The organism is Pseudomonas sp. Pso3, from assembly GCF_055393275.1.
On the sequence record NZ_AP043687.1, the window covers coordinates 837,918 to 891,898 of the forward strand.

Genomic DNA, 53,981 nt, shown 5'->3' on the forward strand with positions numbered 1-53,981 from the left:
CCCTGGCCACCGGTGCCTTCGGCATCGGCGTCACCGAATTCGCGCCCATGGGCATGCTGCCGGGCATCGCCGCCGATCTTGGCGTGTCCATTCCGGCGGCGGGTCTCTTGATCAGCGCCTATGCCCTGGGCGTACTGATCGGCGCGCCCCTGATGACCCTGACCACCGGCCGCATTCCGCGCCGTCATCTGCTGATCGGCCTGATGGCCATCTTCACCCTCGGTAACCTGATGTCGGCGCTGGCGACCGACTACACCAGCCTGCTGATCGCCCGGGTGGTGACCTCGCTCAACCATGGCGCCTTCTTTGGCGTCGGCGCCCTGGTGGCGGCCAGCGTGGTCGCCCCAGACCGGCGCGCGGGAGCGGTCGCCGCCATGTTCATGGGGCTGACCCTGGCGACCATCGGCGGGGTGCCGCTGGCGACCTGGTTCGGTGAATTGCTCGGCTGGCGCCAGGCCTTCTGGGGCATCGCCGGACTCGGTCTGCTGACCATGGCCGCGCTCTGGTTCGCCCTGCCCAACGTGGCCCTGCCCGCGAGCGACGGGGTACTGGCCGAGATCCGCGTGCTGGGTCGCCCGCCGGTGTTGGCCGCCCTGGGGCTGACCGTGGTCGGCTCCGGTGCCATGTTCACCGTCTTCACCTATATCGCGCCGATCCTTGCCCGCGAGACCCATGGCTCCACGGCCTTCATCACCGCCATGCTGGTGCTGTTCGGCGTTGGCCTGACCCTGGGCAATCTATGGGGCGGCAAGGCGGCGGACAAATCCATCGACCGCACGCTGATCGCCTCCCTGGGCGTGCTCATCGTGGTGCTGCTGGCCTTCAGCGTACTGATGCGCTGGCCGCTGGCGGCCGCCGTAGCCATCCTCGTCTGGGGCATCGCCAGCTTCGCCCTGGTGCCGCCGCTGCAGATGCGCGTGATGGAAGCCGCCAAGGACGCCCCCAACCTGGCTTCGGCGGTCAACATCGGCGCCTTCAACCTGGGCAATGCCCTCGGCGCGGCCCTGGGCGGCGCGGTGATCGACGCCGGTCTCGGCTATCCAGCGATCTCCCTGGCCGGCGCCGGCATGGCCGCCCTGGGCCTGCTGATGACCCTGGCGCTGGCCTGGCGCGGTCGGGCCGCCGGGGCCGCGGTAGCCGGGTAGCCACGACACCTGCGGCGATCCGCTTTCCGCGAGCGTCGCAATCAGACTGGCACCACCCCTGTCGCTCTGGTCACAATCGGGTCTGACCTTTTCCAGGGAGTCTTGGCGATGGACCGGACCTGCACCACCTTCTACCTCGAAATGACGGCCTCGACCGAGTTGCGCGAGAAGCCGCCACGGCCCGACCTGCAGATCGTCGAGTGCGAGGTGCCGCAACCCGAATTCAATCGCTTTCTCTATGCCCTGGTCGGCCAGGCCTGGGACTGGAGCGATCTGAACGGCTGGAGCGACGCCCAGTGGCGCGCGCTGGTGGAGCAGGACGGGCACCGCACCTGGGTCGCCTATCACCGCGGCGCCATCGCCGGTTACTACGAGCTGTACCGCCCGGACGGCCGCAATGTCGAGATCCGCTACTTCGGCCTGGCCGGCGCCTTCTTGGGCCTGGGCTTCGGCGGTCCGCTGCTCAGCCATGCCCTCCGTTCCGCCTGGGAGTGGCCTGGCACCGAGCGCGTCTGGGTGCACACCTGCACTCTGGATCATCCCGCCGCGCTGGCCAACTACCAGGCGCGTGGAATGCGGATCTATCGCGAGGAAGACGCGCCCCTCTGAGGCGCTGCGCCAGCCGTTCGGTGCGTCACCCTCGACGCACTGAACGCCCGATCGTTGTTTCCAGTCCGACTATTCAGAAACGACCTTCTGTGGATAGACGGCATGCAAGCACTGAAAAGCCAGTTGGCGGCGCTGGACCCGCCCATCAAGCACGAGATCCAGTCCCAGGGTGACAACCTGCTGATCACCCTCATCGATCCCGCCCGGCCGGCGCGGGTGTCGCGCGTGCTCAACCAGGGGCTGGTGCGCAACACGGCGCTGCTCTACGAGGTGATCCGCGACGCCATCAATGAGTTGCGCGCCATCGGCAGCCTGCCGGCCATCACGGCGGACGAGATCTATCCGGACGGTTAGCGCCAGCGGGTGGCCCGGGTCAGCGCCCGCTGACGCCGTTATCCCGGTGCCTTGTCCATGCCAGAAGGAATGCCTTCGATGAACGATGAACAGCGGGTCCAGGCCCTGACCCAGCGGCAAAAGCTGCTGGCGGACTTTGGCGACTTCGCGCTGCGCTGCGAGGATCTGGACGAGATCCTCATGCGCGCCTGCCACCTGGTGGGCGATGCCCTCGGCACCGAACTGTCCAAGGTGCTGGAGATCGAGCGCGGCGAGCACCAGGCGCTGGTCCGCGCCGGGGTCGGCTGGAAACCCGGGGTAGTGGGCCTGGCCAAGGTGTCCCTTGGCGAGCGCTCGTCCGAAGCCTATTCGATCAAGGTCAGCCGCCCGGTCATCACCCCGAACATCCACCAGGAAGACCGCTTCGACCTGCCCGACTTCCTGCGCGAGCACGGCGTCCAGGCGCTGGTGAACGTACCGATCTTCCTGCCCGGCGGCCGGCCCTATGGCCTGCTGCAGGTCGATGCCCGCGAGCCGCGGGACTTCGGCGAAGAAGACGTGGAATTCCTGCGCACCTACGCCACCATCCTCGGCCCGGTCATCGACCGCCTGCTCAAGAGCAGCGACCTCAACGACGCCCTGCAGGCCAACACCCGGCTGATGCAGGAGATGCAGCACCGCATCAAGAACCACATCGCCATCATCGCCGGCTTGGTCTGGCTGAGATCCCGCGCGGCGCAGTCCGACGAGGCCCGCCAGGAGCTGCAGGGCATCGGCGCGCGCATCGACGCCCTGCGCCTGGTTCACGAACAGCTCTATGCGGCCAACACCGCCCAGCAACTGCGGCTGCGGCCCTTCGTCATGCAGCTGCTGGAGAATCTCTGCCACCTGCACCAGGAGCACTCCGGCCAGGTGCGGCTGCAGATCGGCATCGCCGACGTCGACCTGGACCCGGACACCGCCGTGCCCCTGGGCATGATCCTCACCGAATTCGCCTCCAATAGCCTCAAGTACGCTTTCGACGGCGAGGGCGGCCTGCTGGCGGTGGACATCGATCTCGCCGAGGACGACACCTGGCGCGTGCGCATCCAGGACGACGGCAAGGGCCTGCCATTGCAGACCTCCGCCCGCAAGCCCGGCTCGGGCACCGGCATGAAGCTGATCGAGGGCCTCGCCGGCCAGATCGGCGCCCACGCCCAATGGTCCCGCGCCGGCGAGCGCGGCACCGAGTTGCGGCTGAGCTTCAGGGTGAAGGGCTAGGGCGATTCGACCACCGCGGGCGTCACCGCCGAACCGGCCAGCAGGCCGCCATCCAGATTCAGCTCGCTGCCGGTCATGTAGGCGGCTTCATCGGACGCCAGCAGCAGCGCCACGGCCGCCACCTCTTCGGGGCGGCCAAAGCGTCGCAGTGGCGTGTCCCGTACCAGCGCCGCCATGCGTGCCGCGCGATCCGGGCCATCGCCCAGCATGGGCTCCCACATCGGTGTGAGGATCGCCGCGGGGTGGATCGAATTGCAGCGGATGGCGAGGCCCTGTTCCGCGCAATAGAGCGCCACCGTCTTGCTGTGATTGCGCACCGCCGCCTTGGACGAGGCATAGGCCGCCGCGCCGGGGATACCCACCAGCCCGGAACGCGACGAAATATTGATGATGGAGCCAGCCCCCGCCGGACGCATGGCGCGGATGCCATGCTTGCAGCCGAGAAAGACTCCATCGAGATTGGTGCGATGCACCGCCTGCCAGTCTTCGAGCCGAGCGTGTTCCGGATCCTGGGCCACCACGCCCTGCTCGAAGCCGGTGATCCCGGCGTTGTTCACCAGCACGTCGAGCCGACCGCGCTCCCCGAGGATCTGCCCGGTCACCCGCTGCCATTGACTTTCGTCACGCACATCCAGATGTAGATAGCGCGCCCGGTCGCCCAGCTCGGCCGCGACGGCGTGGCCCAGCTCGTCGTTCAGGTCGGTGACATAGACGAAGGCGCCTTCCGCGACGAAAGCCCGGGCGATGGCGGCGCCTATGCCCTGGGCCGCGCCGGTGACCAGGGCGGTCTTGCCCTTGAGTTTGGTTGCCATGGGAATACGCCCTCCAGATCGTGACAGGCATCCGAGGGTAGTCCAGCCGGTCGGGTCAGGGGGCCAGCATCACGCCTTGGCGCTCACTCCGCCAGTGCTTTCGCCGGCTTTCTTCAGGGCTTCGGTATAGGCGGCGTAGGCCGTCGTCAGGGCTTGGCTGGCGGCGGCGACATTGGCCTGGGCGGCTTCGCGCGCAGCCTGGCTGGCTTCCTGCTCGGCCTTGCTGCCGCCCTTGCTCTGGGCTTCCACCGCGCGCAATTGCTTCTGCGCCAGCTCCAGTTGCCGCTTGGCCATGTCGATGGCCTTCTGCAGGGTATCCAGGGTCTTGTTGCCGGTGCTGCCCTTCTCGCTGGCAGGGGCAGCGTCGGCTTCGGCCTGGTCCTTGATCTGGTTCAGCGGATTGGGCTTGCCGATCCCCTTGGGCTTCTTGGATTGCTCGACCTTGGCCGCCTCTTCCTCGGCGGTGGGCTTGGCCGTCGCGCCACCCAGCCTGAGCGTGGGCGCGCGCAAGATGCCGTGGCCGATGCCATTCACCGACAGCGTGCTGGACATCGCGGACTCCTTGAAAGGTACATCTCAAGGATAACGGCCGCGTGGGGCAAAGATTGAGCGAGAAGGGCGGCGGGGCCCTCGGCGGCCGCCGGAGGGGCCCCGCTGATGCCTGGCTACTGGCTGATGACGGCGTGGTTGGAGAAGCCGCTCTGGGTCAGGTTGATGGCATTGCCCGCGGTGCTCTGGGTGAGGTCGGCGGTGTGCTGGCTGCCGCTCTGGGCGACGGTGATGCTGGAAGCATTACCGGTCACGTAGGCCGTCACCCCAAGATTGTCGCCCTGCTGATCGACCTTCAGCTGGCCGTCGTTGCCCAGGTAATAGGCGGTGATGCCATTGGCGTCGCCATTGGACGCCAGATCCAGCTGATTACCCTCGCCGGAGACGGTGGCAGAGGCGCCATTGCCGTTACCTGTCTGCGCCAGGGTCAGCCTGCTGCCCACGCCATAGACATTCACGTCCGCGCGGTTGAGATCGCCGCGCTGGGCGATGTCGACGGTACTGGGCCGCGAGTAGCTGCTGGAGTGCCGAACGCGGGCATCGTTGCCGTTGCCCTCCTGCACCACCTTGGAATCCACCCGCTCGCCGCCTTGTTTGAGGCCGATATAGTTGTCATTGCCGCGCTGTTCGACGATGGTGGTCGAGTCCTCGCCGTTCTGACTCACCCAGGCCTCGTTGCGCAGGCCGAAGCTGGTCACCTGCAGGTCCTGGCGGTCACCGTGCTGAGCCAGGTCCAGCTTGCCGTTGAGTCCATCCTGGCGGACCGTCAGGGTGTTCTGGCCCGCCGCGTAGCTGTCCTGCTCGATGTCGATCCGATGATAGCCGCCGTCCTGATGGACAGAGGTGTCCTGCCGCAAGCCGCTCTGGCGCACCACCGTCGCGTTGCCGCTGCCCGGTCCCTGATCGACCTGCACCCGGTCATAGCCGCCATCGCGCTGCTCGATATCCACCAGGCGCTGCGATCCCCAGACCTGATTGACCTCGACCGCGCTCCTGGCGTTGGTCTGCACCACCCGCACGCGGTCATCGGCATCGTTCTGCTGGGTGACCTGGGCATTGAGAAAGCTGCCGCTCTGCTGGATATCCGCCTGGTTGCGCGCCGACAAATCGCTGCCCTGGTTCAGGTTCACTACATTGAAGCCGCCGTTCTGCTGGACGTTGGCCGTATTGGACGCGGCCCAGGCGGCACCGGTGTTGGCTAGCAGTAACGCGACCATGAGGGAGCGGGAGGTTTGCATGGGGACGGTCCTTGTGAGGGGCGGGAGAGCCCGGAGCGTGAGCGTTCGATTGGGGGGTAGGGGATAGGTGAGGCGCTGGGAAATAATCTGACTGATAAGGCTGAAGGCGCAATCGGTCGAAGGAGCGATGCTGATCCTTGCGTGAACAACCTTGCGTTGAGTGCGTAAGCCTGGAGGCTTCGAAAGAGAAACGTATGTCTTATGGAGCGCCAAGGAAAATCCCTCGCGACCACTCAAGCGGTCGCGAGGGGCTCCGACTTAATCCACCGCCTTGACCGTCTCCTCGATGACCTTCTTGGCGTCGCCAAAGACCATCAGGGTATTGTCCAGGTAGAAGAGTTCGTTGCCGAGACCCACATAGCCGCTGGCCACGGATCTCTTGTTGACGATGTTCGTCTTGGCCTTGAAGGCTATCGAAGATAGGCATGCCGGCGATGGGCGACTTGGGGTCGTTGTTGGCAGCCGGGTTGACCACATCCTTGGCGCGGAGCACCAGCACCCCGTCGGCCTGGCCAAACTCGGAGGTGATGTCGTCCATCTCGAACACCTGGCCGTAGGGCATCTCGGCTTCGGCCAGCAACACGTTTATATGGCCGGGCATGCGGCCGACCACCGGGTGTTCGAAACGATGGCAAGCTTTTGGCAAAGTGACAGGTGATCGAGCCGGCGGCTCGCTTGGAATCTAGTTCGGCGCGGGCATCCGGGGCAGGGCAGCGAACCAATCCAACGCCCTATCCCACAGCGGCTGGGCGCTGGCGCGGAAATAGCCCATGTGGCCGATGGCGCCGCCGTGCTGGCGGGGGTCGAGGTCTTCGCGCTGGAGGTCGACGTTGCGATAGGCCTGCATGAAGGCATCGCGCGATTGCGGGGTGGCCCAGAGATCGTCCAGGGCGTTGACCGCGACGATGGGGGTGCGCACCTCGGCATAGCCGGCTTCGATGCCCTGCATGGCCGGGTCGTCGAAGAAGTAATGGGGATAGCTGCACCAGTGGCGCCACTGGCGATAGACGTCGCGCGGCAGGTCTTCGCCCAGGCCCAGGGCGCTCCAGGGGCAGTAGCCCTTCCACCAGGTCAGCACCGGCAGGACCAGTTTCCACATGGTCAGCACCTTGAGTCTTTCCAGCGGCGGCATATAGCCGTACCAGCCGGCGCTGGTGCCGAAGACATAGAAGCCGGCCACCTTGGCGTGGTTGGGCAGGAGGCCGAAGGCGTGGCCGCCATAGGAGTGGCCGACCAGGTAGAGGGGGACGTCGCCCTGGGCCATGCTGTCCACGGCGGCGGCGAGGTCCTGGCGCGCCCAGTCCAGCAGGTCCATGCGAAAGCCCTTGAGCGAGGCCGGCGCCGAACGGCCGATGCCGCGGTAATCGAAGGTCAGGGTCTCGAAACCGCGGGCCGCGGCGTGCTGGGCGAAACGTCGATAGAAGCCTTGGGGCACGGCGGTGGCGCCGGCGACGATCAGCCGTCCCTGCAGCGGCCCCTGGGCGGGATAGCGACTGGTGCTGAGGCGATAACCGTCCGCGGTGATCAGCTCCTCGACGAGGGCGTCGCTGGGCATGGGGTGGTCCCTATGACAGTTGTTATAATGCCTGGACGGTAGATTATGACGACTGTCATAGCAAGGAGAATGGATGACCGAGCAGTCGACGGTACGGGAACGGGTGGTGGTGGCGGCTTCGGCCATGCTGGCGCAGCACGGCCTCAATGCCACCAGCATCCGCGAGACCATCAAGCGCGCCGAGGCGCCGCTGGGGTCCACCTATCATCACTTCCCCGGTGGCAAGCACCAGCTGGTGGTGGAGGCGGTGGAGCTGGCCGGCGCCCAGGTCAGTCGCGATCTGGAGCGCCAGCTGCAGGCTGGGGCCCTGGCGGGAATCCAGGGCTTTTTGCGACTCTGGCGCGACATCCTGCTGGACTCGGACTTTCGCGTCGGCTGCCCGGTGATGGCGGTGGCGGTGGAAGAACCGGTGGACGAGATCGCCCAGCGCGAGCTGGACGCGGCGGCGGGCATCTATCGCCGCTGGGAGGCTCGGCTGCAGGTGGCGCTGGTCGAGCATGGTCATGCGCCGGAGGCGGCAGCGGGATTGGCCACGCTGCTGGTGGCGGCGGTGCAGGGGGTGATCCCGCTGTGCCGCGCCCAGCGCAGCATCGAACCCTTCGACCGGGTCGCCGAACGTCTGGTGGCGCTAGTCTAGCGGGAACGCCGCCGGGGCCGGCGGACTCCACCAAGGGTGCCTCTACGAGCGGAGTACCCCATGAATCCCGAACCTGCGGATGATAAGCAGACCCCCCACGACTACGACGAATACGGCGACGTGCCGGATTCGGCCAACACCACCACCACCGAAGAGCGCGAGGATCTGGACGACAGTCCGTTGAGTCCGAAGCGCTAGCGGTGCCTGCCGCGTGGACAAGGCTGCGCCGTTGTCCACCCTACGGGAGCTCGCTCTCGCCAACCTACGTCGGATGGGTAGGGTGGAAAACCGCGTAGCGTTTTCCACGTATGGATGATCCAACCGCTGACTCCGATACCGCCCCCTCTCCCCCGGGGAGAGGGCTGGGGTGAGGGTGGCCACAGCGGCAGGCCTGCACTCCAACAGCGGTTTTGGTGCCCGGCGCGTGGACAAGGCTGCGCCGTTGTCCACCCTACGGGAGCTCGCTCTCGCCAACCTACGGCAGATGGGTAGGGTGGAAAACCGCGCAGCGTTTTCCACGTATCGATGATCTCGGCTAACGCCAAACCCTGCCGTCACCATAATACCGCCCCCTCTCCCTCCGGGAGAGGGCTGGGGTGAGGGCGCCTTCCTGCTCCTCCGCCTCATTCCCTCACGTCAACGCCCGATCCAGATGCAGATAGCCGCCATCGACGCTCAGCCACTGCCCGGTGGTATGGCTGGAGCGTGGCGAGAGCAGGAAGGCCACGGTGTCGGCGATCTCCTCCGGGGTGGTCATGCGGCGGCCGAGGGGGATGCGCGCGGTGATGGCGGCGAGCTTGGCAGCCGGGTCGGGAAAGCCCTGCAGCCAGCGTTCGTAGAGCGGGGTCATGACCTCGGCGGGGATCACCGCGTTGACGCGGATGCCGTCGTCCAGCAGCGAGGCGGCCCACTCGCGGGTCAGGGCCAGCACGCCGCCCTTGGCCGCGGTGTAGCCGCTGGTGTCGCCCTGGCCGGAAAGGGCGGTCTTGGAGGCGATGTTGACGATGGCGCCGGTGCTGGCGCGCAATGCCGGCAGGCAGAGGTGCGCCAGGTGATAGTAATGCACCAGGTTGCGTTCCAGGGAGGCGACGAAGGCGGCGCGACCGGCGCTGAGACTGACGCCATCGTTGACTCCGGCGTTGTTGACCAGTCCATTGATGCGCCCATAGGCATCCTGCACGGCGGCCACGGTCCGCTCGCAGGCGGCTTCGTCGCACAGCTCCACGGTGAAGGCCCGAGCCCTGGGCTGCCGTTCGGCCAGTTGCGCGGCGAAGTCGGCTGCCAGCGGCTCGCGGGCGAGGATCACCGGGATGGCGCCCTCGGCCGCCAGGGCCAGGGAGATGGCGGCGCCGATGCCGGAGCCGCCGCCGCTGACCAGGAACACCTTGTCGGTCAGGTGCAGATTCATGCCACGGCCTCCCGTGGCTGGGTGCCCAGACCATAGAGCCGGGCCGCGTTGCCGCCAAAGACCGCGGCGCGTTCACCCGTCGTGAGCTCCAGCAATGCCTGCTCGGCCAGGTCGACCACCTCGGCGTAGCTGGCGGCCAGGGTGCAGACCGGCCAGTCCGAGCCGAACAGCAGGCGCTCCGGCCCGAAGGCCTCCAGGGCGATACGGGCATAGGGCAGCAATTGCTCCGCCTGCCAGCCCTGCCAGTCGGCCTCGGTGACCAGTCCGGACAGCTTGCAATGCACATGGGGCAGCCGCGCCAGGGGCGCCAGCAGCCGAGCGTAGTCGGCGGGCGCGACCCGGCCCGGTGGCTTGCCCAGGTGGTCCAGCACCAGCACGCCGTGGTCATGGCGCGCGGCGAAGGCGGTGGCGGCGGGCAGGGTCTCGGCGTGGATCAGCAGTTCATAGAGATAGCCGTGCCGCTGCAGGGTGGCGACGCCCCGGTTGGCGGCGGCATCGGCCAGCCAGGCGCCGGGATCGGCCTCGTCCTGCACCGGATGGCGGAAGCCGCGCAGGTGACGACTGCCCTGGCGCCGTTCCAGGCGCGCCACCAGGTCGGCGGCGCGCAGGTCGGTCCAGCCGACCACCGCCTGCACCCAGGGCGTGCGGGCGGCGAGGTCGAGCAGAAAGTCCGTCTCCTCTTCCAGGGTGCGCGCCTGGACGGCGATGCAGCCGTCGAAACCGGCCCGCTGCAGGTGTGGTTGCAGATCGGCGGGCAGGTGATCGCGTTGCAGCCCGGCCATGCGCCCGTCGATCCAGGCGAATTCGGCCGGCCGATAGCGCCAGAAGTGCTGGTGGGCATCCAGGCGCGGGCTCATGACGGCTGCCCTCCGGCATGGCGATAGCGCGCCCGGGAGGCGGCCTTGATGGCGATGGAGAACCCCGGCGCCTGGGGCGCGAGATAGGCGGCGCCGCGCACCCGGCAGGGGTCCTCGAAGTGTTCGTGGAGGTGATCGACGTATTCCACCACCCGGCCCTCATGGGTGCCGGCGACGCAGAGGTAGTCGATCATCGCCAGGTGCTGCACGTATTCGCAGAGGCCCACGCCGCCGGCATGGGGGCAGACCGGCAGGTCGTACTTGGCGGCCATCAGCTGCACCGCCAGCACCTCGTTGAGGCCGCCCAGGCGGCAAGCGTCGAGCTGCACCACGTCCAGGCCGCCGCGCATGATGAATTGCTTGAAGAGGATGCGGTTCTGGCACATCTCGCCGGTGGCCACCTTGACCGGTGCCACCGCCGCGCGGATGGCGCGATGGCCCTCCACGTCGTCGGGGCTGGTGGGTTCCTCGATGAACCAGGGCTGGGCGAAGGCCAGCTCGCGTACCCAGTCGATGGCCTCGCCGACTTCCCACACCTGGTTGGCGTCGATCATCAGGTGGCGCTCGGGGCCGATCACCTCGCGGGCGATGCGCACCCGGCGGATGTCATCGGCGAGATCGCGACCGACCTTGAGCTTGATGTGGGAGAAGCCGGCGTCGATGGCCTCCTGGCAGAGGCGGCGCAGCTTGTCGTCGGGATAGCCGAGCCAGCCGGCCGAGGTGGTGTAGCAGGGATAGCCCTCGGCTTCCAGGCGCTGCAGGCGCTCGGCCTTGCCCTTGGCGCGCTGGCGCAGCAGGGCCAGGGCTTCCTCGGGGGTGATGCAGTCGGTGAGATAGCGGAAGTCGATGCAGCGCACCAGTTCCTCGGGACTCATCTCCGCCACCAGGCGCCAGACCGGCTTGCCCACGGCACGCGCCCAGAGGTCCCAGGCGGCGTTGACCACCGCGCCGGTGGCCAGGTGGATGGCGCCCTTGTCCGGGCCGATCCAGCGCAGCTGGCTGTCGCCGGTGATGTGGCGCCAGAAGCGGCCCGGGTCTTCCTGGATCCACTCCAGGGTCAGGCCTTGCACCCGCGGCTCCAGGGCGCGCAGGGCGGCGCAGCAGATCTCGTTGCCGCGGCCGATGGTGAAGGTGAGGCCGTGACCCTCCAGCCCCGGCTGGTCGGTCTGCAGGATGACGTAGGCGGCGGAGTAGTCCGGATCCGGATTCATGGCATCGGAGCCATCCAGCGCCTGGCTGGTGGGAAAGCGGATGTCTTCGATCTGCAGGCCGGTAATTGTTGTTGGCATGGCGCTGTCCTCGAGGGTTTTCACGGGCTGAGCGAACCCGGCCCCGTGCCCGCTCGATGAAAAGCGGGCACGGGGGTTTGCCAGGTTTGGGCGGGGGTGGCTTGCCCTAGTCGGCGGCGACGGTGCGCTGGTGCTGCTCGCCCAGGCCCTGGATGCCCAGGCGCATTTCCTGGCCGGGCTTGAGGTACACCGACTGCGGCTTGACGCCCATGCCCACGCCCGGCGGGGTACCGGTGGAGATGACGTCACCCGGTTGCAGACTCATGCAGCGGCTGAGGTAGGCGATGATCTGGGCCACCGTGAAGATCATGGTGCGGGTGTTGCCGTTCTGGTAGCGGTGGCCGTCCACCTCCAGCCAGAGGTCGAGGTTCTGCGGATCGGCCACCTCATCGGCGGTCACCAGCCAGGGGCCGAGCGGGCCGAAGGTGTCGAAGCCCTTGCCCTTGTCCCAGGTGCCGCCGCGTTCGAGTTGCCACTCGCGCTCGGAGACGTCGTTGACCACGCAATAGCCGGCCACGTGATCCAGGGCGTTGGCTTCGTCGATGTAGCGCCCGGCCTTGCCGATCACCACGCCCAGCTCCACTTCCCAGTCGGTCTTGGTCGAGTCGCGGGGGATCTGCACGGCGTCGTTGGGCCCGCAGATGGCGCTGGTCCACTTGTTGAACACCACCGGCTCCTTGGGCACGTCCAGACCGGATTCGGCGGCGTGGTCGGCGTAGTTGAGGCCAATGCAGATGAACTTGCCGACCCGGCCCACGCAGGGGCCGAGGCGCGGGGTGCCGTCCACCAGTGGCAGGCTGTCCGGGTCCAGCTGACGCAGCCGGGCCAGGGATTCGGCGCCGAGCGCCTCGCCGGCGAGATCGGCCACCTGGCCGGAGAGATCGCGAAGCCGGCCCTGGGCATCCAGCAGACCGGGTTTTTCCTGGCCCTGGGGGCCGTAGCGCAAGAGTTTCATCGGAGCTCCTATGAGGGGAAAAGGGTGCGGACGAAAAACGGCGTCAGACGCTCCAGCCACCATCGATCACCTGGGCGGTCCCGGTGACGAAGGCGGCGGCGTCGGAGGCAAGATACAGGGCGAGGGCGGCGATCTCCTCCGGCCGGCCCACGCGACCCATCGGCTGGCGGGCGGCGAAGGCGGCCTGGACCTCGGCTTCGCTGCGGCCTTCGCGGGCGGCCTGGTCGGCGATGCGCTGGTGCAGCGAGGGGGAATCCACGGTGCCGGGGCAGATGGCGTTGCAGCGGATGCCCTGGCCGACATAGTCGGCGGCCACCGACTTGGTCAGGCCGATCACCGCCGCCTTGCTGGCGCCATAGGCGCAGCGATTGGCCACGCCCTTGAGGCTGGAGGCGATCGAGGCCATGTTGATGATGCAGCCGCCGCCCTGGGCCAGCATGCCGGGCAGCACGGCGCGGATCATGCGGTACATGGCGGTGGCGTTGAGTTCGAAGGAGAAGCGCCAGGCGTCTTCGTCGCAATCGAGAATGCTGCCGGCGTGGACATAGCCGGCGCAGTTGAACAGGACGTCCAGGCTGCCCAGGTCGGCGACCAGGGCCGTCACGGCGGCGGCATCGGTGACGTCGAGCACCCGGGTACGCAGCCCTTCGAGGCTGTCCAGGGCGGCGGCATTGATGTCGGTGGCGATGACCTCGGCACCGGCGCGATGGAAGGCGAGGGCTGTGGCCCGGCCGATCCCCTGGCCGGCGGCGGTGACCAGGACGCGTTTGCCTGCATGACTCATGCGGGAGACCTCTTGGCTGATTATTGTTGTGAGTCGCCTGACCGCCAGCGGTCAATGGTCAGGCCATTGGTCCTATTGTTTAGACCCTGCTAGGCTCTCAGGCAAGGATTTTTTCGCGGCAGACTGCGCGACCTGCATGAGACGAGACCGCCATGCCCCTTCAGGTGATTGAAAAACCACGGCTTTACCGGCAGATCGCCGATCAGCTGCGCGCCCTCATCGACGGCGGCGAATATCCGCCGGGCAGTTGCCTGCCCGCCGAGCGCGAATTGGCCAAGCAGCTGGGGGTGAGTCGCGCCTCGGTGCGCGAGGCGCTGATCGCCCTGGAGGTGATCGGCCTGGTGGACGTGCGCGTCGGCGATGGCGTGCGGGTCTGCGCGTCCAGCGCCCCGCCGCCACCGGACACCCCGGTGCTGGAGCTGGCCGGGCGCGGCCAGTGGGCGGAGATGGATCCGGAGCTGAGCCTGGCGCTGGATCTGGACGCCGAGATCCCGCCCTTCGCCCTGCTGCAGGCGCGCCGCCTGGTGGAACCGGAGGCCGCCGCCCTGGCCGCAAGCCATGCCAGCGCCAGCGAACTGGCCGGCATCCGCGCGGCCTATGGGCGCAACGTCGAGGACAATCGCCTGGGGTCGACCACCCATCCCGGCGACCGGCTGTTCCATATCCGCATCGCCCAGGCCAGCGGCAATCCGGCCTATGCGCTGCTGCTGCGCCATCTGCTCGGCCATCGCTACGGCAGCATGTTCCAGCTGCTGCAGCGCCGCTACACCCCCGAAGACATGCCCGACCGCTCCCAGCAGGAGCACCTGGCCATTCTCGAAGCCCTGGAAGCCCACGACCCCGACGCCGCCCGCCAGGCCATGGCCGCGCACCTCGATGCCGTGACCCGCATCTTCGCGCGGCCGGCGGTGGAGTGAGGGGCTGCCCCGCTCCCTCGGGGAGAGGGTTGGGGTGAGGGCGGGTAGCCTGGCCGTTGGGCTTCGCTGCGCTCAGTGCCAACCTACGGGTGAGCGATGATTCGTGGACAAGGCTGCGCCGTTGTCCACGCTACGGCACGGCGCTACCCCTCCGCGCGGAACCGCCCCCTCTCCCTTGGGGAGAGGGCTGGGGTGAGGGTGGCTAGTGCCCGTTGGGCTTCGCTGCGCTCAGTGCCAACCTACGGGTGAGCGATGATTCGTGGACAAGGCTGCGCCGTTGTCCACGCTACGGCACGGCGCTACCCCTCCGCGCGGACCCGCCCCCTCTCCCTCTGGGAGAGGGCTGGGGTGAGGGCAAGCTCGCGTCGATGCCGTAGGGCGACACCGTAGGGTGGAAAACCGCGCAGCGTTTTCCACGCGAATCCCGCGCGCAACGCCCGTCTGTACGGCCATTTAGCGACCCGGCTGTGGCTGGCCCCACCGGCGCCCGACCGCGGACAATCGGCGCTTTGCCCAAGGAGTCCGCCGCCATGTCCCTCGTCTTCCATCAGGTCGATGTCTTCGCCCAGCGCCCCCTGGAGGGCAATGCCCTGGCGGTGGTATGCGGCGCCGATGCGCTGTCCACCGAGCAGATGGCCGCCCTGGCGCGCTGGACCAATCTGTCGGAAACCACCTTCCTGCTGCAGCCCACCGATCCGGCGGCGGACTACCGGGTGCGCATCTTCACCCCGCAGCGCGAGCTACCCTTTGCCGGCCATCCGACCCTGGGCAGCTGCCATGTCTGGTTGCGCGAAGGCGGGCGGCCCAAGGGCGGCGAAGTGATCCAGGAATGCGGCGCCGGCCTGGTGCCGATCCGCGCCGCCGGGGAGGAGCTGGCCTTTGCCGCGCCGCCGCTGGTGCGAGGCGGTGCGGTGGAGCCCGAGGTACTGGCGCGCATCGCCCGGGGCACCGGCCTGGCGCCTGAGCGCATCCAGGCCAGCCAGTGGGCCGACAACGGCCCCGGCTGGGTGGCGGTGCTGCTGGAGAGTCGTGAGGAATTGCTGGAGCTCCGCCCGGACTATGCTGCCCTGGAAGGCCTCAACGTCGGCCTGATCGCCCCCTGGACGGGCAGCGCCGCCGAGGCGCAATTCGAGGTGCGCGCCCTGATGGGCGAGGAATACGCCGAAGACCCCGTCACCGGCAGCCTCAACGCCAGCCTGGCGCAGTGGCTGATCCCGGCGGGCCTGGCGCCGGAGCGCTATCTGGCCAGCCAGGGCACGGTTCTCGGCCGGCGCGGCCGGGTGCGGGTAGCCCGCATCGCCGACCAGATCTGGGTGGGCGGCGCGGTGCAGGACTGCATCCGCGGCACCCTCAGCCTCTAGGCGCGGATCACAGCCCGACCGAGCGACCCTTGAAGCCGGCGGCATCGAAGTAGCGGGTGTCGCCGACGTTCTGGGTCTTGAGTTCGGTGACCAGCCCGCCCGCCGCCGGTGCCGAGCGCTGCACCCGGTGGCTGGCCTTGACCGGCTTGCCGCCTTCCAGGCTCTCGCCGATCACCCGGCCGACCAGTTGACCCTTGGCCGGGATCTCCAGGTGCAGCAGGTGCGCCAGGGTCTGGCCGACGTCGGCGTTGCTGACCGGACTCAAGTCGACGAAGCCCTTGCGGAAGTCCGGGCCGATGGCCGCCATGAAGTTGTGGGTGTCGCCGCGGCTGAAGCTGCCGTGCATGCCCTGGCCCTGCTGCAGCCCGGTGTCGGCCACCTCGACGGCGCAGACGTCGGGTTTGCCGCAACCGCTGTCATAGGAGCGGAAGTTGACCACGATGGCCGGGTAGGGGGTGAGCGCCGAGCCCTTGAGGTTGATCGCCGAGAGCGGCAGGGTGCCGGGGATCTTGCCCAGGTCGTCGTCGACGAACAGGCCGCTGACGTAATCCTGCTTGAGCAGCGCCGCGACCACCTTGGGCGCCAGCGTCTTGGCATCGCCCTGCGGCAGATAGACCAGGTCCGAGCCGCCGTTGGCCGCCACCACCACTTCCGGCTTGGCCGCGTCCGGGCCGATCAGGCCATTGGCCTTGCTCGGGTGCTGACCCTGGTCCATCGCCACCGCGGCGCCCTTGGCGTCCGGATCGAGCAGCGGCAATTTCAGCGCGGCGGCGAGATCCAGGGCGAGGAAGCCGGGCGGCAGCTGCCCCTTGGGCACGTCGGGGTAGCTGGCCTTGGCCGCCGGACTGGTCTTGCTCTCCTTGGAGATGGTGGAGAAGCCATGGTCGGCGCTGACGAAGATGTCGGTGTTGCCGTCCAGGCCCAGCTCCTTGAGCCGGGCGCGCAGGGCGCCGAGGTTGGCGTCGACGTTGCGGATGGCGGCCAGGCTGGTGGGGCCGTTGATGCCCGGGGTGACCTTGCCCAGGCTGTCGCCCTGGTTGTGCTGGGTGCCGTCGGGGTCGCGCGACCAGAACACCAGCACGAAGGGCTTGCCGCTCGCCTTGAAGCGCGGCAGCAGCACCTGGTTGGTGACGTCGAGGAAGTAGCGCTGCTGCTCGACGTTGGCGCTCAGGGTGCCGGGCGTGGTGGCGTTGCCGGCCTTGCCGTTGGCGCCCCGGCTCGGGGCTTCCAGCGGCAGACCGGCCTGTTTCAGGGCGTCCTGCATGGCCGCGCTCAGGGGAATGCCGGTGGGATGACCGGTGGAGTCGTCGACGATCACCGTCTTTTCGCCGTCGCGGGCGGTCACGTCCTGGATGGCCACCGGACCGAGCTTGCCGACGGCGGCGGTGGACAGGCCCGCCTGGCGCGCGGCGGCCAGCAGGGTTTCCTCGTCCAGGTAGTTGCCGGCGAAATGCTCGTCGACGTCGCCCAGCACCTCGTCGTTCTCCAGGAAGGGCGTGACGCTGTTGTTGGCGCCCGGCACCGGGAAGCCGGTGTAGATGGTGTTACTGAAATCCCCGGTGTCGCCCAGGTAGTGCCCGGTGGCCAGGGCCGAGGCATTGGGCGTGGTGAAGGTCGGGAACAGCGAGTGGCTGTTCTGGAAATTCACGCCCTCGCGGCGCAACTGGGCCAGATTCGGCGCGGTCTGGGCATCGACGATGTTGGCGCGCAGGCCATCGGGGATGAAGAGAATGACGTTGCGCGCCGGCTCCGCGGCCATGACGGCCGAACTGGCGAGAAGGGCGAGGCTGCAGGCACGGGCGAGACGGGTCGGAAGGAAGGCCATGGAAAACTCTCTGCAGGGAGGAAAGATGGCAGAGATGTAACAAGAGATTGCTGCAATTTTATGATGACAGCGCCATGACAGGGGGCGGCATCCTTTGTGCAGTACTCCGGCCTCTTTCCAAGGAGCACCCCTATGGCCCACGCCTTCGCGAGTACCACTGCCGCTGCCCGTCACCTCGATCTGGACACCCCGGCCATCCGCCAGGCCCGCATCGATCTCGCCGCCTGCTTCCGCATGGCTGCCCGCCTGGGCCTGGGCGAGGGGATCTGCAATCACTTCTCCTTCGTGGTGCCCGGCCACGACGAGCTGTTCCTGGTCAATCCCTATGGCCTGGCCTTCGCCGAGGTCACGGCATCCTCGCTGCTGATCTGCGACTTCGACGGTGGCGTGGTCATGGGCGAGGGCGCGCCCGAGGCCACCGCCTTCCATATCCACGCCCAGCTGCACCGCCTCAATCCGGGGGCACGGGCGGCCTTCCATACCCACATGCCCAATGCCACGGCGCTCTGCCTGCTGGAGGGCGAGCCCTTCGTCTGGGCCGGGCAGACCGCGCTGAAATTCTATGACCGCCTGAGCGTGGACGAGGACTACAACGGCCTGGCGCTGGACGCCACGGAAGGCGAACGCATCGCCCGGGCGGCGGGGAACGCGGCGGTGGTCATGCTGAAGAATCACGGACCCCTGGTGCTGGGGCCAAGCATCGCCGAGGCCTGGGACGACCTCTACTACCTGGAGCGCGCCGCCGAGGTGCAACTCAAGGCCATGGCCAGCGGTCGGCCGCTGAAGCCGGTGGCACCGTCCATCGCGCACGCGGCCTGCCAGCAGATGCTGCAGGGCAACGCCGACAGCGCGCGGCTGCACCTGGAAAGCGTGAAGCGCCAGCTGCTGCGGCTGGAGCCGGATTACCGGGACTGAGCGGGGCGGTCAGCCGCCGTGGCTGCGGCGCTGAGACACGGCCTGCACCTGCGGAGCGGACAGCTCCAGTGCGGCGGCCGCGACCACGGGCAGCTGGGCATCCAGCTGCTCGACCAGGCGCTCGCGCAACTGGCGCTTGATGATGCGACTCATGTCGAGCTGGCCATGATGATCCAGGGCCAGAAAGCCCTGCTGGAGGATCTCGATGGACAGGGACGGGACCTCGGCGCCCAGCGGGCAGACATCGAAGGCGAGCGACTGAGCGTGGGCTGACGGCATCCTGGTGATCATGGCTGTCCCTCCTGGACCAGAGCCCCATCATGCCAGGCCCGGCGGAGAGCGCTGGAGTGGCAAAACGCGGACCCGTGGACTGTTGCGCATTTTGTCGGCGCGAAAAAAAGCCCGGGATCCTCCCGGGCTAAAAGCGCAGATGTCAGCTTCTACGATGCCTTTCGGCATGGAAGAGAGCTTGCCACCGCCCGGCTTATGGCTGGCTTAACGTCGCTAGCGGATCAGCGAGGCCAGCAGGGCCATGCAGGCGATGGCGGTAAAGATCAGCAGGAGGTGCAGCAGGGAGAGCTTGTCCATGAGCGAGGGCACGGGTAGCGACGCGGAGGGCCGATGATAGCAAAGAGACATCACGGCACGCCTGACCTGCTCGCGACTCAGGCCCTTTGCAGCATCGCCTGGATCCGCCGCTCCAGCGTATCCAGGGTGAAGGGCTTGGTCAGCACCCGCATGCCGGTTTCGAGATGGGCGTCGTCGATGACCTGGCTTTCCGCATAACCGGTGATGAACAGCACCGGCAGCTCCGGTCGCAGTCCGCGCAGGGCGTCGGCCAGCTGGCGGCCGTTGAGGGCGCCGGGCAGGCCGACATCGGTGATCAGCAGGTCCAGCGGGGTATCGGGCGAGAGCAGGGCCAGAGCGGTGGCGGCATCGGCCGCCTCCAGTACCCGGTAGCCCTGGGCGAGCATGACTTCCACCAGCAGCGTACGGATGGTGGGTTCGTCGTCGACCACCAGGATGGTCTCGCCGTGGCCTGGGGCGTGAGGCTCCGGTTCGGCCGGCAAGGCGCTGTCGGCCAGCGGCGCCAGGTGATGACGCGGCAGATAGAGGTGTACCCAGGTACCGGCGCCGGGCGCGGAGTCGATGCGGATCTCGCCACCCGACTGCAGTACGAAGCCATGCACCATGGACAGTCCCAGGCCGGTGCCCTGGCCAATGGGCTTGGTGGTGAAGAAGGGATCGAATACCCGGGCGAGGACCTCGTCGCTCATGCCGCTCCCGGTATCGCCCACGCTCAGGCGCACGAAGTCGCCCACGGGCAGGGCCTGGCGCTCGGCCTGGGTCGCGTCCAGGCGCTCGTTGCTCAGGACGATACGGATGCGCCCGCCGTCGGGCATGGCGTCGCGGGCGTTTAGGCAGAGGTTGAGCAGGGCGTTTTCCAGCTGCAGGCCGTCGATGTGGGTCAGCCAGAGCCGGGGATCGGCTTCGCGCTCCAGGGCGATCTGCGGACCTATGCTGCGCTGGATCAGGTCTTCCAGGCCGATGACCAGTTGCTCCAGCGCCACCGGTTGCGGATCCAGGGTCTGGCGCCGGGAAAAGGCCAGCAGCCGGTGGGTCAGGGCGGCGGCGCGCTGGGCGGCGCTGCGGGCGGTGCCGGTGTAGCGCTCGAGGTCCTGCAGCCGGCCCTGGCGCAGGCGCAGGTCGAGCATCTCCAGCGAGCCGAGGATGCCGGTCAGCAGGTTGTTGAAGTCATGGGCGATGCCGCCGGTGAGCTGGCCGACGGCCTCCATCTTCTGCGACTGGCGCAGGGCTTCTTCCATCAGCCGGATGCGCTCCTGCTCGTTGAGGCGCTCGGTGACGTCGTAGGCGAACTGATAGGCGCCGATGCGCTGGCCGTCGGCATCGAGCAGCGGGCTGAATTGCAGTTCGTAGTGGCGCTGCAGCGGTGCCTCGCCGACCGAGACGATCTCGTTGAAGGCTTCGCCGGTAAAGGCGCGCTGCCACTGCGCGGACAGCCGTTCACTGATCTCCGGGCGACTGTCCAGGGCCGAGCGGTAGGACGCCCCCAACTGCGGGCGGACGCCAAAGACCTGTTCGAAGAGGTCGGCGCCGGAGCCATTGACCGCCAGCCAGCGGAAATCGAAGTCCAGTACATGGATCATTGCACTGGCGGCGTCCACCACCCTGGCCAGGATGCGGTTGGCGGCCAGGGCGGCCTGCACCCGTTCTTCGAGGGTTTCGTTGAGTTGCCGCAGGGCGATTTCGGCGCGCTTGCGCGCGGTGATGTCCTGGAACAGCACCGCGACCTGGCGGCGGCTGGCCGGCTCGATGCGAAAGGCGGCCAGCTCCAGGTAGCGCCCGGTGGCCACCAGTTCCTGTTCGAAGCGGATGGCTTCGCCGGTGCGCAGCACGTGCCCATAGCGGTCGAGCCAGGCCTGAGCCTCGTCGCCGACCATGTCGCGCAGCTTCTGGCCCACCACATTGGGTATACCGGCATGGGCCGCATAGGCCGGATTGGCCTCGATGTGGATGTAGTCGCTCAAGGGGCCGTGGGGCCCGTCGAGGAATTCGATGATGCAGAAGCCCTCGTCCATGGCGTTGAACAGGAACTGGTAGCGTTCGCTGGTCAGGGTCGCGCTGTTTTCCGCAGGCACGGCGCGGGCATCGAGCTGCTGGCGCAGCTGCTGATTGCGTTGCTCCAGCTCGGCAAGGCGCGCCAGCAGGGAAGGAATGTCGGCGACAGGCACGGCAGGCTCGGCGAGAAGAGATGAGACGACGGCTTCGCCTCAAAGACCGGCATTAGACGGCTTGGGGCGAAAAAGTGCCGGGCGCGTCACAGATTCTTTAAGGTAGGGTTCAGGGGCCGGTCAGAGAGGCTGAGGTGAGCGCGAAGACCGAGTCGGGTGGCCAGGGACTAGCTACTTGAGAGATGTCTGACCACTCTGCTTTGGGTGGATTGACACCTGCCAAAGTCACTCATACGATGTCATATGAATATCTGGTAACAGCTTTCCAACGACCCCGGTTCACACCGGTCAATAACAACAAGTCAGGAAGCCTATTCGATGACTATCCAGGTCACTCCCGAGACGGAGTCCGCCCTGCGGCCGCAGGACACGCCCGTCGCCGCTACCCCGCAAGTCTCCCGCTTCACCCGCTACCGCTGGCTGATCTGCGCCCTGCTGTTCATCGCCATCGGCATCAACTACATCGACCGCCAGATGATCGGCATCCTCAAGCCCACGCTGCAGGCGGATCTGGGCTGGACGGAGACCGATTACGCCAAGATCGTGTTCTGGTTCCAGTGCGCCTACGCCATCGGCTTCCTGACCTTTGGCCGCATCATCGACAAGGTCGGGGTGCGCATCGGCTACGCCCTGGCCTTCACCATCTGGACCATCGCCAGCATCGGTCACGGCATCGCCCATACCGTCACCCACTTCGTGCTGGTGCGCTTCACCCTCGGCTTCGGCGAGTCCGGCAGCTTTCCGGCCAGCCTCAAGGCGGTCTCGGAATGGTTTCCGCAAAAGGAACGCGCCCAGGCCACCGGGCTGTTCAACGCCGGCACCGCCATGGGCCCTATCATCACACCTTTGCTGGTACCGGCCATCACCCTGGCCTGGGGCTGGCGCGCGGCCTTCATCTCCATCGGTCTGGTCACCGCCCTGTGGCTGATCGCCTGGCTGCTGATCTATCGCCGCCCCCACGAACACCCCAAGGTGAGTCGCGAAGAGCTGGCCTACATCCAGGCCGACGATGGCTCCCCGGTATCGGCCAAGCCGGCCGTCGCGGTCAAGATCTCCTGGTTCAAGCTGCTGACCTTCCGCGAGACCTGGGCCTATGCCGCCGGCAAGTTCCTCACCGATCCGATCTGGTGGCTGTACCTGTTCTGGCTGCCGGACTTCCTTGGCAAGACCTACGGCCTGAATCTGAAATCCTTCGGTCCGCCGCTGATCGCCATCTATATCCTGGCCGACATCGGCTCGGTGATGGGCGGTTGGGGCTCCTCCAAGCAGATGAAGCTCGGCCGCAGCGCCAACCTGGCGCGCAAGACCACCATGCTGCTCTGCGCCCTGGCGGTCGTACCTATCGTCACCGCCCAGTTCGTCTCCAGCCTGTGGCTGGTGGTGGGCATCATCGGTCTCGCCGCCGCGGCCCACCAGGCGTGGTCGGCCAACCTGATGACCCTGCCGTCGGACCTCTTCCCCAAGGAAGCCGTGGCCTCGGTGATCGGCATCGGCGGTACCGCCGGCGCCATCGGCGGCATGCTGATGACCACCTACAACGGCTACATCCTGGAGATCTTCAAGTCCTACCAGCCGATCTTCATCGTCGCCGGCAGTGCCTACCTGGTGGCCATCGTGGTCATCCATGTGCTCACGCCGCGGCTCAAGCCGGTACCGCTGGAGCGCATCTCGGTGGGCTGACCGCGGGTCGCTGACAAGCAAGCCGCCGGGTCATCCCCGGCGGCTTTTTGCATGCCGCGGGCTGTCCGGATCGCGCAGGGGGCTGTCCTGCTCGCGAGCGCAGCGGACCGGCGGGGCGCTCAGACTCGGGGACCCAGTCCTGGAGTCCCCCATGCTCAAGCAACCCCAGACCAAGTACCGCGCCTTTGCCGTGCCCCCGTTGCCCGACCGCCAATGGCCGGGCCGTCAGCTGACCCAGGCACCGCGCTGGTGCTCCACCGACCTGCGCGATGGCAACCAGGCGCTGATCGAGCCCATGGGGCTGGAGCGCAAGCGGCGCTTCTTCGCCCTGTTGCTGGCGATCGGCTACCGGGAAATCGAGGTGGCCTTTCCGGCGGCGTCCCAGACCGATTTCGATTTCGTGCGTGAACTGGTCACCGCGGACGGACTGCCGGACGATCTCTGGCTGCAGGTGATGACGCCGGCGCGCAGCGAGCTGATCGAGCGCACCTTCGCGGCCCTGGTTGGGGCGCCCCGCGCCATCGTGCACCTCTACAACGCCACCGCGCCGCTGTTTCGCCGGGTGGTCTTCGACCAGGATCGCGCCGCCACCCTGGCCATGGCGGTGGCCGGTACCCAGCGCGTGCGCGCCCTGTGCGACGCCCAGCCGGAGACGGCCTGGACCTATCAGTATTCGCCCGAGACCTTCTGCTTCACCGAAGCCGACTTCGCCCTGGAGATCTGCCAGGCGGTGCGCGAGGCCTGGCAGCCCTCGGCGGAGCGCCCGCTGATCCTCAATCTGCCGGCGACGGTGGAAGTGGCCACGCCCAATGTCTATGCCGACCAGATCGAGGGCTTCATCCGCGGCCTGGGTCCGGCTCCCCACGTGACCATCAGCGTCCATCCGCACAACGACCGCGGCACCGGCGTCGCCTGCGCCGAACTGGCCCAGCTGGCCGGGGCCACGCGGGTGGAGGGCTGTCTGTTCGGCAACGTCGACCTGGTGACCCTGGCGCTGAATCTCTACAGCCAGGGGATCACGCCGGGCATCGACTTCTCCCGCCTGGAAGAGGTGGCCAGCGTGGTGGAGGCCTGCAACCAGCTGACCATCCATCCGCGCCATCCCTATGGCGGTCGCCTGGCCCTGGCCGCCTACCCAGCGCAGGCCGCGCCGCTGGGGATCATAGATCCGGCCGATCTGGGCCGGGTGGTGGGCTAGGGACGGGGGGCAACTCCGTCTGGCCGCGATAGGCGGAAGGGGACACCCCCAGCACCTGGCGGAAGCGGGTGGCGAAGGCACTGGGGCTCGCATAGCCGTGGTCCAGGGCGACGTCGACGATGGCGTGGCCGGCGGCCAGGGAGGTCAGGCTGGAATCCAGCCGCGCCCGCTGCAGCCACTGGCCGAAGGTCAGGCCGGTTTCCTTGAGGAACAGCCGGCTCAGGGTGCGCTCGCTGACCGCCAGCCGCGCGGCGGCGCGGGTCAGCGTCCAGCGCTCGCCCGGGTGCTGGCGCAGGTGGCGGCAGAGTGCGGCGAGGGTGGCATCCACCGGCCAGGGCAGGTGCAGGCCGGCGGTGGGCGAGCCCTGCAACTCGTCGAGCATCAGCTGCGGGATAGAGCGGGCACGCCCCTCGACCGGTCGATCGGCAGGCAGGGGCAGGGCGGCCAGGATGAGTTCGCGCAGGAGCGGCGAGACGGCGATCAGCTGGCAGCGCGTCGGCAACTCGGCGCGCGCCTGGGGATCGACGAACAGGGTGCGCACCTCGACCCGGCCCAGCAGGTGCAGATCGTGCTCTTCGCCGGCGGGCACCCAGACGCCGCGCCCGGGCGGCACCACCCAGCGCCCCTGGGCGGTGTTGACGATGACGATGCCGCAGAGGGCATGGATCAGCTGCGCCTGGCGATGGCGATGGGGCGGCACCCGCTCGCCATGGGCATAGTCCTGGGCCACGGCGTGCAGGCCATTGCACGAGCTGAAGTCGAGGTACATGGCCGTCAGGACGGCGCGCGGCCGGCCAGCCACTTGCCCAGCAGGGCATCCAGCTGCCGCTGCTCGGCCTCGCTGAGGGTGGCCAGGGCGCGGCGTTCGTTGTCGACGTGGGCGGCCATCAGGCCGTCGATCAGGGCGAAGCCGTCCGTGGTGAGGGCCACCAGGGTGCTGCGGCGATCCTCGGGATTTTTGCGCCGCTCGATCAGCCCGGCGCGCTCCAGGCGGTCGAGGCGATTGGTCATGCCGCCCGAGGAGATCATGGCCGATTCATAGAGGACGGTCGGACTCAGGGCATAGGGCTCGCCGGCGCGCCTCAGGGTGGCCAGGACGTCGAATTCGCCATAGTGCAGCCGGTGTTCGTCGAAGAAGGGCTGCAGGACATCGCGAGTGAGCACCTGGGCCATCTCGCCCAGGCGACCGACCAGGCGCATGGGCAGGGCATCCAGGTCGGGGCGCTCGCGGTGCCACTGGTCCACGGCGAATTCGGCGCGATCGGCCATTGGCTTACCTCAGGAATATATCTTGATGTTAAGATACTTCTCATCAAGAGAAATATCGCGTCACTCCGGAGATTGTCCATGCTTTCCGCGTCACCTTCATCCCCGAACACGCCGGCACCGCGCCAGGATGCCTTCCTGGCCGTCTTGCTGGTGCTGCTGGTCGGCGTCAACCTCAGACCCATCCTGGCCGCCATCGGTCCGCTGCTGGATGGCATCCAGGCGGCCACCGGCCTGGACGGCAGTGGCGCCGGGGCGCTGACCACCCTGCCCATCGCCGCCATGGGCCTCTGCGCCCTGGGCGGCGCCCGTCTGCAGGCCTGGCTCGGCGAGCGCCGTGGCATCGCCCTCGGCCTGCTGCTGCTGGCCCTGGCCAATGCCCTGCGCTGGGAAGAGCCAAGCGGCCTGGGGCTGATCCTCACCGCCGGGCTGGGCGGCGTCGGCATCGCCCTGGTCCAGGCGCTGATCCCCGCCTATATCCGCCGCTGCCATCCGCAGCGCACCAGTACCCTCATGGGCCTCTACACCACCGGCATCATGGGCGGCGCGGCCGTGGCGGCGGCCACCGCCGCGCCCCTGGCCGAGCAGTGGGGCTGGGCCCAGGGCCTGGCGCTCTGGACCCTGCCGGTGCTGCTGGCGCTCGGCACCTGGCTGGCCCTGGCCCGCCCGGATGCGCCGGCGCAGGACGCGGCACCCCGCGCGCAACCCTGGCGGCAGCGCCAGGCCTGGCTGCTGCTGGCCTTCTTCGGCATCGGGACCGCGGCCTACACCCTGGTGCTGGCCTGGCTGCCGCCGTACTACACCGGCCTCGGCTGGCAACCGGCCGACAGCGGCCTGCTGCTGGGCGGGGTGAGTCTCGCCGAGGTCAGCGCCGGTCTCCTGCTGTCGGCGACCATCGCCCGCCTGCGCAATCGCCGGCCACTGGTGCTGGGGGTGCTCGGCGTGGTGCTGGTGGGGCTGCTGTGCCTGGCGCTGGCGCCGCTGCCCCTGGCGGTGCCCACCGCCATCCTGCTCGGCCTGGGCATCGGCGCGCTGTTTCCGCTGTCGCTGATCCTGGCGATGGACAAGGTGCGCGATCCCGCCGACGCCGGCGCGCTGCTCGGCTTCGTCCAGGGCGGTGGCTACCTGATCGCCAGCCTGGCGCCGCTGGCCGCCGGCATCCTGCGCGACCATCTGGACAGCCTGGCCAACGCCTGGCTGCTGATGGCCATGGGCGTGGTGCTGCTGATGGGCCTCGGCCTGCGCCTGACCCGCCCGGAGCGCCCGGTGGTGGCGCGCGGCTACCAGCGGGCCTAGCTGTTTGAACCTAGCCGGCGCGCGGCAGGCGCAACTCCACGCAGAAGCCGCCCCGGGCGCGATTGCTGAAGGTCAGGGCACCGCCCAGGCGGCGGGTGATGGTCTCGACGATGGCCAGTCCCAATCCGGCACCCTGGGGGTTGCCGGCGCTGTAGAAGCGATCGCACAACCGCGCCAGCTCGGCCTCGTCCACCCCGGGCCCGCGATCTTTCACCCGCAGCAAGACGCCCTGGTCCTGGCTGGCCTCGATGCCGACTTCCACCGCGCTGCCGGCGGGGGCGAAGGCCAGGGCGTTGGTCACCAGATTCTGCAGGGCGATGGCGATGGCGTCCGGATCGCCGAGCACCGGCGGGCCGGCCTGGGCCGCCAGCACCAGCTCCACCTGCTGCCTGAGCGCCAGCGGCGTCAATTCCGCCAGCTCTTCGCGCACCAGGGGCTCCAGGGCCAGCGGCTGGACCTGGGCGGCACCGGGTTCCAGTCGCGCCAGGGTCAGCAACTGGCTGGCCAGGCGGGTGGCCCGGCTGACGCCCTGGCGCAGATAGCCCAGGGCTTCGTCGCGCTCCGCGGCCGTCTCGGCGCGCTGGGCGTTCTGCGCATGCAGGTCGAGGATCGCCAGGGGCGTGCGCAATTCATGGGCGGCGTCGGCGATGAAGCGCCGCTCGCGATCGAGCAGGGCGCGCAACTGGGCGAGCTGGTGATCCAGGGCGCCGCGCATGGGTTGCAACTCCGGCGGCAGCGGGCCGGTCGGCAGCGGCGCCAGGCTGTGGGGATCGCGTTCGCGCAGTCCGCGGGCGAAATCCTGCAGCGGTCGCAGGCCCCAACCCAGCAGCAGCCAGAGCACCCCGACCAGCAGCGGCAGGCCCACCAGCGTCGGCCAGAGGGTATGGCTGACGATGCGCTGGATCAGGTCCTGGCGCAGGTCCTCGCGCTCGCCGACCCAGATGCGCAGGCCGCCATCGGCGGTACGCACCAGCATCCCGCACCATTCGCGCCCGTTCTCGAACACCTCGTGCAGGCCCTCCGGCGGCACCTCGGCCAGCTGCGGCGCATTGCCGGAGCGGGCCAGCAGCCGGCCATCGGCGGTCCAGACCTGGAAGGTCAGCTGATTCTCGTAGGGGTGCGCCGGTACGCTACCGGGAACGGGTTGCATGGCCCGATCGAACACCCGGATCAGCTCCGGCCAACGATCCGCCGCCGGCGTGCCGGCCTGCAGCAGGCCTTCCAGCAGGCGCGCGCCCTGGACCAGCTGGGCGTCGTAGATGCCCTCGATCTCGCGATGGCTGTCGCGCAGCGCCAGCAGAGCCAGGGCCAGACTGCCAGCCAGCACCAGGGCCAGGGTGGGGGCGAGGATGCGGGTGCGGATGGCGATCATGGCTGGCGCTCCAGCAGATAGCCCACCCCGCGCACGGTGCGGATCAGGCCGCTGTCGAGCTTCTTGCGCAGGTTGTGGATGAGCACTTCCAGGGTGTTGCCCGAGGCGGCTTCCTGCCAGCCATAGAGGGTATTGCTCAGGCGCTCGCGGGTGATGACGGCGCCCGGCCGCAACAGCAGCTGGTGCAGCAGCTGGTATTCCATGGGCGTCACCACCACCTCGGCGCCGCGGAAGCGCACTGCCTGGCTGGCCGGGTCGAGGCTGATGCCGGCGTGCTCCAGCAGTGGTTGCGCGCGGCCACAGCTGCGGCGGATCAGGGCGCGCAGGCGCGCCTTGAGTTCGTCCAGGTCGCAGGGCTTGACCAGGTAGTCGTCGGCGCCGGCATCCAGGCCCTGGATGCGATCGGCCTTGGCGTCGCGGGAGGTGAGCACCAGCACCGGCACCTGGCCGTCGGGCTGGCTGCGCAGGCGGCGCAGCAGGTCGAGGCCGTCGAGGCGCGGCAGGCCCAGGTCCAGCAGCACCAGATCGAAGCGCTCGGCGGCCAGGGCGTGTTCGGCGGCCAGGCCGTCGGCCACCCAGTCCAGGGTATAGCCCTCGCCGCGCAGGGCCATGCGGATGCCCTGGGCCAGGGCCGCATCGTCTTCCACCAGCAGTACCCGCACGACCGCGTTCCTCTCGTTTTGAAGGCTCTAGCCCGCCATCATCGCTGGCGTCCTGGCGCAGCGGCAGGGGCAACTGTTACCGGGCGTTGCATCCTAAGACTGCATTAAGCTTCGCCGTCGAGTCTGGCCACTCCCACCACGAGGAGTGTCGCCATGCGCCGCCTGTTGCTGCCGTTGCTGTTCGCAAGTCCCCTGGCCCTCGCCGCCGAACCCCAGTGCACCCAGGCGGACAAGTCCACCTGGCAGGACGCCGAGAAATTCCAGGCGCAGCTGCGTGACCAGGGCTATGAGATCAAGAAATTCAAGATCACCAAGGGCAACTGCTACGAGATCTACGGCTTCGACAAGGACAGGCGCAAGGTCGAGATCTATCATGATCCGGTGAGCGGCAAGGCGGTCAAGAGCGAGATCGGCAGCTGATGAGCGCGGCGACCGTGCGGCTCTGGGATCCCCTGGTGCGGCTGTTCCACCTGTCGGTCGCCGCTGCCTTCTTCGCCAACTATTTCTTCAACGAGAAGGGCGCCTTCTGGCATCGCTGGATCGGCTACTACGCCAGCGCCTGGCTGCTGGTGCGCCTGGTCTGGGGCTTCGTCGGTCCGCGCAGCGCGCGCTGGAGCGACTGCTGGCCGACCCGCGCGCGGCTGGGCGCCCATCTGCGCGATCTCTGGCAGGGGCGGCCCCATCATCGCCTCGGCCATTCGCCGCTGGGCGCCCTGGTGATGTTGCTGATGATGGCCGCCATCGGCGGCCTGGGCGTCACCGGCTTCCTCATGCGCGAGGTGGATGCCCTCTGGGGCGCCGACTGGCCCGAGGACCTGCACGCCTGCTTCGCCAACGGCCTGCTGGCGCTGGTCTGCCTGCATGCCGTGGCCGCCGTGGTGGAAAGTCTGAGGGTGGGCGACAACCTGCCGTTGTCGATGCTAACCGGTCGCCGTCGTCCGCTCGACGACCGGTCCACGCCCGATTAGGCGCAGTGCCCGTCGAGGGTACCCGGCGGATCCACCTGCACCGTCACGTGCTGCAGGCCGTGACGACTGCGCAGCAGCTCGCCCACCAGGGTCGGCAAGCGCAGGGGATCGCTGCCCGGCGCCGGGGTGATGTGCAGGGTGGCGATGCGGGTTTCATCGGTCAGCGTCCAGACGTGCAGATGGCCCACCTCGGCCACCTCCGGCAGGGCGCGGACTGCCGCCGTGGCACCGGCCGTGTCGAATTCCCGCGGCGCCGCCTGCAAGAGCACCGCGCCGGCATCGCGCACCAGGGTCCAGGCCGATTTGACGATCAGCAGGGCGACCAGGATCGACAGCGCCGGATCCAGCCAGGTCCAGCCGGTCCAGAGGATGCCTAGGGCGGCGACGATGGCGCCCACCGAACCCAGCAGGTCGCCGGCCACATGCAGCAGGGCGCCGCGCAGGTTGCTGTCGTCCTTGTGCCCGCCGTTGAGCACCACGAAGCCGACGATATTGACCACCAGGCCGATCACCGCCACCGCCAGCATCGGCCCGGACAGCACCTCGGTGGGCTCGCGCAGCCGCATGATGGCTTCCCAGCCGATCCACAGGACCAAGAGCAGCAGAGCGACGCCATTGGTCAGGCCGGCGAGGATGCGCACCCGGTGGAAGCCATAGGTGAAGCGCGCATTGGCCGCCTTGGCCGCCACCCGGTAGGCCACCAGCGCCAGCAGCAGCGCCGCCGCATCCGAGACCATGTGACCGGAGTCGGCGATCAGCGCCAGGGAGCCGGACCACCAGCCGCCCACGGCCTGGACGATGGCGTAGCCAAAGGTGAGGGCGAAGACCAGCTTGAGCTTGCGCTCGTTGTCGGCGGTCACCCGCGGGGCATGGGAATGACCATGGCCATGGTCGTGGCCATGCTGATGATCGTGATCGTGGTCGTGGTCGTGGTCGTGGTCGTGGTCGTGGTCATGATCGTGGTGAGAGGTGGAGCCACTCATCTACAGGTCTCCGGAGCATTGAGGAGGCAGTGGGCACGGGCCCTTCGCTGACTATCCTGAAGCCTGAAGTGACTTCAGGGTCAAGCGGATCGGGCAGTCAGCTGACCCCTTGGTCATCTGTTACTGCGCATGAGTTGCTAAGACTTCATTAAGGTTCGCCCCTCAGGGTAGCGGCTCCCTGTCGCCGGAGCCCGCTCATGATCGCCTTCCCCAGTCTCCCTTCGCGCGGGCGGCGGGCGCCCTGATGCTGCTCGCAGCCTTCTCCCGCCCCCGCGCCTCGGGCTGGCGACCCTGGCGCAATCTGCTGCTCCTGAGCAGTCTGAGTTGCCTGCTGTTGCTGGCCGACGACTTCCTGCAGCAAGGCTTCACGCCAAACAACCGCGCCGAGTTGGAAGCGGGTTACGTGGCCGCGCTCTGGGTGTTCAGCCTGGCGCTCTGGCTGAGCAATCTGCCGCGCCTGGCGGCGTTCATCCTGCTGGGGTTCGCCCTGATGCAGCTGCTGCAGCTGGGCAACCTGAGTTTCTTCGGCGAGCCGCTCAGCGCCATCGACATCCAGGCCCTGCTGGGCGACACCGCGGAGGTGCGCCAGACGCTGTGGCTCAGTCTGCCCGAACACTGGCCGGTGCTGCTGTGCGTGGGGCTGCCCTATGGACTGCTGATCGCCCTGCATCTCCAGCTGCCCGGCCGGGTGCCGCTGCCGGCCAGTCGCTGGGCGCTGATCCTGATCGCCGCGGTGCTGCTGTCCAAACCCTATCGCGCCACCTATCGCAACCTCGATGCCTTCGTGCCCAGCCCCGCGCGCAGCGGGCTGCACAACAGCCTCAACGCCTTTTCCGCCTGGGCGGTGCGCCTGGCCGGGCGTGACGACGTCGTCCTGCCGCCCACCGCCTATGCGCCCTATGGACTGGCCCCGGTGCCCAGCAGCGCGCGGCACGTCTGGCTGGTGGTGGCCGATTCCCTGCGCAGCGATCGCCTGGGCGCCTTTGGCTATGCGCGCGATACCACGCCAAAGCTGTCGGCCTATCTGGCGGCCAATCCCCAAACGCTGATCCGCCCCGGCGTGGCGGCAGGGGTGGCCACCGACGTGAGCCTGCCCTACCTGCTCAATCCGATCCGCGAACCGGGCCAGGACGGACGCCTGCGCAGCGGCGAGATCAACCTGTTTCGCTTCGCCCAGGCCGCCGGCTTTCGCACCCACTGGCTGTCGTCCCAGGAATCCAAGTTGCTGGCGCACCTGGGCAGTCGCTACCTGGACGTCGCCATCACCCGCGAGGACCATCCGCTGCGCTTCCTGCAACGCCAGGACCGTGCCCTGCTGGAGATCCTCGACGAACAGCGGTGGGCGCCGCGCAACTTCGTGGTGCTCAACCTGCGCACCGCGCACCTGCCCTATGCGCAGAACTATCGCCACGAGCGCACCCCGGCGCCCTGGCCGGATAGCGGGGCCGAGGGCCAGGCCAATGCCTACGATAATTCCCTGCACTATCTCGACGGCCTGCTCGCCGAGATCCTCGCCGACTTCGACCGCCTGGACGGCGAGCGCTATCTGATCATCACCGGCGACCATGGCCAGCGGCTGGGGGAGGGCGGTCACTGGGGGCACAACGACCTGGTGCCCGAGGTCAGCGACGTGCCGGTGATCGTGGTGGCGCGGGACGCACCGCCCCAACCCCTGGCCGAGTTGCAGGGCGAGCGCTGGATCAGCCACTACGAGGCCGGCAGCTGGCTGGCGGAGCGGCTGGGGACCCGTATCGACAATCCCAATCGCCGCCCCGACGAGCACTTCGTCCATGGCAAGCTGCTGTTCAGCGACAATTTCGTGCAGCGCGTCTGCGAATCGCCCACCGGCCTGGTGCACCAGCCGCCGCAGCAGCTGAGCACCCTGCTGCTGGATACCACGGCGGCGCCCTGCGGTTAGCGCCGCGGCCGTCTTACCCTTGGCTCCGAGGCGCCGCTACACTGCCGGCGCCTCTTCATCTCAGTCGCAGGATCCCGTCATGTCTTCCGCTTCCTCTGTCTCCCGCTATGCGCGCAGCGCCCGGCTGCTGCACTGGCTCATGGCCCTGCTGGTATTGCTGGCCTATGTGCTGATCCTCAACCGCGGGCAGTTCGAGCGGGGCTCCCTGGAGCGCCAGTGGGTGACGCTCAGCCATTTCTGGGTGGGCCTGCTGGTCCTGGCGCTGGTCTTGCCGCGGCTGCTGGTGCGCCACCGCCATCCGGTACCGCCGATCACGCCGCCGCTGACGCGAAGCCTGGAGACCGTCGGCCGACTGACCCACTACGCGCTCTATGCCTTTCTGCTGGCCCAGCCGCTGCTCGGGCTGTTCACTGTCTGGCTGACCATCGGCGCGGTCAAGATCCCGTCCAGCACCTGGGCGCTGCCTTCGCCCTTCCCGGTGGACCCGGAACTGGCGAAGACGCTAAAGAGCGTGCACCTCTGGCTCGGCAAGGCCTTCTACTGGGTGATCGGCCTGCACCTGCTGGCCGCGCTCTGGCATCACCTGGTGCGCAAGGACGACACCCTGAAGCGCATGCTTTAACGCGGTTCGAGGGCGATGATGCGGTCGCGACCGCCTTCGGCCAGCAGATAGCCGTCGCCCCGCGGCAGCAAGGCCTGGGGCGCGCGCAGGAAGGTCAGGATGGCGCGCGGGGCCGACTGGCGATCCCAGAGCAGCAGACGGGCGCGGTGGGTCGAGTCTTCGCTGATCCACAGGCCGCGGCGGTCGCAGAGCAGAAAGCTCGGCTCGCGCAGATCGCGCAGCGCCGGCGGATCCCGGCCATCGTCGCTCAGCTGGCGCACCAGGCCGCGGGATTTCTCGGTATAGAAGGCACTGCCGTCCGGGCAGCGGGTAAAGGACTCCGCCTCGTCCAGGTGGTCGCGCAGCACCGTCAGGCTGCCATCGGCGGCGTCGTAGCGCAGCAGGCGTCCGGCCCCCTTGCGGTCTTCCACGGCATAGAGCCGCTTGCCTTCGGCCCAGAGGCCCTGGGCGTTGATACCGGTGAAGAGATCGCGACTGCCGGCGGCGTCGAACCAGCGGATGGGATGGGTGCCGCCTTCCTGGCTGTAGGCGAAGCCGTCCTGGTAGGGCACCAGGCCGTCGGGCTTGTACAGCCCCTCGCTGAGCACGCTGCGCCGGCCCTGGGCATCGATGCGCAGCAGGCGGCCCTTGCCGTCCTTGAGTTCTTCCGCGGTGAGCAGGGCATCGCCCTGCCAGGCCAGGGCGCTGGCCTTGGCGATGTCGGCATGGGCCACTTCGTAGCGCCAGCCGGGAGCGGCCTGGGCCGGCCAGAAGCGCTGCCAGGTGAGAAAGCCCAATGCGGCCAGCAGCAGAGCGGCCAGGACGAGGAGGGCGCTACGCCAGAGGCGAGCCATCAGCTGGCAACGGCGGCCAGGTGTTCATGCAGGATGGCCGCGCCGATCACGATCAGCACCACCCCACCGAGCATCTCCGCGCGCTTGCCGACCAGATTGCCCATCACCCGGCCCAGCATCACCCCGGTGGTGACCATGATCATGGTGGCGAGGCCGATGGCCAGGGCGGCGGTGATGATGTTGACGTCGATGAAGGCCAGGCCCACGCCCACAGCGAGGGCATCGATGCTGGTGGCCACGGCGGTCAGGGCCAGCAGCATGAAGGAATGCTGGCGGGGCTTTTCTTCCTCGGCCTCGGGCGCACCGAAGCCGGCCCAGATCATGCGCAGGCCGAGCACGGTGAGCAGGGTGAAGGCGATCCAGTGATCCCAGGGCTGGACGTACTGGGCGGCGGTGAGGCCGACGGCCCAGCCGATTACCGGGGTGATGGCTTCGATGACGCCAAAGATGGCGCCGGTACGCAGGGCTTCGCGCAGGCAGGGCTTGTGCAGGCTGGCGCCCTTGCCGACCGCGGCGGCGAAGGCATCGGTGGACATGGCGAAAGCCAGAAACATCAGGGAAGCGGGGTTCATCGTGACAGCGCCGGCCGGGCTCGATCCACAAGACATCCCCGCACGCCCGGCGTGGCGCGGTGATGCCTCTGGTCTCGCCAACCCTGACTGGCTGTCCTGACCACGGCGGTTGCCGAGTATGTTGATCAGGACGCTTTCCACCGCGGTGGAAGCAGGCTACTCCCCAAAGAGGCCGCCACCTTACCCATCCGGATAGAGAAAGTCTATCTTGTAGATAGTTCTAATATATATAGCCTTGGCTAAATCTTCTGCCGTCGAGTCCTCCAAAAGCGCCGATGAATCCACTGCAGGGCGCGCTGTTACTGGCTTGGGGGCTCGGCACAGGATGCTGTGAGAGACGGCTAGCGGCTACCGGTGCCCTGCGCGGACGTCGCCCAGGGATGCCCGGAGGTCGCTTGCTCCCGCCGAGCAGGGCGGGAAGCGTGCCCTCACTGGTCGCGAGGCCGAGCGCCAGCCCGTCGCCCATGATGGCGCTCTGCCGTCCCCGTTTCGTCATGCCGCTGACACTTAATTGTCACATTTCGGCAATAGCCTAGCGCCAGCCCTCACTAGGTAATGGAGCCACCATGAAACGCACGTTCAGCCTCTCTCTGTTGTTGTCGGCCTTTTGCCTGAGCACCGCCGCTCACGCCGTGGATGTCACGGGCGCCGGCTCGAGCTTCGTCTTCCCCGTTCTGTCGAAGTGGTCGCAAGGCTTCAGCGAGAAGACTGGCAACCGTATCAACTACCAGTCCATCGGCTCCGGCGGCGGCATCGCCCAGATCAAGGCCGGCACCGTGGACTTCGGCGCCACCGACGCCCCCATGAGCACCGACGACCTGCAGAAGGGCGGTCTGGGCCAATTCCCGACCATCATCGGCGGCATCGTGCCGGTGATCAACGTGGATGGCATCGAGCCCGGCAAGCTGAAGCTCGACGGCCCGACCATGGCCAAGATCTTCATGGGCGAGATCAAGACCTGGAACGACCCGGCCATCGCCGCGCTGAACCCCGGCATGAAGCTGCCCGAGGGCGCCATCACCGTGGTGCGTCGTTCCGACGGCTCGGGCACCTCCTACAACTTCACCAACTACCTGGCCAAGGTCAGCCCGGAGTGGAAGGAGAAGTACAACTTCGGCACCACCGTCAACTGGCCGGTCGGTGTGGGTGGCAAGGGTAACGAGGGTATCGCCGCCTACGTGAAGCAGATCAAGGGCTCCATCGGTTACGTCGAGTACGCCTATGCGCTGACCAACAAGATGACCCATGTGCAGCTGAAGAACGCCGCCGGCAACTTCGTGCAGCCCGAAGCCAAGAGCTTCCAGGCCGCCGCCGCCACCGCCGACTGGAAGAGCGCCAAGGACTTCAACCTGCTGATGACCAACGCCCCGGGCGCCGACGCCTGGCCGATCACCGCCACCACCTGGATCGTGATGTACAAGGAACCCAAGAACGAAGAGCGCAGCAAGGTCGCCTTCGACTTCTTCAAGTGGTCCCTGGAGCATGGCCAGAAGGATGCCGCGGCCCTGGATTACGTCCCGGTCCCGGACACCCTGGTCAAGCAGATCGAAGGCTACTGGGCGTCCGACTTCAAGAAGTAAGCACGCCTGTCCCGCCGCCTGGATCCCCTGGGGTCCAGGCGGTTTCGCGCGTCCTTCCAGGTAGACGGAAAGCTCCATGACCGACCAGACCCTGCCCCTCTCCGCCGCTCAGGAACAGCGCATCCGCCGGGATACCCGCGCCGATGTCTGGTTCCGCCGGCTGCTGTTTTCCGCCGCGCTGCTGGTACTGCTGGTACTGGTCGGCGCCGCCGCGTCCACCCTCTGGGGCGGTCGCCACGCCTTCATGACCTTTGGCCTGGACTTCATCACCTCGGCCGAATGGGATGTCGGGGCCGAGAAGTTCGGCGCCCTGGTGCCCATCTACGGCACCCTGATGACCTCCTTCATCGCCCTGCTGCTGGCCGTGCCCACCGCCTTCGGCATCGCCCTGTTCCTCTCCGAGATCGCCCCCACCTGGCTGCGCGGTCCGGTGGCCACGGCGGTGGAACTGCTGGCCGGTATTCCCTCGATCATCTACGGCATGTGGGGCCTGTTCGTCTTCGGCCCCTTCATGGCCGCGCACATCTCGCCCTTCATCAACGACTACCTCGGCGCCATCCCGGTGATCGGGGTGCTGTTCCAGGGGCCGCCGCTGGGCATCGGCATGCTGACCGCCGGCATCATCCTGGCGATCATGATCCTGCCCTTCATCACCTCGGTGATGTACGAGGTGTTTCGCAGCGTGCCGGCGCAGCTCAAGGAATCGGCCTATGCGCTGGGCTCCACCACCTGGGAAGTCTGCTGGGACATCGTGCTGCCCTACACCCGCTCGGCGGTGGTCGGCGGCGCCTTCCTCGGCCTGGGCCGTGCCCTGGGCGAGACCATGGCGGTGACCTTCGTGCTGGGCAACGCCCACCAGTTCTCCCTCTCGCTGATGATGCCGAGCAGCTCCATCGCCTCGGTGATCGCCAACGAATTCAACGAGGCCTACACCGATCTGCACCGCTCGTCGCTGATCGCCCTGGGCTTTTTGCTGTTCGTGGTGACCTTCTTCGTGCTGCTGGCGGCACGGCTGATGCTGACGCAACTGTCGCGCAAGGCAGGTAACTGATGCACATCGACGCCTATCTCTATCGCAAGCGGCGGATCAAGAACGGCATCGCGCTGATCTTTGGCAGCGCCGCCGCCGTGCTCGGCCTGGGTTTCCTGGCCTGGATCCTCGGTACCACCCTGATCAAGGGCGTCAGCGCCCTGAGCCCGGCCATCTTCGTCGAGATGACGCCGCCGCCCGGCGCCGCCGACGGTGGTCTGGCCAACGCCCTGTTCGGCAGCGTGCTGATCACCCTGCTGGCCACCGCCATCGGCGCGCCCATCGGCATCCTCGCCGGACTCTGGTTGGCCGAATACGCCCGCCACTCCAAGCTGGGCCTGGTGGTGCGCTTCGTCAACGACATCCTCCTGTCGGCGCCGTCCATCGTCATCGGCCTGTTCATCTACACCGCCGTGGTGGTGACCCTGAACCAGTACTCCGGCGGCAGCCTGGGCTTCTCCGGATTCGCCGGCTCCCTGGCGCTGGCCATGCTGGTGGTGCCGGTGGTGACCCGTACCACCGACGAGATGATGCAGCTGCAGCCGCCGGCCATGCGCGAAGCGGCCCTGGCCCTGGGCATCCCCCAGTGGAAGGTGACCCTGCAGATCCTCTTGCGCGCCTCCCGCGCCGGCGTGGTGACCGGGGTGCTGCTGTCCATCGCCCGCATCACCGGCGAGACCGCACCGCTGCTGTTCACCGCCTTCGGCAACCAGTACTGGAACGCCGATGTGCTCAAGCCCATGGCCACCGTGCCGGTGACCATCTTCCAGTTCGCCATGAGTCCGTTCGAGAACTGGCAGCACCTGGCCTGGGCCGGCGCCCTGCTGCTGACGCTGTTCGTGCTGCTCCTGAACCTCTCCTCTCGCTTCTTCTTTCGTAACCGGGATTCCAAGTGACTACCATGCAGACGCAGATACCGGAACTGCAGGCGCGCGACGTCGGCTTCCGTTACAAGGGCCACCAGGCGCTCAAGTCGATCAACCTGGACATCGCGGCCAAGCAGATCACCGCCATCATCGGCCCGTCCGGATGCGGCAAGTCCACGCTGCTGCGCATCTTCAACCGCATCTACTCGGAATACCCGGGGCTGGAAGCGACCGGCGAGATCCTCATGGACGGGGAGAACATCCTTGATCCCAAGTACTCGCTGAGCCGCCTGCGCAGCACCATCGGCATGGTGTTCCAGAAGCCGGTGCCCTTCCCGATGTCCATCGCCGACAACGTCGCCTACGGCATCCGCCACCACGAGCGGCTGTCCCGGGTGGAGCTGCAGGATCGCGTCGAGCAGGCCCTGCGCGGCGCGGCGCTGTGGGACGAGGTCAAGGACAAGCTCAACCAGAGCGCCCTGGGTCTCTCCGGCGGTCAGCAGCAGCGGCTGTGCATCGCCCGTACCATCGCCCTGCGTCCGCGGGTGCTGCTGCTGGACGAGCCGACCTCGGCGCTGGACCCCATCTCCACCGCGCGCATCGAACAGCTGCTGGCCGAACTCAAGCAGGAGTTCACCGTGGTCATCGTCACCCACAACATGCAGCAGGCGGCGCGTTGCTCCGACGTCACCGCCTTCATGTACCTGGGCGAGCTGATCGAAGTGGACAAGACCGACAAGATCTTCACCAAGCCGGACAAGAAGCAGACCGAGGACTACATCACCGGTCGCTTCGGCTGAGGATTTCGCCGGCTCTCGGCAAGGCCACTCCCCGGAGTGGCCTTTTTCATGGGCGAGCGGAAAGGGGCGGGGCAGGGCGGTCGCCTGGTTTCTCGGCGGAGAAAATTGTCTTCACGTCCGAGAAAGACTTTTTCCGAGCTGGCAACGCATGGCGTTACCGTGAAATTTTCATTTAATTTCAAAGGCTTGTATTAAAAGTTTTACTTTATTGAAGGCAAAACGACATCTCTTCTGCCGAGACTGACCCAGCTTCGTGACGGGCTGCACTGCCAGCCACCACCCCTGGATTGTCTTGAAAGGAGATCTGCCGATGTCTGTTAACCCTTATCGATTCACGGCGCTGTTCTCGGGTGTGCTCCTGGCCACCTGCTCGGCCACCGCGAGTGCCGCTGTCGATGAGAAGCTGCTCGACATGCTCAAGGCCAACGGCTCCATCACCCCCGCCCAGTACGCCGAATTGCGCGGCGACCTGCAGCAGGAGCAGCAGGCGCGTGCCGCCCAGGTCGCCCAGCAGCAGAAGACCTCCGACTTCGAGAAGAAACTGGCCTGGGCCGCCAAGACCCAGATCAAGGGCGATGTGCGGGTGCGCCATGAGAGCATCGACATCAGCGGCGAGCCGGACAACGGTCGCGACCGCGACCGCCAGCGCATCCGGGCGCGACTGGGCGCCTACAGCGAGATCAATCCGCAGGTGGACACCGGCATCCGCATCGCCACCGGCGGCGGCGACGATGCCCGCTCCACCAACCAGGACCTCAACGGCTACTTCAACAAGAAGCAGCTCTGGCTGGACCAGGCCTATATCGACTACCACCCCACGGCGCTGCCGAATCTGCACCTGGTGGGCGGCAAGATGGGCCAGCAGTGGGTCAGCACCGGCGACGTCATCTGGGACGCCGACATCAACCCCGAAGGCCTGGCCGGCACCTACAAATACGACCTGGGCGGCGGCGCCGAGCTGTTCGGCAGCACCGGCTACTATGTGCTCAAGGACAACGTCGACGGCGAGGGCTATGAGTTCAAGCACGACCTGCGCCTCTACGCCGGCCAGCTGGGCAGTCGCTTCAACCTGGGCGATGCCGCCAAGCTGATGGTCGGCGGCAGCGTCTACGCCTACGACAAGGACCAGGACAGCACCTGCCCGACCACCGGTTCGGTCACCTCGCCCTGCGCCCTGGCGGTGAATGGCAACACCACCGACCGCTTCCAGCTCTACGAAGGCTTCGCCCAGCTGGACCTGACCAAGCTGTGGGTGCCGCTGTCCTTCTATGGCCAGTACGTGGTCAACGACAAGGCCGACGACGGCGAGGACACCGCCTGGCTGGTGGGCGCCAAGACCAAGCTGATGCAGCGGGTCGGCCTGGAATACAACTACCGCGATGTCCAGCGCAACGCCGTGGTGGGCGCCTTCACCGACTCCGACTTCGGCAACGGCTCGACCGGCGCCCGCGGCCACAAGCTCAAGCTCGGCTACGACATCGACAAGAACTTCGGCGTCGGCCTGACCTATTTCCTCGCCGAGTCCGACACCGCCAGCCGCTTCCGCACCGATGCCGACGTGAAGACCCTGCAGCTGGACCTGGAAGCCAAGTTCTAACCACGGCCCTCAGGTCGTGCTCCGCTTGAACCGCCCTCGGGCGGTTCTTTTTTGCCTGCGCGATGGAGAGATTCGCCTGGCACCTGTTGGGCTTCGCTGCGCTCAATCCAACCTACGCCGGAGCCGCTGCTTTTCCCCCTCTCCCTCCAGGAGAGGGCTGGGGTGAGGGAGGCTCTTACCTGCTCGATGGCGAGGTTCGCCTGGCACCTGTTGGGCTTCGCTGCGCTCAATCCAACCTACGCCGGAGCCGCTGCTTTTCCCCCTCTCCCTCTGGGAGAGGGCTGGGGTGAGGGAGGCTCCCGCCCACTAACGCTCCACCCTGATCTCCACCAGCTTGCCGTCGATGAACTTGAGGTGGCGCGAGGCGCCGTTCTCCGGGGCATAGGTCCAGAACTGGGTCTCGGCGGCATTGAACTTGGGCACGTTGTTGTTGCGCAGTGCCGGCGGATTGATCTTACGCTCGGCCGGGGCGCCACAGGCGGCGAGGACCTGTTCGACGCTGTCGCCTTCCTCGACGAGACTCTGGCCACAGCGCAGGCTGGCCTGGGCGAGGAGGGGACACAGCAGGACGATCGGCAGCAACTGACGGGGCTTCATGAGGACTCCAGGGCAGGACGTTCGCCAAGCTTAGCCAACCGCCGAACGACGTGCCCGGCGCAAAGTCTCGGTCAACTCCGCCGCCAGGGCATAAAGCCTGCGTAACGGCGCGGGACAGCCGCCGGCGGAAGGCGTATTGCTGGACACCCCTTCCGCCAGAGCCCGGTCCGCATCATGGTCGCGATTCAAGCCCGCCTGCCCGTCGCCACCCCCGCTCCCCGTCCCGAACCCGTGCTGCACCTGCCGGCCAGCAGCACCCTGCTGATCATCGTCGAGCGCAAGGAAGACTGGTCGGACTACCTGCCTAGCGAAAGCATCGTCACGGCCCAGGAGTATCTGGAAGACCGCCGTCTCACCGCGGGCGGTGGCCGCATCCAGGTGCTCAACCTCTGTCGCAACTACCGCTATCTGGGCCACGGCTACTATTGCTCGCTGCTGGCGGAGGCGCGCGGTCATCGCGTCATCCCCTCGGTGCGGACCCTGAGCGAACTCAATCGCAAGGCGCTCTACGGCCTGCTGCTGGAAGACCTCGACGCCCTGGTGGACCAGGCGCTGGCCGAGCACCCACTGGGCGCCACCGAGGGCTTCACCCTCAACCTCTATTTTGGCCGCACCGAGTTCGCGCCGCTGCAGGCGCTGGCCAGGCAGCTGTTCGACGCCTTCCCGTGCCCGATCCTGCAGGTGGAGTTGCGCCACAGTCGCCACTGGCACATCGCCGGGATCAAGAGCGGCGCCCTGCACCGCCTGCAGGACGCCCAGCAATACGCCTTCGCCGATGCCCTGGATGCGTTCAACCGACGCATCTGGCGGCAACCGGCCTCGCGGCGCCAGGCGCGCTACGACCTGGCCATCCTGCATGACCCGGAGGAGTCCTTGCCGCCCTCCAATGCTGCGGCCCTGGCCGGTTTCGTCGCCGCCGGGCGTGATCTGGGGGTGGCCGTGGAGCTGATCGAGCGCAAGGACTACGGCCGGCTGGCGGAATACGACGCCCTGTTCATCCGCGCCACCACCCGGGTCGACGACCACACCTATCGCTTCGCCCGCAAGGCCGAGAGCGAAGGCCTGGTGGTGCTGGACGATCCCGCCTCCATCCTGCGCTGCACCAACAAGGTGTTTCTCAGCGACCTGCTGGCCCAGCACGGCCTAGGCATGCCGCGTACCGAGATCCTCTATCGCGAACGACCCCAGGAACTGGAAGAGGTGGGGCGGCGCCTGGGCTATCCGCTGGTGCTGAAGATTCCCGACGGCTGCTTTTCCCGCGGCGTGCTCAAGGTGGCCGACGCCGCCGAACTGCGCCAGGCCGCGGCGGAGCTGTTCGAGCGCTCGGTACTGCTGCTGGCCCAGGAGTACCTCTACACCGAATTCGACTGGCGCATCGGCGTGCTTGCCGGCGAACCGCTCTATGCCTGTCGCTACTTCATGTCCGCCGGTCACTGGCAGATCTACAACCACAAGGCGGAATCCGGCAGTACCGGAGGGCGCTGCGAGGCGGTGGCCATCGCCGCGGTGCCTCCGGCGGTGTTGGAGCTGGCGGTGCAGGCCGCCGACCTGATCGGCGATGGCCTCTATGGCGTCGATCTCAAGCAGGATCGGGATCGGCTGGTGGTCATCGAGGTCAACGACAACCCCAATCTGGACGCCGGTATCGAAGATGGCCTGCTGGGCGAGAGCCTCTATCGACGGGTGCTGGAGGATTTCGTCCGGCGCCTGGAGCAGCGGCGCCAGGGCTGGTAGGAGCACGCCATGATCGAAGCCTTCACCCTGCGGGAGGGTGGCCTGCTGCCGGCGGGCGACCGCTCGGCGCCGGTGCTGCTGTGCAGCGATCCGGATGCCCGGGAGCGCGCCTGGCTGCAACAGGCCTTTCCCCTGGACAGCCACCGCCTGGCCTCGGCGCTCGACCCGGACGAGGTCTCGCGCCTGGAAGTGCAGGGCGACGAACTCTTCCTGATCTGGAAGCGTCCGGAACGCTATGCCGGCGGGGCGCGCTTCGCCTTCGAGGTGTCTTCCTTCGGCTTGCTCTGGCATCCCGAGCGGCTGGTGGTCATCTCCGCCGGCCCGTCGCTGCTGGCCGGCGAGGGGCCGTTGCAGCCGCTGCACGATCCGCTGGATGTGCTGGTGGAGTTGCTGTTTCGCAGCGTCCATCACTACCAGGGGCATCTCAAGGTCATCAGGCTGGTCGGCCGCGAATTGCAGCAGCGCTTCGACAGCTCCCTGGGCAACGAGCATCTGCTGCAGATGTTCAATCTCAGCGAGAGCCTGATCCATTACATCAACGCCCTGCAGGGCAACGGCGCGGTGCTCGACCGACTGCGGCAAGTCGCCGAAAGGCGCGAACTGGGCGAGGCGCTGCGGGCGCGCCTGGAAGACCTCATCATCGAGAACGACCAGTGCCGCCGCCAGGCCGACCTCTACGCCACGGTGTTCGCCCGCCTCATGGATGCCCGCGGCAACCTGGCCAACAACAGCATGAACCTGACCCTGCGCAACCTCACGCTGATCAACGTGGTGTTCCTGCCGCTCAACCTCATCGCCGGCATCGGCGGCATGTCCGAATTCAGCATGATGACCGCCGGCCATCCCTGGTGGCTGTCCTATTCACTGCTGCTGGTGGCCATGGCTGCCTTGAGTCTCGCCCTGACCTGGATCCTGCGCCGCTCGTTGCGGCGTCGGGCCGAATCCGCCGCGCGCGCGGCCTAGCGCGCTTCATCGACAGCATCAGAGGACAATATGGAAAAGCAGCTGCTCGGCCTGGGCATCGTCCTGGCGATTCTGGCCTTCGGCCTTCTGACCCTGATCGTCGATCTGCGTCGCGGCCGGCGCCAGCACCGCGCGGCGGTGCTCAGCCAGGAAAGCCACGACTCAGATAGCGCGAACCGGCCAGACCGAAGCGCCAGGGCATCTCGCGTGCGCGACTGATGCCGATACGCGGGCCCGCGAGCACCGCCACCTCGGCAGCCGCCGGCTCCAGCAGGAAGGGCGGCTCGGTCAGCGGCAGGCCATCGTGACTGCCGTCGATGGCGAGGGCCTGGCACAGCCTGCCGGGACCGGCACAGAGCAGGCGATCGGCCAGCCCGCCCCGGCGTTCGCGCATCACCTCCAGCCCCCACAGGGGCTCCAGCGCGCGGATCAGCACGCCGGCGCCATGCCCGGCTTCGCGGCAGACCAGGTTGAAGCACCAGTGGATGCCGTAGGAGCGATAGACATAGGCATGGCCGGGCGGGCCGAACATGGCGCGGTTGCGCGGAGTCGGGCCGGAAAAGCTGTGGGAGGCCGGGTCTTCGCCGTCGTAGGCCTCGGTCTCGACGATGAGGCCGCCGACGCCCGCGACCCTGAGCGTGGCGCCGATCAGTTGCCGGGCGACCTCGTTCACCGGGCGGGTGAAATCCAGATCGCTCACGCCTCGGGCTCCGGTTCTTCCAGAATCAGCGCCGCATGCACCATGGCCAGGTGACTCAAGCCCTGGGGAAAGTTGCCCAGGGCTGCGCCGTCATGGGGATCGCGCATCTCGGTCATCAGGCCGACGCCATTGAGACTGGCGGCCAGCACCTCGCGCATCAGTTCGCGCGCCTGATCCACCTCGCCCAGCACGGCATGCGCCTCGACCATCCAGTAGGAGCAGGCAAGAAAGGCCCCTTCCTCCCGTTCGGCGCCGCTGTAGCGATAGACCAGCGGACCGCGGGCCAACTCGCGGCGAATGGCCGCCAGGGTACTCACCGACCGCTCACCCCCGTCGAAGCCGAAGCGGATACCGAGCAGCAAGCCGGCGTCCAGGCGCTCGGTGCCGGCATAGAAGGTATAGGCCTGCTTGCGCTCGCTCCAGCAGTGTTCGTTGACCCAGTCACGGATGCGATCGCGCTCGCGCTCCCAGCGGCCACACATGGCGTCGGGGATGTGCCCTTCGCGGGCCAGGGTCACGGCGCGATCCAGGGCGAACCAGCAGCCCAGCTTGGACAGGGTGTAGTGGCGCTCTTCGGGCAGCTCCCACATGCCGGCATCCGGCTGGCGCCAGCCATCGGCGCAGAGATTGGCCAGGTCGGTGAGCAGGCTGGAAGTGGCGAAATCCAGCACATGGCCCTTGCTGGCATAGAGGCGAAAGGTCTCCAGCAAGTCGCCATAGAGACTCAGCTGGCACTGGGCGCTGGCCCGGTTGCCGACGCGGACCGGCTGGGAGTCGCGATAGCCCGGCACGGGAATGGTGCGCTCTGCCGGTGCCAGCTCACCCTGCAGGGTAAAGCAGGTGTGCAGGCGATTGCCGTGGCGGCGGATGACGTTCTGGATCCAGGCCAGGGCCGCCTGGGCCTCGCCGAGGGCACCCAGGCGCAGGAAGGCCTTGATGGTAAAGACCGCATCGCGCACCCAGGCATAGCGGTATTCGTAGTTCTTGTCGCCGCCGATGCGTTCCGGCAGCGAGGTGGTGGCCGCGGCGACGATGGCGCCGGTGGGGGAGTAGAGCAAGAGCTTGAGGGCCAGCGCCGAGCGCTTCACCTCGCTGAGGAATTCGCCGCGATAGGCAAAACCCTGGGCCCACTCGCGCCAGGCCTGGTCGCTGCGGTCGATGCGCTGGTCCACCTCGTCCAGCGAGGGCACCACCAGCGGTTCGTTCTCGGTCGCGGTCAGCGCCAGGACGCTGCGTTGCCCGGCTTCCAGCACCAGGCGTGCCACCAGGCGGCGGTCGTCGCACTGGAGGATCTCCAGCCGCTCGCAATACCTCAGGGTGGCCATGACCCCGTCGACGTGCATGACCTCGCCATTGGGCGTGCTGCGCATCCAGGGCGAGACGGTCTGGCCCTGGGTGCCGGGCACCAGTTCGATGCGCAGCTCGACCCGTCCGGACAGGCCTTCCACCCGGCGCCCCAGTTCGCACCAGGGCAGGCGACCGGCCGAGCCGCTGTTGAGCGATTCGGTCAGGCGCACGCTGCCATCGGCGGTGTGGAAACAGGTTTCCAGCACATTGCTGTCTTCCCGGTAGGCCCGCTCGACGCGGTAGTCGGCCACCGGGACGATCGAAAAGAAACCGCCGGCCGGGGCGTCCAGCAGGCGGTCGAACAGCGGGGCGGAATCCATGTTGGGTACGCACCACCAATCCAGCGAGCCGTCCGGCGCCACCAGGGCGACCGAACGGCCGTCGGAGAGGGCGGCATAGCCCGCCAGGGGCGCGTAGCCGTCCTGGCGGGCGGGGTCGAAGGCCGCCACGGCCGTCAGCCCATGCCTCCGGTGGCGCCATAGACCTCACCGGTCACATAGCTCGATTCCTGGGAAGCCAGCAGCACATAGATGGGTGCCAGTTCCGCCGGCTGCCCGGGACGCTTGAACACCGTCTCGCCACCAAAGGTGGGGATCTTTTCCTGGGGCTGGCCGCCGCTGGGCTGCAGCGGGGTCCAGAAGGGACCGGGAGCCACGGCGTTGACGCGGATGCCCTTGCTGGCGACCTGCTTGGCGAGGGCCTTGGTGAAGTTGGTGATGGCCGCCTTGGTCGAGGCGTAGTCCAGCAGGAATTCGGAAGGCTGGGTGGCCTGGATCGAGGTGGTGTTGATGATGGCGGCGCCGGCCGGCAGGTGCGGCAGGGCGGCCTTGCACAGCCAGAACAGGGCGTAGACGTTGGTCTTTTAGGTGGCGTCGAACTGCTCGGTGGTCAGCTCGGCGATGTCCTGCACCGCGGTCTGCTTGCCGGCCACGTTGACCAGGATGTCCAGACCGCCCAGGGCCTCCTTGGCCTTGCTGACCAGTTGGGTGCAGAAGGCTTCGTCCTTCAGGTCACCGGGAACGCAAACGGCCTTGCGACCCTCGGCTTCCACCAGCTTGACCACTTCCTGGGCGTCGGCCTCTTCCTCGGGCAGGTAGTTCAGCACCAGATCGGCACCCTCGCGGGCATAGGCGATGGCCGTAGCCCGACCGATCCCCGAATCCGCACCGGTGATCAGTGCCTTGCGCCCGGCCAGTCGACCGAAACCCTTGTAGCTGGTCTCGCCATGATCGGGGAGCGGCTCCATGACCTGAGCCAGACCCGGAGCCTCCTGGGGCTGCTGGGGAAATTCCGGCTGGGGATACTGGGTGAGGGGGTTCTGCATGGCGTATTGGTTGTCGCTGGACATGACATCTCCTGAAGGGGGCCAAAAGGCGCCCGTTTGGCATCTTTTCGATGACGTTCAAGGAAATGGAGCCACGACGCGCAGGAGAGGTTCCCGCCGATTCATAGGGGTTGTATCGAGCTGGACAGCTTTCTTACCCCGTTTTTACCCACGACTACGCCTTTTCCGGCCCGCCCTGGCGTCCAATGACGACGAGAAGGGAAGGGCCCTTCTGGAGTGGAGGTAAAGGTGGTGATGAAAGGCGTCAAGGTGGCCGTGCTGGCGGCCCTGTTGTCCCTGTCCGGTTGTTGGCTGTTCATGCCACCGCCTGGAGGGGGTGGTCATGGTGGCCACGGCGGGCCCGGCGGAGGCCTGGAGCAAAGGGGGCCGCGCTAGGCGTCTCGCTCAGGCGTCGAGCGGCTCCAGTCGCAGGGCGACACCGGTCCGTTGCAGGGTGAGGATATCCGCCTCGCGACAGCCGATCAGCCGGCCTTCGGCGGTGCGCAGCTGGTCGTCTTCCAGCTGGGCATAGGACTCTGGCTGCCTGCCATCCCCTCCGACCATGATGTACAGCTGCCCGCACAGCAACTGGCCTGCCAGACGGCCATCGTCCAGGCCGATCAGGCGATAGCTGCGACGGGCATCGTAGGTAAAGCGCATGGGAGCATCCATTCAGGTGTTTCAGCTCAGAGCCGCGCGGGCGCGCAATGTTCAATTGCGAACATGGGCGCGCCGGGTCAGCCGGTCCATGGCCATGCCGAAAGCCTGCCCCTCGCAGGGGCGAGGGCACGCTGACCGCTGGTCGGAAGTTTCCTGAACGGCCGATCAATAACGGAATTGCGCCACCAGGCCCTGGAACGAGGTGGCCAGTCGCGACAGCTCCTGGCTGGAGGCGGCCGTCTGCTGGGCACCGGTGGCGGTCTGGGTGGAGAGGTCCTGGATATTGACCAGATTACGGTCCACTTCGCGGGCGACCTGGGCCTGCTCCTCGGCGGCGCTGGCGATCACCAGGTTGCGTTCCTCGATCTGGGCGACCCCGGCGGCGATGCGGTCTAGGGCTTCACCCGCCTGGTTGGCGCGCGCCTGGGTGCTGTCGGCCAGGGACTGGCTCTTGTGCATGGCGCTCACCGCTTCTTCGGCGCTGCTGCGCACGGCGCTCATCATGCGTTCGATCTCACCGGTGGAACCCTGGGTGCGATGGGCCAGGGCGCGGACCTCATCCGCCACCACGGCGAAGCCGCGGCCCTGTTCGCCGGCCCGAGCGGCCTCGATGGCGGCATTGAGCGCCAGCAGGTTGGTCTGCTCGGCGATCCCGCGGATCACCTCCAGCAACTTGCCGATCTCGCGCACCTGGCCTTCCAGGGTCTGTACCTTCTGGGTGGAATCGGTGATCTCGCCGGTCATCACCGCCATGGCCTGGGCCGCCTGCTGCACCTGCTCGCGACCCTGCTGGGCTTCGCGGCTGGTGTCCTGGGAGGCGGTGGAGGTGGAGGCCGCATTGCGCGCCACCTCTTCCACAGCCGCGGTCATCTGGTTCACCGCGGTGGCGGCCTGCTGCAGTTCATCGTGCTGGCGGACCTGACCTCGGGAAGTCTCCTCGGTCACGGCGTGCAGTTCCTCAGCGGCCGCGGCGAGCTGGCTGGAGGCACCGGCCATCTGTTGCACGGTGTCTTTCAGGCTGCGCTGCATGCCACCCAGCGCTTGCAGCAGTTGCCCGGCCTCGTCACGGCGCGAACTCTGGATCGCCTGGGTCAGGTCGCCCTGGGCGACGCGCTCGGCGCTGGTCACCGCCTGGCGGATCGGCGTGACGATCATTCGGGTGATGATGATGCCCAGCGCCAGGGCGCAGAGCGTGGCGAGCAGCAGGCCCAGGCCGAGTGCCCAGACGGCCTGCCGGTAGGCAGCATGCGCCGCCTCCCCGGCTTCGGCACTCTGGCGCTTGTTGGACTGGATCATGATCTTGAACGAGGCCATGGTCTTGCGATAGGTGGGCTGCACCTGCTCGTTCAGCAGCTTGGCGGCACCGGCGACGTCCTTGGCGGCCAGCCGCGCCAGGATGGCATCGGTACCCGCGATATAGCTCTTCCAGTCCTGCTCGAAGGCATCGCCGGCCTGCTTTTCATCGGCCTGCAGCGGCGTGGTGCGATAGGCTGCAAAGGGTTTCTCGGCATCGGCCTGATTGTCACGTAGGGAGGCGATGACGGTCTGTTGGTCGCTCTGGGGCGCCTCGCCATAGGCCATGGACAACACGCGGAACAGATCGCGGTTGTGGCCGATGACGTTGCTCTTGGCATCGTTGAGCAGGGTGATGGAGAGCAGCGTGTCGTTCAACACGTTGTCCAGTTGAGCGTTGACGCTGCGGATGCCGCTCAGGCCAACCGCACCGATGCTCAGGGTGATGGCCGTGCACAGGCCAAAGGCCACGGCGAGTTTCTTCGCCAGCGCCAGATTGTTGAACCAGACCATGGAGCCTTCCTTTCTGCGAGGTGGGTTTCAGCCAAGTTGCGCTGGATACCCTCGCTATCGGCACCTACAGTCCGACCTTTAGGTGGCCCCGAAGCGTTCGAATCCGCCTTCAACGCGCCCATAGAGATCATCAAGTAGTCGATTGGCCACCAGGGCGTCCGCCAGACTGGCCAGTTCCGGCCGCGGCTGGCCGAGCAACTGGTCGAACACCGCCTGGGCGCCCTGGGGTACGCCGGGGTCCACCCCTTCGACCAGCACCTGGCGATGGCCCTTGGCGTTGTGCAACACCAGCCGCCCCGCGGAGAGCTCCAGGGTTCCCTCGCTGCCGTCCAGTCGAATGGCCAGGCGCGGACCGCGCAGGGTGGCGCTGGCACGCAGATGAATCGGCAGAACACCGGCCTGGAGCAGGGCCTCGCCGCCATGATCCAGTGGCCAGCGCGGATCGCGGTCCAGCCGACTGTGCGTGACGGTCAGGGCCTCACCGCTTAGCCAGGCGCTGAAATCCAGCAGATGCACCGCCAGATCGCCAAAGGCGCCATAGCCCATGCGGCACTCGTCCAGGTGCGCCGGCCAGTCGCTGAGCCAGCCCTCCAGCAGCCCGGGGTGGCCGGCGGTGAGCGACAGGTGACTTAAATCACCGATGGCGCCGTCCCGCGCCCGCTGGCGCAACAGCTGCAGGGCCGGATCGGTGCGCAGATAGAAGCCACTGAAGCAGGACCGTCCGGCGAGCTGTTCGGCCAGGGCGGTGGCCCGGGCGGCCGAGACGGCCAGCGGCTTTTCCACGAAGAGATGACGAGCACGCGGAAGCAGGGCGGTCACGGCCGCCTCGTGATCCTCGATCGCGGTGGTGACGAAGGCCAGGTCCACCGAGGGCAGCCGGGTGAAGTCGTCCACTACCGGCAGATCATGAGGGGCGGCGAGGCGCCGGGCGCGGGCGGGATCCCGTTCGCTGGCCACCGCCACCACCCGCACCCGCGGATCGGCCAGGCTGGTGTCCAGGTAGTCCTGGGCGTGGATCTGTTCGCAACCGACGATGGCAACGCTGAGCATGACGAGGGGTCCTCTAACGGCAACTGTTCCGTTATGGGACCCCTGGTCTGCCGCTAAGCTTCCCCGATCAGGCCGGCTGGTAGGCTTTGCCGAAACGGTTGGCCAGGAAGGCCTCCATGTCCACCTGCTCCTGGGCGATGAAGCCACGCTGCGGCAGCTTGCCTTCGCGGAACAGGTCCAGGGCGGTGCAGATGCCGGCGGCGGTGGTGATCTGGATGGCGCTGGTCAGGCGACCGTCGCGCTCGGCGGCAAAGATCTTGCGGCTGAACACCTCCTGCACCAGCTTGCCGCCGCGCATCCCACTGACGGTGACGAACACCAGCACCACGTCCTGCATGGTGGTGGGCACGGCGCCGCGCAGGATGGTCTTGAGCTGCTCTTGGTCACTGGCCAGGCGCAGGTCTTCCAGCAGGAACTTCATCAGGTCGCGGTGACCGGGATAGCGCACGGTCTTGTAGTCCAGGGTTTCCACCTGGCCCTGCAGGGTCTCGCAGAGGGTGCCCAGGCCGCCCGAGGTGTTGAAGGCCTCGTATTCCACGCCGTCCAGGGAGAAGTGCTCCAGGCCTTCCAGCGGCTGCACCAGTTGCAGCTCGCCGTTGCGCACGGCTTCGCAGGGGTGGCAGTACTCGTTGACCAGGCCGTCGACACTCCAGGTCAGGTTGTACTTGAGGGCGTTGGTGGGAAATTCCGGCAGGGCGCCGACGCGCATCTTCACCTCGCGCACGCTGTCGAAGCGCTTGGCCAGGGAGTGGGCGGCGATGCCGATGAAGCCCGGCGCCAGACCGCACTGGGGCATGAAGGCATTGCTCGCGCCTTCGGCCAGCTGGCGGATGGTCTTGGTGGCCTTGACGTCTTCGGTCAGGTCGAAATAGTGGGTATTGGTGGCCTTGGCCGCCTGGGCCACGGAAATCGCCAGGTGATAGGGCAGGGCATTGAGCACCACGTCCTGGTCGTCCAGGGCCGCGGCCAGGGCGCTGGCGTCGGCGGTATCCAGGGTCCGGGTCTTGACGCCCAGGGCCGCAATAGCCGCCAGGGCGCGCTCGTCGCGATCCGCCACCGTCACCTGATAGTCGCCACTGGCGTGCAGCAATTGCGAAATGGTGTAGCCGATATGGCCGGCGCCGAGCAGGGTGACTTTCATGGCGGATCCTCCGTGGTTGAGGCTCCAGCTTAAAAAGTGGCGCTGTCAGATGTGAGCATCAGAGCGTCGAACTGTCGTCTCTTATTTGACGAATCGTCGGGGGTTTCGACGATTCGATGGAGGTGCTCGTTTCATCTGGCTTTTTGCTTATCGCCCTAGGCGAAAGGCTGTCGAGCACGCCACAGGAATCTGGATACAGGTCGGCGCCGCGTACCGCCGCCTTCTATAAGCCAGGGAATCGGCCACAGCGGGTGGCCGCTTCAAGGAGGAGAGACCATGGTCGTGGACAATGCAGCATGGGTAAACGCCTGTTACTGGGGCGTGCTGGGCCGTGCCCCGGATGCGGAAGGCTTTCGCTTCTGGGTCGCCAAGCTGGACGAGGGCTTGAGCACCGCCCAACTGGTCCGCCTGTTCCTCAATGGTGCCGAGCGCCTGCAGGCGCAACCCGCCGACGAGAGCGCCAGCGCCTTCATCGACGGCTGCTATGGCGATTTGCTTGGCCGCAGCGCCGATGCCGGTGGCAAGGCCTTCTGGCTGGGCCGGCTGGAGACGCTCGGCAGCACCCACCAGGATGCCCGCGCCGCGGTCATCGTCGAGATGATCGACTACCTCGGCCGCCCGGATGGCCAGAGCGCCGATCAGCAGCTGTTCCAGACGCGCCTCGCGCAATGGGAGCCGCTCACGCCGGGCCTCGCCCTGCACGAGGACACCGGGGTGTCGGCCACCGATGGCATCACCCGCAACGGCCAGGTGGACGTGACCCTGCCGGATGGGGTGACGGCCTGGAGTTACAGCCTGGATGGCGGGCAGAGCTGGACCGCCGCGAGCGCCGGCAGCCACACCCTGCAACTGGTCGCGGGCTACTACCAGGCGGATCAGCTGCAGGTCAGCTATCGGGAAGACGGGGGCACCACGCGGACCCTTACTAATGAAACACCCTGGCAGGTCGACAATCAGGGGGCCGCGCTCTATCTGCTCAGCACTCATGGCCCTACCACCGAGAATCTGTTGCGATTCCACTTCTACATCGACAACGACGTAGAGCAATGGCGCAGTTCCAGCGATGGCGGCCAGACCTGGCAGCAGGGGGAGGGACGCTGGCCTGCACCTAAGCTGGAGCCGGGCTTCTATGCGCAGGGCTCGATCCAGGTTGAGACCACCGATACGGCTGGAAACGTCTTGGTGACGACCCTGCCGCGTGACCTCGAGGTGCTACCTGCCGACTTCACTCCACCGCTACTGACAGGTATCGATCAGCATTCCTACTACAGCCCTGGTGCTGAAAATCACATCAACCTGTTTTTCGACAGCTCCATTTATCGCGGCACCCGGGATCTTTACTCGGAAGCCTATCCGATACCGGTGAACGTGGACCCGGCGGTACTGGAGAAAGCCTTTGTGCTCGATGTCACCACCGGCGCGAAGATCGGCTTCGAGTTGGTCACCACGGTGAGACATCTGACCAGCCAGCTTGACATTCGCCTGGCGAGTGATTTGGTAGAAGGACATCAATACAGCGTCTACCTGCCCGAAGCCTTCGTCTACGACGCCTACAACAACCCCAGCGACGAACTGACCCTGCTGGGTGCCAGCAACACCTTCGTCGCGGCCTGATCAGGCCATTGGGGTCTCTCGCAGTGGCCCCTCCTACCCAGGCACCACCCGCAACAGCTGCCCGTCTTCGCCATCGGTGAGCAGCCAGAGATTGCCGTCCGGTCCACTGCGCACGTCGCGCAGACGCTGGTCCAGCTCCTGGAACAGGAGCTCCTGCTGACCGAGCTGGCCGTTCACCAGCGGTATTCGCCGCACCGATTTTTCCCGCAGCGCCGCCACGAACAGACTGCCGCGCCAGGCGGGAAAGCCCTGGCCGTCGTACCAGGTCATGCCGGCCGGGGCGATGGAGGGGGTCCACTCCAGCAGTGGTGGAGTGATGCCCGGCAATTCACGGAAGGGCGAGATGCGCGCGCCGGTGTAGTCCACGCCGCCGGTGGTCAGCGGCCAGCCATAGTTGGCACCGCTGCGGATCAGATTGAGTTCGTCGCCGCCCTTGGAGCCGTGCTCGTGCTCGTACAGCGCCTGGCGCTCGGCCACCCAGACCAGGCCCTGGGGATTGCGATGGCCCAGGCTGTAGATCTCCGGCAGGGCGCCGGGTCGCTTGATGAAGGGATTGTCCGCCGGCACCTGGCCGTCGCGGGTGATGCGCACGATCTTGCC

53 protein-coding genes, 3 pseudogenes and 1 riboswitch (2 of these 57 cut by a window edge) are annotated in these 53,981 nt (G+C 67.5%); of the genes and pseudogenes, 24 read left to right on the top strand and 32 right to left on the bottom strand.

The features are described from left to right. The 4 genes from ACZ5R1_RS03900 to ACZ5R1_RS03915 form a co-directional block, all read left to right on the top strand. Window positions 1-1,145: the 3' portion of an MFS transporter gene (locus ACZ5R1_RS03900; protein ID WP_288473938.1), read on the top strand. It extends 25 nt beyond the left edge of the window; the window shows 1,145 of its 1,170 coding nt (coding positions 26-1,170); the start codon falls outside the window, past its left edge; its stop codon occupies window positions 1,143-1,145. A 108-nt stretch (window positions 1,146-1,253) separates the two neighbouring features. Continuing rightward, window positions 1,254-1,754, top strand: a complete 501-nt coding sequence (locus tag ACZ5R1_RS03905; protein WP_288473940.1) for a GNAT family N-acetyltransferase — start codon at window positions 1,254-1,256, stop codon at window positions 1,752-1,754. Window positions 1,755-1,856: 102 nt separating this feature from the next. Continuing rightward, window positions 1,857-2,108 (top strand): hypothetical protein, encoded by a 252-nt coding sequence (locus ACZ5R1_RS03910; RefSeq protein WP_288473942.1) that lies wholly within the window; start codon window positions 1,857-1,859, stop codon window positions 2,106-2,108. 78 nt (window positions 2,109-2,186) lie between these two features. Next, window positions 2,187-3,347, top strand: coding sequence for a sensor histidine kinase (locus tag ACZ5R1_RS03915; protein WP_288473944.1), 1,161 nt, complete (start codon window positions 2,187-2,189; stop codon window positions 3,345-3,347). On the opposite strand, the gene ACZ5R1_RS03920 is transcribed toward ACZ5R1_RS03915, so the two are convergent. The 5 genes and pseudogenes from ACZ5R1_RS03920 to ACZ5R1_RS03940 form a co-directional block, all read right to left on the bottom strand. Further along, window positions 3,344-4,159 (bottom strand): glucose 1-dehydrogenase, encoded by an 816-nt coding sequence (locus ACZ5R1_RS03920; RefSeq protein WP_288473947.1) that lies wholly within the window; start codon window positions 4,157-4,159, stop codon window positions 3,344-3,346. The two genes, ACZ5R1_RS03915 and ACZ5R1_RS03920, sit on opposite strands and share 4 nt — an antisense overlap. A gap of 69 nt (window positions 4,160-4,228) precedes the next feature. Continuing rightward, on the bottom strand, window positions 4,229-4,711 hold the full coding sequence (locus ACZ5R1_RS03925) for a hypothetical protein (protein ID WP_027600102.1): 483 nt from the start codon (window positions 4,709-4,711) through the stop codon (window positions 4,229-4,231). 113 nt (window positions 4,712-4,824) lie between these two features. Further along, window positions 4,825-5,946, bottom strand: coding sequence for a hypothetical protein (locus tag ACZ5R1_RS03930; RefSeq protein ID WP_288473950.1), 1,122 nt, complete (start codon window positions 5,944-5,946; stop codon window positions 4,825-4,827). 258 nt (window positions 5,947-6,204) lie between these two features. Further along, a pseudogene (locus ACZ5R1_RS03935) lies at window positions 6,205-6,565 on the bottom strand (NAD(P)(+) transhydrogenase (Re/Si-specific) subunit beta); the annotation flags it as partial. Between the two features lie 63 nt (window positions 6,566-6,628). Next, the gene (locus ACZ5R1_RS03940; protein WP_288473952.1) at window positions 6,629-7,501 is read right to left on the bottom strand and encodes an alpha/beta hydrolase family protein; all 873 of its coding nucleotides are present in this window, start codon (window positions 7,499-7,501) and stop codon (window positions 6,629-6,631) included. Between the two features lie 73 nt (window positions 7,502-7,574). Between ACZ5R1_RS03940 and ACZ5R1_RS03945 the strand changes: the two genes are divergently transcribed. Continuing rightward, window positions 7,575-8,138, top strand: a complete 564-nt coding sequence (locus tag ACZ5R1_RS03945) for a TetR/AcrR family transcriptional regulator (protein WP_027600910.1) — start codon at window positions 7,575-7,577, stop codon at window positions 8,136-8,138. 60 nt (window positions 8,139-8,198) lie between these two features. Beyond that, the gene (locus tag ACZ5R1_RS03950; RefSeq protein WP_169742428.1) at window positions 8,199-8,336 is read left to right on the top strand and encodes a hypothetical protein; all 138 of its coding nucleotides are present in this window, start codon (window positions 8,199-8,201) and stop codon (window positions 8,334-8,336) included. Between the two features lie 433 nt (window positions 8,337-8,769). Here the strand turns inward: ACZ5R1_RS03950 and ACZ5R1_RS03955 are convergent, their stop codons facing one another. The 5 genes from ACZ5R1_RS03955 to ACZ5R1_RS03975 form a co-directional block, all read right to left on the bottom strand. Then, window positions 8,770-9,546 (bottom strand): L-fucose dehydrogenase, encoded by a 777-nt coding sequence (locus ACZ5R1_RS03955; RefSeq protein WP_464712820.1) that lies wholly within the window; start codon window positions 9,544-9,546, stop codon window positions 8,770-8,772. Then, window positions 9,543-10,403: an amidohydrolase family protein gene (locus ACZ5R1_RS03960; RefSeq protein ID WP_288474362.1), complete on the bottom strand. Its 861-nt coding sequence runs from the start codon at window positions 10,401-10,403 to the stop codon at window positions 9,543-9,545. The genes ACZ5R1_RS03955 and ACZ5R1_RS03960 overlap by 4 nt, the downstream gene beginning before the upstream one ends. After that, window positions 10,400-11,692 carry an L-fuconate dehydratase gene (locus ACZ5R1_RS03965; protein WP_464712821.1) on the bottom strand — a complete coding sequence of 431 codons (1,293 nt, stop codon included), beginning with the start codon at window positions 11,690-11,692 and terminating at the stop codon, window positions 10,400-10,402. The genes ACZ5R1_RS03960 and ACZ5R1_RS03965 overlap by 4 nt, the downstream gene beginning before the upstream one ends. Window positions 11,693-11,798: 106 nt before the next feature. Then, on the bottom strand, window positions 11,799-12,647 hold the full coding sequence (locus ACZ5R1_RS03970) for an ureidoglycolate lyase (RefSeq protein ID WP_042136993.1): 849 nt from the start codon (window positions 12,645-12,647) through the stop codon (window positions 11,799-11,801). A gap of 43 nt (window positions 12,648-12,690) precedes the next feature. Continuing rightward, window positions 12,691-13,431 (bottom strand): SDR family oxidoreductase, encoded by a 741-nt coding sequence (locus ACZ5R1_RS03975; RefSeq protein ID WP_007160714.1) that lies wholly within the window; start codon window positions 13,429-13,431, stop codon window positions 12,691-12,693. Between the two features lie 152 nt (window positions 13,432-13,583). Between ACZ5R1_RS03975 and ACZ5R1_RS03980 the strand changes: the two genes are divergently transcribed. Both ACZ5R1_RS03980 and ACZ5R1_RS03985 read left to right on the top strand, forming a co-directional pair. Then, window positions 13,584-14,348 (top strand): FadR/GntR family transcriptional regulator, encoded by a 765-nt coding sequence (locus tag ACZ5R1_RS03980; protein ID WP_288474369.1) that lies wholly within the window; start codon window positions 13,584-13,586, stop codon window positions 14,346-14,348. 530 nt (window positions 14,349-14,878) lie between these two features. Continuing rightward, window positions 14,879-15,709, top strand: coding sequence for a PhzF family phenazine biosynthesis protein (locus ACZ5R1_RS03985; protein WP_288504803.1), 831 nt, complete (start codon window positions 14,879-14,881; stop codon window positions 15,707-15,709). Between the two features lie 7 nt (window positions 15,710-15,716). Here ACZ5R1_RS03985 and ACZ5R1_RS03990 read toward each other — a convergent pair whose 3' ends face one another. Beyond that, on the bottom strand, window positions 15,717-17,534 hold the full coding sequence (locus ACZ5R1_RS03990) for an alkaline phosphatase family protein (protein WP_027600114.1): 1,818 nt from the start codon (window positions 17,532-17,534) through the stop codon (window positions 15,717-15,719). A gap of 132 nt (window positions 17,535-17,666) precedes the next feature. Here ACZ5R1_RS03990 and ACZ5R1_RS03995 point away from each other — a divergent pair, with 132 nt between their 5' ends. Then, window positions 17,667-18,449 (top strand): aldolase, encoded by a 783-nt coding sequence (locus ACZ5R1_RS03995; RefSeq protein WP_144956851.1) that lies wholly within the window; start codon window positions 17,667-17,669, stop codon window positions 18,447-18,449. A 9-nt stretch (window positions 18,450-18,458) separates the two neighbouring features. On the opposite strand, the gene ACZ5R1_RS04000 is transcribed toward ACZ5R1_RS03995, so the two are convergent. From ACZ5R1_RS04000 to ACZ5R1_RS04010, 3 genes are all read right to left on the bottom strand, one after another. Continuing rightward, the gene (locus ACZ5R1_RS04000; RefSeq protein ID WP_077171541.1) at window positions 18,459-18,740 is read right to left on the bottom strand and encodes a hypothetical protein; all 282 of its coding nucleotides are present in this window, start codon (window positions 18,738-18,740) and stop codon (window positions 18,459-18,461) included. A gap of 213 nt (window positions 18,741-18,953) precedes the next feature. After that, window positions 18,954-19,088: a hypothetical protein gene (locus ACZ5R1_RS04005; RefSeq protein ID WP_256204021.1), complete on the bottom strand. Its 135-nt coding sequence runs from the start codon at window positions 19,086-19,088 to the stop codon at window positions 18,954-18,956. A 26-nt stretch (window positions 19,089-19,114) separates the two neighbouring features. Further along, on the bottom strand, window positions 19,115-21,202 hold the full coding sequence (locus tag ACZ5R1_RS04010) for a PAS domain-containing protein (RefSeq protein ID WP_284670177.1): 2,088 nt from the start codon (window positions 21,200-21,202) through the stop codon (window positions 19,115-19,117). A 318-nt stretch (window positions 21,203-21,520) separates the two neighbouring features. Here ACZ5R1_RS04010 and ACZ5R1_RS04015 point away from each other — a divergent pair, with 318 nt between their 5' ends. Both ACZ5R1_RS04015 and ACZ5R1_RS04020 read left to right on the top strand, forming a co-directional pair. Then, window positions 21,521-22,882 (top strand): MFS transporter, encoded by a 1,362-nt coding sequence (locus ACZ5R1_RS04015; RefSeq protein ID WP_081875226.1) that lies wholly within the window; start codon window positions 21,521-21,523, stop codon window positions 22,880-22,882. A gap of 151 nt (window positions 22,883-23,033) precedes the next feature. Then, a complete protein-coding gene (locus tag ACZ5R1_RS04020; RefSeq protein ID WP_464712822.1) occupies window positions 23,034-24,080 on the top strand; it encodes a 2-isopropylmalate synthase in 1,047 nt (348 codons plus the stop codon). Here the strand turns inward: ACZ5R1_RS04020 and ACZ5R1_RS04025 are convergent. Both ACZ5R1_RS04025 and ACZ5R1_RS04030 read right to left on the bottom strand, forming a co-directional pair. Beyond that, on the bottom strand, window positions 24,043-24,849 hold the full coding sequence (locus ACZ5R1_RS04025) for an AraC family transcriptional regulator (protein WP_288504808.1): 807 nt from the start codon (window positions 24,847-24,849) through the stop codon (window positions 24,043-24,045). The genes ACZ5R1_RS04020 and ACZ5R1_RS04025 overlap by 38 nt on opposite strands. 5 nt (window positions 24,850-24,854) lie before the next feature. Further along, window positions 24,855-25,349, bottom strand: coding sequence for a MarR family winged helix-turn-helix transcriptional regulator (locus ACZ5R1_RS04030; RefSeq protein WP_027600119.1), 495 nt, complete (start codon window positions 25,347-25,349; stop codon window positions 24,855-24,857). Between the two features lie 78 nt (window positions 25,350-25,427). On the opposite strand from ACZ5R1_RS04030, the gene ACZ5R1_RS04035 reads away from it, so the two are divergent. Further along, window positions 25,428-26,642 (top strand): MFS transporter, encoded by a 1,215-nt coding sequence (locus ACZ5R1_RS04035; protein WP_288471599.1) that lies wholly within the window; start codon window positions 25,428-25,430, stop codon window positions 26,640-26,642. 10 nt (window positions 26,643-26,652) lie between these two features. On the opposite strand, the gene ACZ5R1_RS04040 is transcribed toward ACZ5R1_RS04035, so the two are convergent. Together ACZ5R1_RS04040 and ACZ5R1_RS04045 are read right to left on the bottom strand one after the other, a co-directional pair. Next, window positions 26,653-28,014, bottom strand: coding sequence for an ATP-binding protein (locus ACZ5R1_RS04040; protein WP_144956860.1), 1,362 nt, complete (start codon window positions 28,012-28,014; stop codon window positions 26,653-26,655). Next, the gene (locus tag ACZ5R1_RS04045) at window positions 28,011-28,676 is read right to left on the bottom strand and encodes a response regulator (RefSeq protein ID WP_007160727.1); all 666 of its coding nucleotides are present in this window, start codon (window positions 28,674-28,676) and stop codon (window positions 28,011-28,013) included. The genes ACZ5R1_RS04040 and ACZ5R1_RS04045 overlap by 4 nt, the downstream gene beginning before the upstream one ends. 153 nt (window positions 28,677-28,829) lie before the next feature. Between ACZ5R1_RS04045 and ACZ5R1_RS04050 the strand changes: the two genes are divergently transcribed. Then, a complete protein-coding gene (locus ACZ5R1_RS04050) occupies window positions 28,830-29,096 on the top strand; it encodes a PepSY domain-containing protein (protein ID WP_042137015.1) in 267 nt (88 codons plus the stop codon). Further along, on the top strand, window positions 29,096-29,644 hold the full coding sequence (locus ACZ5R1_RS04055) for a cytochrome b/b6 domain-containing protein (protein ID WP_077171546.1): 549 nt from the start codon (window positions 29,096-29,098) through the stop codon (window positions 29,642-29,644). The genes ACZ5R1_RS04050 and ACZ5R1_RS04055 overlap by 1 nt, the downstream gene beginning before the upstream one ends. Here ACZ5R1_RS04055 and ACZ5R1_RS04060 read toward each other — a convergent pair. Then, window positions 29,641-30,627 carry a cation diffusion facilitator family transporter gene (locus tag ACZ5R1_RS04060; protein WP_464712823.1) on the bottom strand — a complete coding sequence of 329 codons (987 nt, stop codon included), beginning with the start codon at window positions 30,625-30,627 and terminating at the stop codon, window positions 29,641-29,643. The genes ACZ5R1_RS04055 and ACZ5R1_RS04060 overlap by 4 nt on opposite strands. Window positions 30,628-30,871: 244 nt before the next feature. Here ACZ5R1_RS04060 and ACZ5R1_RS04065 point away from each other — a divergent pair, with 244 nt between their 5' ends. After that, window positions 30,872-32,545 carry a phosphoethanolamine transferase gene (locus ACZ5R1_RS04065; RefSeq protein WP_115945288.1) on the top strand — a complete coding sequence of 558 codons (1,674 nt, stop codon included), beginning with the start codon at window positions 30,872-30,874 and terminating at the stop codon, window positions 32,543-32,545. 79 nt (window positions 32,546-32,624) lie between these two features. Further along, window positions 32,625-33,167 carry a cytochrome b gene (locus ACZ5R1_RS04070; protein ID WP_027600894.1) on the top strand — a complete coding sequence of 181 codons (543 nt, stop codon included), beginning with the start codon at window positions 32,625-32,627 and terminating at the stop codon, window positions 33,165-33,167. Here ACZ5R1_RS04070 and ACZ5R1_RS04075 read toward each other — a convergent pair. Beyond that, on the bottom strand, window positions 33,164-34,000 hold the full coding sequence (locus ACZ5R1_RS04075) for an SMP-30/gluconolactonase/LRE family protein (protein ID WP_108582460.1): 837 nt from the start codon (window positions 33,998-34,000) through the stop codon (window positions 33,164-33,166). The genes ACZ5R1_RS04070 and ACZ5R1_RS04075 overlap by 4 nt on opposite strands. After that, a complete protein-coding gene (gene mntP / locus ACZ5R1_RS04080) occupies window positions 34,000-34,572 on the bottom strand; it encodes a manganese efflux pump MntP (RefSeq protein WP_007160734.1) in 573 nt (190 codons plus the stop codon). The genes ACZ5R1_RS04075 and mntP overlap by 1 nt, the downstream gene beginning before the upstream one ends. Window positions 34,573-34,581: 9 nt before the next feature. Beyond that, window positions 34,582-34,744: riboswitch (yybP-ykoY riboswitch) on the bottom strand. Window positions 34,745-35,138: 394 nt separating this feature from the next. On the opposite strand from mntP, the gene pstS reads away from it, so the two are divergent. The 5 genes from pstS to ACZ5R1_RS04105 all read left to right on the top strand — a co-directional run bounded on the left by pstS (window position 35,139) and on the right by ACZ5R1_RS04105 (window position 40,445). Then, entirely contained in the window at window positions 35,139-36,152 is a 1,014-nt protein-coding gene (gene pstS / locus ACZ5R1_RS04085) for a phosphate ABC transporter substrate-binding protein PstS (RefSeq protein ID WP_027600129.1), read from the top strand. Between the two features lie 76 nt (window positions 36,153-36,228). Then, window positions 36,229-37,203, top strand: coding sequence for a phosphate ABC transporter permease subunit PstC (gene pstC, locus ACZ5R1_RS04090; protein WP_007160736.1), 975 nt, complete (start codon window positions 36,229-36,231; stop codon window positions 37,201-37,203). After that, on the top strand, window positions 37,203-38,078 hold the full coding sequence (gene pstA / locus ACZ5R1_RS04095; protein WP_007160737.1) for a phosphate ABC transporter permease PstA: 876 nt from the start codon (window positions 37,203-37,205) through the stop codon (window positions 38,076-38,078). Before pstC ends, pstA begins: the two co-directional genes overlap by 1 nt. Before the next feature lie 5 nt (window positions 38,079-38,083). Then, on the top strand, window positions 38,084-38,848 hold the full coding sequence (gene pstB, locus ACZ5R1_RS04100; protein WP_017638707.1) for a phosphate ABC transporter ATP-binding protein PstB: 765 nt from the start codon (window positions 38,084-38,086) through the stop codon (window positions 38,846-38,848). 310 nt (window positions 38,849-39,158) lie between these two features. Next, window positions 39,159-40,445 (top strand): putative porin, encoded by a 1,287-nt coding sequence (locus tag ACZ5R1_RS04105; RefSeq protein ID WP_007160739.1) that lies wholly within the window; start codon window positions 39,159-39,161, stop codon window positions 40,443-40,445. Between the two features lie 306 nt (window positions 40,446-40,751). Here the strand turns inward: ACZ5R1_RS04105 and ACZ5R1_RS04110 are convergent, their stop codons facing one another. Further along, window positions 40,752-41,042, bottom strand: coding sequence for a DUF2845 domain-containing protein (locus ACZ5R1_RS04110; RefSeq protein ID WP_042137026.1), 291 nt, complete (start codon window positions 41,040-41,042; stop codon window positions 40,752-40,754). Window positions 41,043-41,216: 174 nt separating this feature from the next. Here ACZ5R1_RS04110 and ACZ5R1_RS04115 point away from each other — a divergent pair, with 174 nt between their 5' ends. Both ACZ5R1_RS04115 and ACZ5R1_RS04120 read left to right on the top strand, forming a co-directional pair. Continuing rightward, window positions 41,217-42,776, top strand: coding sequence for a RimK family protein (locus tag ACZ5R1_RS04115; protein ID WP_115945289.1), 1,560 nt, complete (start codon window positions 41,217-41,219; stop codon window positions 42,774-42,776). A 9-nt stretch (window positions 42,777-42,785) separates the two neighbouring features. Then, window positions 42,786-43,739, top strand: a complete 954-nt coding sequence (locus ACZ5R1_RS04120; RefSeq protein ID WP_074584000.1) for a magnesium transporter CorA family protein — start codon at window positions 42,786-42,788, stop codon at window positions 43,737-43,739. A gap of 18 nt (window positions 43,740-43,757) precedes the next feature. On the opposite strand, the gene ACZ5R1_RS04125 is transcribed toward ACZ5R1_RS04120, so the two are convergent. From ACZ5R1_RS04125 to ACZ5R1_RS04165, 9 genes and pseudogenes are all read right to left on the bottom strand, one after another. Further along, window positions 43,758-43,898, bottom strand: a complete 141-nt coding sequence (locus tag ACZ5R1_RS04125; protein WP_181902004.1) for a hypothetical protein — start codon at window positions 43,896-43,898, stop codon at window positions 43,758-43,760. Further along, window positions 43,882-44,439 (bottom strand): DNA-3-methyladenine glycosylase, encoded by a 558-nt coding sequence (locus ACZ5R1_RS04130; RefSeq protein WP_115945290.1) that lies wholly within the window; start codon window positions 44,437-44,439, stop codon window positions 43,882-43,884. Before ACZ5R1_RS04130 ends, ACZ5R1_RS04125 begins: the two co-directional genes overlap by 17 nt. Next, window positions 44,436-46,235, bottom strand: coding sequence for a glycoside hydrolase family 15 protein (locus tag ACZ5R1_RS04135; protein ID WP_115945291.1), 1,800 nt, complete (start codon window positions 46,233-46,235; stop codon window positions 44,436-44,438). Before ACZ5R1_RS04135 ends, ACZ5R1_RS04130 begins: the two co-directional genes overlap by 4 nt. A gap of 5 nt (window positions 46,236-46,240) precedes the next feature. Further along, window positions 46,241-47,134 (bottom strand): annotated as a pseudogene (locus ACZ5R1_RS04140) (SDR family oxidoreductase). Between the two features lie 381 nt (window positions 47,135-47,515). Next, on the bottom strand, window positions 47,516-47,770 hold the full coding sequence (locus ACZ5R1_RS04145; RefSeq protein WP_007160747.1) for a hypothetical protein: 255 nt from the start codon (window positions 47,768-47,770) through the stop codon (window positions 47,516-47,518). A 165-nt stretch (window positions 47,771-47,935) separates the two neighbouring features. Next, window positions 47,936-48,799, bottom strand: a complete 864-nt coding sequence (locus tag ACZ5R1_RS04150; protein WP_420030751.1) for a methyl-accepting chemotaxis protein — start codon at window positions 48,797-48,799, stop codon at window positions 47,936-47,938. Between the two features lie 42 nt (window positions 48,800-48,841). Further along, a pseudogene (locus ACZ5R1_RS04155) lies at window positions 48,842-49,576 on the bottom strand (MCP four helix bundle domain-containing protein); the annotation flags it as partial. Window positions 49,577-49,654: 78 nt separating this feature from the next. After that, on the bottom strand, window positions 49,655-50,626 hold the full coding sequence (locus ACZ5R1_RS04160) for a Gfo/Idh/MocA family protein (protein ID WP_115945293.1): 972 nt from the start codon (window positions 50,624-50,626) through the stop codon (window positions 49,655-49,657). A gap of 67 nt (window positions 50,627-50,693) precedes the next feature. Next, window positions 50,694-51,767: a saccharopine dehydrogenase family protein gene (locus ACZ5R1_RS04165; RefSeq protein WP_115945294.1), complete on the bottom strand. Its 1,074-nt coding sequence runs from the start codon at window positions 51,765-51,767 to the stop codon at window positions 50,694-50,696. Between the two features lie 276 nt (window positions 51,768-52,043). Here ACZ5R1_RS04165 and ACZ5R1_RS04170 point away from each other — a divergent pair, with 276 nt between their 5' ends. Further along, complete coding sequence (locus ACZ5R1_RS04170; RefSeq protein WP_288471622.1) at window positions 52,044-53,381, top strand: DUF4214 domain-containing protein; 1,338 nt, start codon at window positions 52,044-52,046, stop codon at window positions 53,379-53,381. Window positions 53,382-53,414: 33 nt separating this feature from the next. Here the strand turns inward: ACZ5R1_RS04170 and ACZ5R1_RS04175 are convergent, their stop codons facing one another. Next, window positions 53,415-53,981, bottom strand: the end of a protein-coding gene (locus ACZ5R1_RS04175) for a PQQ-dependent sugar dehydrogenase (protein ID WP_288504813.1). Its footprint extends 594 nt past the window's final position; 567 of the gene's 1,161 nt are visible here — the last part of the coding sequence; the start codon falls outside the window, past its right edge — the gene reads right to left on this strand; it ends in the stop codon at window positions 53,415-53,417.

Bases quoted from the DNA above. Each gene is read 5' to 3' on its own strand.
- ACZ5R1_RS03905 (WP_288473940.1), top strand. From the start codon at position 1,254: ATGGACCGGACCTGCACCACCTTCTACCTCGAAATGACGGCCTCGACC.
- ACZ5R1_RS03910 (WP_288473942.1), top strand. From the start codon at position 1,857: ATGCAAGCACTGAAAAGCCAGTTGGCGGCGCTGGACCCGCCCATCAAG.
- ACZ5R1_RS03915 (WP_288473944.1), top strand. From the start codon at position 2,187: ATGAACGATGAACAGCGGGTCCAGGCCCTGACCCAGCGGCAAAAGCTG.
- ACZ5R1_RS03920 (WP_288473947.1), bottom strand. From the start codon at position 4,159: ATGGCAACCAAACTCAAGGGCAAGACCGCCCTGGTCACCGGCGCGGCC.
- ACZ5R1_RS03925 (WP_027600102.1), bottom strand. From the start codon at position 4,711: ATGTCCAGCACGCTGTCGGTGAATGGCATCGGCCACGGCATCTTGCGC.
- ACZ5R1_RS03930 (WP_288473950.1), bottom strand. From the start codon at position 5,946: ATGCAAACCTCCCGCTCCCTCATGGTCGCGTTACTGCTAGCCAACACC.
- ACZ5R1_RS03940 (WP_288473952.1), bottom strand. From the start codon at position 7,501: ATGCCCAGCGACGCCCTCGTCGAGGAGCTGATCACCGCGGACGGTTAT.
- ACZ5R1_RS03945 (WP_027600910.1), top strand. From the start codon at position 7,575: ATGACCGAGCAGTCGACGGTACGGGAACGGGTGGTGGTGGCGGCTTCG.
- ACZ5R1_RS03950 (WP_169742428.1), top strand. From the start codon at position 8,199: ATGAATCCCGAACCTGCGGATGATAAGCAGACCCCCCACGACTACGAC.
- ACZ5R1_RS03955 (WP_464712820.1), bottom strand. From the start codon at position 9,546: ATGAATCTGCACCTGACCGACAAGGTGTTCCTGGTCAGCGGCGGCGGC.
- ACZ5R1_RS03960 (WP_288474362.1), bottom strand. From the start codon at position 10,403: ATGAGCCCGCGCCTGGATGCCCACCAGCACTTCTGGCGCTATCGGCCG.
- ACZ5R1_RS03965 (WP_464712821.1), bottom strand. From the start codon at position 11,692: ATGCCAACAACAATTACCGGCCTGCAGATCGAAGACATCCGCTTTCCC.
- ACZ5R1_RS03970 (WP_042136993.1), bottom strand. From the start codon at position 12,647: ATGAAACTCTTGCGCTACGGCCCCCAGGGCCAGGAAAAACCCGGTCTG.
- ACZ5R1_RS03975 (WP_007160714.1), bottom strand. From the start codon at position 13,431: ATGAGTCATGCAGGCAAACGCGTCCTGGTCACCGCCGCCGGCCAGGGG.
- ACZ5R1_RS03980 (WP_288474369.1), top strand. From the start codon at position 13,584: ATGCCCCTTCAGGTGATTGAAAAACCACGGCTTTACCGGCAGATCGCC.
- ACZ5R1_RS03985 (WP_288504803.1), top strand. From the start codon at position 14,879: ATGTCCCTCGTCTTCCATCAGGTCGATGTCTTCGCCCAGCGCCCCCTG.
- ACZ5R1_RS03990 (WP_027600114.1), bottom strand. From the start codon at position 17,534: ATGGCCTTCCTTCCGACCCGTCTCGCCCGTGCCTGCAGCCTCGCCCTT.
- ACZ5R1_RS03995 (WP_144956851.1), top strand. From the start codon at position 17,667: ATGGCCCACGCCTTCGCGAGTACCACTGCCGCTGCCCGTCACCTCGAT.
- ACZ5R1_RS04000 (WP_077171541.1), bottom strand. From the start codon at position 18,740: ATGATCACCAGGATGCCGTCAGCCCACGCTCAGTCGCTCGCCTTCGAT.
- ACZ5R1_RS04005 (WP_256204021.1), bottom strand. From the start codon at position 19,088: ATGTCTCTTTGCTATCATCGGCCCTCCGCGTCGCTACCCGTGCCCTCG.
- ACZ5R1_RS04015 (WP_081875226.1), top strand. From the start codon at position 21,521: ATGACTATCCAGGTCACTCCCGAGACGGAGTCCGCCCTGCGGCCGCAG.
- ACZ5R1_RS04020 (WP_464712822.1), top strand. From the start codon at position 23,034: ATGCTCAAGCAACCCCAGACCAAGTACCGCGCCTTTGCCGTGCCCCCG.
- ACZ5R1_RS04025 (WP_288504808.1), bottom strand. From the start codon at position 24,849: ATGTACCTCGACTTCAGCTCGTGCAATGGCCTGCACGCCGTGGCCCAG.
- ACZ5R1_RS04030 (WP_027600119.1), bottom strand. From the start codon at position 25,349: ATGGCCGATCGCGCCGAATTCGCCGTGGACCAGTGGCACCGCGAGCGC.
- ACZ5R1_RS04035 (WP_288471599.1), top strand. From the start codon at position 25,428: ATGCTTTCCGCGTCACCTTCATCCCCGAACACGCCGGCACCGCGCCAG.
- ACZ5R1_RS04040 (WP_144956860.1), bottom strand. From the start codon at position 28,014: ATGATCGCCATCCGCACCCGCATCCTCGCCCCCACCCTGGCCCTGGTG.
- ACZ5R1_RS04050 (WP_042137015.1), top strand. From the start codon at position 28,830: ATGCGCCGCCTGTTGCTGCCGTTGCTGTTCGCAAGTCCCCTGGCCCTC.
- ACZ5R1_RS04055 (WP_077171546.1), top strand. From the start codon at position 29,096: ATGAGCGCGGCGACCGTGCGGCTCTGGGATCCCCTGGTGCGGCTGTTC.
- ACZ5R1_RS04060 (WP_464712823.1), bottom strand. From the start codon at position 30,627: ATGAGTGGCTCCACCTCTCACCACGATCATGACCACGACCACGACCAC.
- ACZ5R1_RS04065 (WP_115945288.1), top strand. From the start codon at position 30,872: ATGCTGCTCGCAGCCTTCTCCCGCCCCCGCGCCTCGGGCTGGCGACCC.
- ACZ5R1_RS04070 (WP_027600894.1), top strand. From the start codon at position 32,625: ATGTCTTCCGCTTCCTCTGTCTCCCGCTATGCGCGCAGCGCCCGGCTG.
- ACZ5R1_RS04075 (WP_108582460.1), bottom strand. From the start codon at position 34,000: ATGGCTCGCCTCTGGCGTAGCGCCCTCCTCGTCCTGGCCGCTCTGCTG.
- mntP (WP_007160734.1), bottom strand. From the start codon at position 34,572: ATGAACCCCGCTTCCCTGATGTTTCTGGCTTTCGCCATGTCCACCGAT.
- pstS (WP_027600129.1), top strand. From the start codon at position 35,139: ATGAAACGCACGTTCAGCCTCTCTCTGTTGTTGTCGGCCTTTTGCCTG.
- pstC (WP_007160736.1), top strand. From the start codon at position 36,229: ATGACCGACCAGACCCTGCCCCTCTCCGCCGCTCAGGAACAGCGCATC.
- pstA (WP_007160737.1), top strand. From the start codon at position 37,203: ATGCACATCGACGCCTATCTCTATCGCAAGCGGCGGATCAAGAACGGC.
- pstB (WP_017638707.1), top strand. From the start codon at position 38,084: ATGCAGACGCAGATACCGGAACTGCAGGCGCGCGACGTCGGCTTCCGT.
- ACZ5R1_RS04105 (WP_007160739.1), top strand. From the start codon at position 39,159: ATGTCTGTTAACCCTTATCGATTCACGGCGCTGTTCTCGGGTGTGCTC.
- ACZ5R1_RS04110 (WP_042137026.1), bottom strand. From the start codon at position 41,042: ATGAAGCCCCGTCAGTTGCTGCCGATCGTCCTGCTGTGTCCCCTCCTC.
- ACZ5R1_RS04115 (WP_115945289.1), top strand. From the start codon at position 41,217: ATGGTCGCGATTCAAGCCCGCCTGCCCGTCGCCACCCCCGCTCCCCGT.
- ACZ5R1_RS04120 (WP_074584000.1), top strand. From the start codon at position 42,786: ATGATCGAAGCCTTCACCCTGCGGGAGGGTGGCCTGCTGCCGGCGGGC.
- ACZ5R1_RS04145 (WP_007160747.1), bottom strand. From the start codon at position 47,770: ATGCGCTTTACCTACGATGCCCGTCGCAGCTATCGCCTGATCGGCCTG.
- ACZ5R1_RS04150 (WP_420030751.1), bottom strand. From the start codon at position 48,799: ATGCAGCGCAGCCTGAAAGACACCGTGCAACAGATGGCCGGTGCCTCC.
- ACZ5R1_RS04160 (WP_115945293.1), bottom strand. From the start codon at position 50,626: ATGCTCAGCGTTGCCATCGTCGGTTGCGAACAGATCCACGCCCAGGAC.
- ACZ5R1_RS04165 (WP_115945294.1), bottom strand. From the start codon at position 51,767: ATGAAAGTCACCCTGCTCGGCGCCGGCCATATCGGCTACACCATTTCG.
- ACZ5R1_RS04170 (WP_288471622.1), top strand. From the start codon at position 52,044: ATGGTCGTGGACAATGCAGCATGGGTAAACGCCTGTTACTGGGGCGTG.